This is a genomic window from Wolbachia endosymbiont (group A) of Lypha dubia, from assembly GCF_964028575.1.
Taxonomy (GTDB): Bacteria; Pseudomonadota; Alphaproteobacteria; order Rickettsiales; family Anaplasmataceae; genus Wolbachia; species Wolbachia pipientis.
The window spans coordinates 1,211,104-1,268,774 of the sequence record NZ_OZ034796.1; the positions used below are offsets into that span (position 1 = coordinate 1,211,104).

The 57,671-nt window shown below is 35.2% G+C and carries 57 protein-coding genes, 1 tRNA gene and 2 pseudogenes (2 of these 60 only partly in view); 38 read left to right on the forward strand and 22 right to left on the reverse strand.

The genetic code is table 11. The annotated features are described in order from the left end of the window. A protein-coding gene (locus ABWU72_RS06090) for a hypothetical protein (RefSeq protein ID WP_353283975.1) crosses the window boundary here: on the forward strand, nt 1-1,316 show its 3' end. Its footprint begins 1,363 nt before the window's first position; the window shows 1,316 of its 2,679 coding nt (coding positions 1,364-2,679); the start codon falls outside the window, past its left edge; it ends in the stop codon at nt 1,314-1,316. Here the strand turns inward: ABWU72_RS06090 and ABWU72_RS06095 are convergent. From ABWU72_RS06095 to ABWU72_RS06105, 3 genes are all read right to left on the reverse strand, one after another. Further along, the gene (locus ABWU72_RS06095; RefSeq protein ID WP_010082554.1) at nt 1,308-1,904 is read right to left on the reverse strand and encodes a Maf family nucleotide pyrophosphatase; all 597 of its coding nucleotides are present in this window, start codon (nt 1,902-1,904) and stop codon (nt 1,308-1,310) included. The two genes, ABWU72_RS06090 and ABWU72_RS06095, sit on opposite strands and share 9 nt — an antisense overlap. Next, nucleotides 1,882-2,145 (reverse strand): translation initiation factor IF-1, encoded by a 264-nt coding sequence (gene infA / locus ABWU72_RS06100; protein WP_007550159.1) that lies wholly within the window; start codon nt 2,143-2,145, stop codon nt 1,882-1,884. The genes ABWU72_RS06095 and infA overlap by 23 nt, the downstream gene beginning before the upstream one ends. Before the next feature lie 112 nt (nt 2,146-2,257). After that, the gene (locus tag ABWU72_RS06105; protein ID WP_353283976.1) at nt 2,258-2,701 is read right to left on the reverse strand and encodes a hypothetical protein; all 444 of its coding nucleotides are present in this window, start codon (nt 2,699-2,701) and stop codon (nt 2,258-2,260) included. Between the two features lie 301 nt (nt 2,702-3,002). On the opposite strand from ABWU72_RS06105, the gene ABWU72_RS06110 reads away from it, so the two are divergent. Then, entirely contained in the window at nt 3,003-4,016 is a 1,014-nt protein-coding gene (locus ABWU72_RS06110; protein ID WP_353283879.1) for an IS110 family transposase, read from the forward strand. 45 nt (nt 4,017-4,061) lie between these two features. On the opposite strand, the gene ABWU72_RS06115 is transcribed toward ABWU72_RS06110, so the two are convergent. From ABWU72_RS06115 to ABWU72_RS06130, 4 genes and pseudogenes are all read right to left on the reverse strand, one after another. Next, complete coding sequence (locus tag ABWU72_RS06115; protein ID WP_264735396.1) at nt 4,062-4,991, reverse strand: patatin-like phospholipase family protein; 930 nt, start codon at nt 4,989-4,991, stop codon at nt 4,062-4,064. Nucleotides 4,992-5,290: 299 nt separating this feature from the next. Further along, nucleotides 5,291-7,282, reverse strand: a complete 1,992-nt coding sequence (locus ABWU72_RS06120; protein ID WP_353283977.1) for a hypothetical protein — start codon at nt 7,280-7,282, stop codon at nt 5,291-5,293. A gap of 251 nt (nt 7,283-7,533) precedes the next feature. Then, a pseudogene (locus ABWU72_RS06125) lies at nt 7,534-8,262 on the reverse strand (IS5 family transposase). Between the two features lie 103 nt (nt 8,263-8,365). Beyond that, nucleotides 8,366-9,643, reverse strand: coding sequence for an adenylosuccinate synthase (locus ABWU72_RS06130; protein ID WP_070357042.1), 1,278 nt, complete (start codon nt 9,641-9,643; stop codon nt 8,366-8,368). Between the two features lie 180 nt (nt 9,644-9,823). On the opposite strand from ABWU72_RS06130, the gene ABWU72_RS06135 reads away from it, so the two are divergent. Beyond that, a complete protein-coding gene (locus ABWU72_RS06135; protein ID WP_174515883.1) occupies nt 9,824-11,428 on the forward strand; it encodes a hypothetical protein in 1,605 nt (534 codons plus the stop codon). A 51-nt stretch (nt 11,429-11,479) separates the two neighbouring features. On the opposite strand, the gene ABWU72_RS06140 is transcribed toward ABWU72_RS06135, so the two are convergent. Together ABWU72_RS06140 and ccmC are read right to left on the reverse strand one after the other, a co-directional pair. After that, complete coding sequence (locus ABWU72_RS06140) at nt 11,480-11,896, reverse strand: GNAT family N-acetyltransferase (protein ID WP_083250453.1); 417 nt, start codon at nt 11,894-11,896, stop codon at nt 11,480-11,482. An 8-nt stretch (nt 11,897-11,904) separates the two neighbouring features. After that, a complete protein-coding gene (ccmC, locus tag ABWU72_RS06145; protein WP_010962525.1) occupies nt 11,905-12,615 on the reverse strand; it encodes a heme ABC transporter permease CcmC in 711 nt (236 codons plus the stop codon). Between the two features lie 135 nt (nt 12,616-12,750). Between ccmC and ABWU72_RS06150 the strand changes: the two genes are divergently transcribed. From ABWU72_RS06150 to ABWU72_RS06180, 7 genes are all read left to right on the forward strand, one after another. Continuing rightward, nucleotides 12,751-13,581 carry a pyruvate, water dikinase regulatory protein gene (locus tag ABWU72_RS06150; protein WP_006280267.1) on the forward strand — a complete coding sequence of 277 codons (831 nt, stop codon included), beginning with the start codon at nt 12,751-12,753 and terminating at the stop codon, nt 13,579-13,581. A 49-nt stretch (nt 13,582-13,630) separates the two neighbouring features. Further along, complete coding sequence (gene ykgO / locus ABWU72_RS06155; protein ID WP_006279631.1) at nt 13,631-13,759, forward strand: type B 50S ribosomal protein L36; 129 nt, start codon at nt 13,631-13,633, stop codon at nt 13,757-13,759. A 49-nt stretch (nt 13,760-13,808) separates the two neighbouring features. Beyond that, nucleotides 13,809-14,123, forward strand: a complete 315-nt coding sequence (locus ABWU72_RS06160; RefSeq protein ID WP_010962526.1) for an FtsB family cell division protein — start codon at nt 13,809-13,811, stop codon at nt 14,121-14,123. Between the two features lie 79 nt (nt 14,124-14,202). Continuing rightward, entirely contained in the window at nt 14,203-14,505 is a 303-nt protein-coding gene (locus ABWU72_RS06165; protein WP_353283978.1) for a transposase, read from the forward strand. Between the two features lie 71 nt (nt 14,506-14,576). Continuing rightward, a complete protein-coding gene (locus ABWU72_RS06170; protein ID WP_213863475.1) occupies nt 14,577-14,924 on the forward strand; it encodes an IS3 family transposase in 348 nt (115 codons plus the stop codon). 3 nt (nt 14,925-14,927) lie between these two features. Next, nucleotides 14,928-15,089, forward strand: coding sequence for a DDE-type integrase/transposase/recombinase (locus tag ABWU72_RS06175; RefSeq protein WP_010082071.1), 162 nt, complete (start codon nt 14,928-14,930; stop codon nt 15,087-15,089). Further along, entirely contained in the window at nt 15,082-15,246 is a 165-nt protein-coding gene (locus ABWU72_RS06180; RefSeq protein ID WP_010082072.1) for an IS3 family transposase, read from the forward strand. Before ABWU72_RS06175 ends, ABWU72_RS06180 begins: the two co-directional genes overlap by 8 nt. 100 nt (nt 15,247-15,346) lie before the next feature. Here the strand turns inward: ABWU72_RS06180 and ABWU72_RS06185 are convergent, their stop codons facing one another. From ABWU72_RS06185 to ABWU72_RS08215, 4 genes and pseudogenes are all read right to left on the reverse strand, one after another. Beyond that, nucleotides 15,347-16,429: an efflux RND transporter periplasmic adaptor subunit gene (locus ABWU72_RS06185; protein ID WP_353283979.1), complete on the reverse strand. Its 1,083-nt coding sequence runs from the start codon at nt 16,427-16,429 to the stop codon at nt 15,347-15,349. Between the two features lie 201 nt (nt 16,430-16,630). Further along, complete coding sequence (locus tag ABWU72_RS06190) at nt 16,631-17,713, reverse strand: Fic family protein (protein ID WP_353283980.1); 1,083 nt, start codon at nt 17,711-17,713, stop codon at nt 16,631-16,633. A 237-nt stretch (nt 17,714-17,950) separates the two neighbouring features. Further along, entirely contained in the window at nt 17,951-19,690 is a 1,740-nt protein-coding gene (gene dnaG, locus ABWU72_RS06195) for a DNA primase (protein ID WP_213863576.1), read from the reverse strand. 617 nt (nt 19,691-20,307) lie between these two features. Continuing rightward, a pseudogene (locus ABWU72_RS08215) lies at nt 20,308-20,394 on the reverse strand (WPE palindromic element domain-containing protein); the annotation flags it as partial. A gap of 195 nt (nt 20,395-20,589) precedes the next feature. On the opposite strand from ABWU72_RS08215, the gene ubiG reads away from it, so the two are divergent. After that, entirely contained in the window at nt 20,590-21,765 is a 1,176-nt protein-coding gene (ubiG, locus tag ABWU72_RS06205; protein ID WP_015589098.1) for a bifunctional 2-polyprenyl-6-hydroxyphenol methylase/3-demethylubiquinol 3-O-methyltransferase UbiG, read from the forward strand. A gap of 11 nt (nt 21,766-21,776) precedes the next feature. Here the strand turns inward: ubiG and ABWU72_RS06210 are convergent, their stop codons facing one another. Further along, nucleotides 21,777-22,217, reverse strand: a complete 441-nt coding sequence (locus ABWU72_RS06210) for a TrbC/VirB2 family protein (protein ID WP_155968346.1) — start codon at nt 22,215-22,217, stop codon at nt 21,777-21,779. A 139-nt stretch (nt 22,218-22,356) separates the two neighbouring features. Here ABWU72_RS06210 and metG point away from each other — a divergent pair, with 139 nt between their 5' ends. Next, nucleotides 22,357-23,994 carry a methionine--tRNA ligase gene (gene metG, locus ABWU72_RS06215; protein WP_155968348.1) on the forward strand — a complete coding sequence of 546 codons (1,638 nt, stop codon included), beginning with the start codon at nt 22,357-22,359 and terminating at the stop codon, nt 23,992-23,994. A 73-nt stretch (nt 23,995-24,067) separates the two neighbouring features. On the opposite strand, the gene ABWU72_RS06220 is transcribed toward metG, so the two are convergent. Next, nucleotides 24,068-25,369, reverse strand: coding sequence for a hypothetical protein (locus ABWU72_RS06220; protein ID WP_231115862.1), 1,302 nt, complete (start codon nt 25,367-25,369; stop codon nt 24,068-24,070). An 85-nt stretch (nt 25,370-25,454) separates the two neighbouring features. Then, nucleotides 25,455-26,906, reverse strand: a complete 1,452-nt coding sequence (locus tag ABWU72_RS06225; RefSeq protein WP_015589094.1) for a replicative DNA helicase — start codon at nt 26,904-26,906, stop codon at nt 25,455-25,457. 114 nt (nt 26,907-27,020) lie between these two features. On the opposite strand from ABWU72_RS06225, the gene ABWU72_RS06230 reads away from it, so the two are divergent. From ABWU72_RS06230 to ABWU72_RS06250, 5 genes are all read left to right on the forward strand, one after another. Further along, nucleotides 27,021-27,103, forward strand: a tRNA-Leu gene (locus ABWU72_RS06230). 24 nt (nt 27,104-27,127) lie between these two features. After that, nucleotides 27,128-27,724 carry an RDD family protein gene (locus ABWU72_RS06235; RefSeq protein ID WP_155968350.1) on the forward strand — a complete coding sequence of 199 codons (597 nt, stop codon included), beginning with the start codon at nt 27,128-27,130 and terminating at the stop codon, nt 27,722-27,724. Nucleotides 27,725-27,902: 178 nt separating this feature from the next. Further along, nucleotides 27,903-28,097, forward strand: coding sequence for a hypothetical protein (locus ABWU72_RS06240; protein WP_155968352.1), 195 nt, complete (start codon nt 27,903-27,905; stop codon nt 28,095-28,097). After that, complete coding sequence (radC, locus tag ABWU72_RS06245; protein ID WP_353284064.1) at nt 28,072-28,746, forward strand: RadC family protein; 675 nt, start codon at nt 28,072-28,074, stop codon at nt 28,744-28,746. The genes ABWU72_RS06240 and radC overlap by 26 nt, the downstream gene beginning before the upstream one ends. Nucleotides 28,747-29,015: 269 nt before the next feature. After that, entirely contained in the window at nt 29,016-29,306 is a 291-nt protein-coding gene (locus tag ABWU72_RS06250; protein WP_007549156.1) for a GIY-YIG nuclease family protein, read from the forward strand. A gap of 242 nt (nt 29,307-29,548) precedes the next feature. Here ABWU72_RS06250 and ABWU72_RS06255 read toward each other — a convergent pair whose 3' ends face one another. Further along, a complete protein-coding gene (locus tag ABWU72_RS06255; protein WP_353283981.1) occupies nt 29,549-32,899 on the reverse strand; it encodes a UvrD-helicase domain-containing protein in 3,351 nt (1,116 codons plus the stop codon). Nucleotides 32,900-32,980: 81 nt separating this feature from the next. Between ABWU72_RS06255 and ABWU72_RS06260 the strand changes: the two genes are divergently transcribed. The 15 genes from ABWU72_RS06260 to ABWU72_RS06330 all read left to right on the forward strand — a co-directional run bounded on the left by ABWU72_RS06260 (nt 32,981) and on the right by ABWU72_RS06330 (nt 41,525). Next, entirely contained in the window at nt 32,981-33,847 is an 867-nt protein-coding gene (locus ABWU72_RS06260) for a 4-(cytidine 5'-diphospho)-2-C-methyl-D-erythritol kinase (RefSeq protein ID WP_006280386.1), read from the forward strand. A gap of 3 nt (nt 33,848-33,850) precedes the next feature. Then, nucleotides 33,851-34,207: an Mth938-like domain-containing protein gene (locus tag ABWU72_RS06265; RefSeq protein WP_155968358.1), complete on the forward strand. Its 357-nt coding sequence runs from the start codon at nt 33,851-33,853 to the stop codon at nt 34,205-34,207. 1 nt (nt 34,208) lies between these two features. Beyond that, nucleotides 34,209-35,018: a metal ABC transporter permease gene (locus tag ABWU72_RS06270; RefSeq protein WP_049973644.1), complete on the forward strand. Its 810-nt coding sequence runs from the start codon at nt 34,209-34,211 to the stop codon at nt 35,016-35,018. A gap of 131 nt (nt 35,019-35,149) precedes the next feature. Further along, nucleotides 35,150-35,329, forward strand: coding sequence for a hypothetical protein (locus ABWU72_RS06275; protein WP_007548716.1), 180 nt, complete (start codon nt 35,150-35,152; stop codon nt 35,327-35,329). Nucleotides 35,330-35,334: 5 nt separating this feature from the next. Next, a complete protein-coding gene (gene holA / locus ABWU72_RS06280; RefSeq protein ID WP_155968360.1) occupies nt 35,335-36,327 on the forward strand; it encodes a DNA polymerase III subunit delta in 993 nt (330 codons plus the stop codon). A 169-nt stretch (nt 36,328-36,496) separates the two neighbouring features. Then, a complete protein-coding gene (locus tag ABWU72_RS06285) occupies nt 36,497-37,543 on the forward strand; it encodes a Fic family protein (RefSeq protein WP_010082541.1) in 1,047 nt (348 codons plus the stop codon). 83 nt (nt 37,544-37,626) lie between these two features. After that, nucleotides 37,627-37,761, forward strand: coding sequence for a hypothetical protein (locus tag ABWU72_RS06290; RefSeq protein ID WP_265031904.1), 135 nt, complete (start codon nt 37,627-37,629; stop codon nt 37,759-37,761). Nucleotides 37,762-37,941: 180 nt separating this feature from the next. Continuing rightward, complete coding sequence (dapB, locus tag ABWU72_RS06295) at nt 37,942-38,727, forward strand: 4-hydroxy-tetrahydrodipicolinate reductase (RefSeq protein ID WP_010962542.1); 786 nt, start codon at nt 37,942-37,944, stop codon at nt 38,725-38,727. Next, nucleotides 38,724-39,482 carry a phosphate ABC transporter ATP-binding protein PstB gene (pstB, locus tag ABWU72_RS06300; protein WP_006280935.1) on the forward strand — a complete coding sequence of 253 codons (759 nt, stop codon included), beginning with the start codon at nt 38,724-38,726 and terminating at the stop codon, nt 39,480-39,482. Before dapB ends, pstB begins: the two co-directional genes overlap by 4 nt. Nucleotides 39,483-39,560: 78 nt before the next feature. Then, complete coding sequence (locus ABWU72_RS06305) at nt 39,561-39,863, forward strand: transposase (protein ID WP_213863658.1); 303 nt, start codon at nt 39,561-39,563, stop codon at nt 39,861-39,863. Nucleotides 39,864-40,058: 195 nt separating this feature from the next. Further along, entirely contained in the window at nt 40,059-40,406 is a 348-nt protein-coding gene (locus ABWU72_RS06310; RefSeq protein ID WP_155968342.1) for an IS630 transposase-related protein, read from the forward strand. 28 nt (nt 40,407-40,434) lie between these two features. Continuing rightward, nucleotides 40,435-40,917, forward strand: coding sequence for an IS630 family transposase (locus tag ABWU72_RS06315; RefSeq protein WP_231115908.1), 483 nt, complete (start codon nt 40,435-40,437; stop codon nt 40,915-40,917). Between the two features lie 49 nt (nt 40,918-40,966). After that, complete coding sequence (locus ABWU72_RS06320; protein WP_353284065.1) at nt 40,967-41,203, forward strand: transposase; 237 nt, start codon at nt 40,967-40,969, stop codon at nt 41,201-41,203. A gap of 3 nt (nt 41,204-41,206) precedes the next feature. Further along, nucleotides 41,207-41,368: a DDE-type integrase/transposase/recombinase gene (locus tag ABWU72_RS06325; RefSeq protein ID WP_153296788.1), complete on the forward strand. Its 162-nt coding sequence runs from the start codon at nt 41,207-41,209 to the stop codon at nt 41,366-41,368. Continuing rightward, nucleotides 41,361-41,525: an IS3 family transposase gene (locus ABWU72_RS06330; protein WP_010082072.1), complete on the forward strand. Its 165-nt coding sequence runs from the start codon at nt 41,361-41,363 to the stop codon at nt 41,523-41,525. Before ABWU72_RS06325 ends, ABWU72_RS06330 begins: the two co-directional genes overlap by 8 nt. Before the next feature lie 179 nt (nt 41,526-41,704). Here ABWU72_RS06330 and prfB read toward each other — a convergent pair. Next, a protein-coding gene (gene prfB, locus ABWU72_RS06335) for a peptide chain release factor 2 (RefSeq protein ID WP_141456981.1) occupies nt 41,705-42,809 on the reverse strand; the annotation gives its coding sequence in 2 pieces (ribosomal slippage) (nt 41,705-42,733 and nt 42,735-42,809; 1,104 coding nt in all). A gap of 153 nt (nt 42,810-42,962) precedes the next feature. Here prfB and mgtE point away from each other — a divergent pair. After that, on the forward strand, nt 42,963-44,333 hold the full coding sequence (gene mgtE, locus ABWU72_RS06340) for a magnesium transporter (protein WP_155968906.1): 1,371 nt from the start codon (nt 42,963-42,965) through the stop codon (nt 44,331-44,333). Between the two features lie 255 nt (nt 44,334-44,588). On the opposite strand, the gene ABWU72_RS06345 is transcribed toward mgtE, so the two are convergent. Beyond that, the gene (locus ABWU72_RS06345) at nt 44,589-46,049 is read right to left on the reverse strand and encodes a TrkH family potassium uptake protein (RefSeq protein ID WP_353283982.1); all 1,461 of its coding nucleotides are present in this window, start codon (nt 46,047-46,049) and stop codon (nt 44,589-44,591) included. Between the two features lie 141 nt (nt 46,050-46,190). On the opposite strand from ABWU72_RS06345, the gene ABWU72_RS06350 reads away from it, so the two are divergent. Then, nucleotides 46,191-47,408, forward strand: coding sequence for a hypothetical protein (locus ABWU72_RS06350; RefSeq protein ID WP_155968902.1), 1,218 nt, complete (start codon nt 46,191-46,193; stop codon nt 47,406-47,408). A 76-nt stretch (nt 47,409-47,484) separates the two neighbouring features. Here ABWU72_RS06350 and ABWU72_RS06355 read toward each other — a convergent pair whose 3' ends face one another. Further along, on the reverse strand, nt 47,485-48,501 hold the full coding sequence (locus ABWU72_RS06355; RefSeq protein WP_155968901.1) for a substrate-binding domain-containing protein: 1,017 nt from the start codon (nt 48,499-48,501) through the stop codon (nt 47,485-47,487). Between the two features lie 141 nt (nt 48,502-48,642). On the opposite strand from ABWU72_RS06355, the gene dcd reads away from it, so the two are divergent. From dcd to ABWU72_RS06375, 4 genes are all read left to right on the forward strand, one after another. Beyond that, on the forward strand, nt 48,643-49,200 hold the full coding sequence (gene dcd / locus ABWU72_RS06360) for a dCTP deaminase (RefSeq protein ID WP_006280485.1): 558 nt from the start codon (nt 48,643-48,645) through the stop codon (nt 49,198-49,200). A gap of 353 nt (nt 49,201-49,553) precedes the next feature. Next, nucleotides 49,554-52,751 (forward strand): glycoside hydrolase TIM-barrel-like domain-containing protein, encoded by a 3,198-nt coding sequence (locus tag ABWU72_RS06365; protein WP_353283983.1) that lies wholly within the window; start codon nt 49,554-49,556, stop codon nt 52,749-52,751. A 225-nt stretch (nt 52,752-52,976) separates the two neighbouring features. Further along, on the forward strand, nt 52,977-54,140 hold the full coding sequence (locus tag ABWU72_RS06370; protein ID WP_155969578.1) for a multidrug effflux MFS transporter: 1,164 nt from the start codon (nt 52,977-52,979) through the stop codon (nt 54,138-54,140). A gap of 132 nt (nt 54,141-54,272) precedes the next feature. Beyond that, nucleotides 54,273-56,567 (forward strand): ankyrin repeat domain-containing protein, encoded by a 2,295-nt coding sequence (locus tag ABWU72_RS06375; RefSeq protein WP_353283984.1) that lies wholly within the window; start codon nt 54,273-54,275, stop codon nt 56,565-56,567. A gap of 64 nt (nt 56,568-56,631) precedes the next feature. Here the strand turns inward: ABWU72_RS06375 and ABWU72_RS06380 are convergent, their stop codons facing one another. Beyond that, nucleotides 56,632-56,760 (reverse strand): hypothetical protein, encoded by a 129-nt coding sequence (locus ABWU72_RS06380; RefSeq protein ID WP_269203986.1) that lies wholly within the window; start codon nt 56,758-56,760, stop codon nt 56,632-56,634. Nucleotides 56,761-56,777: 17 nt separating this feature from the next. Further along, nucleotides 56,778-57,671: the end of a transketolase gene (gene tkt, locus ABWU72_RS06385; RefSeq protein ID WP_155968553.1), read on the reverse strand. The gene runs 1,149 nt beyond the window's last position; the window shows 894 of its 2,043 coding nt (coding positions 1,150-2,043); its start codon lies off the right edge, out of view; its stop codon occupies nt 56,778-56,780.

A 57,671-nucleotide genomic window follows, 5' to 3' on the forward strand; every position in this document is an offset into this window, starting at 1 on the left:
TGTTACAAGACATCAGAAATTTCAAGAAAAACAACTTACGGCACATTGATGTTGATGATAGAAAAGCATCAATTGCAGGAAGTAGAAAAAATAACCCATCACCGTTAGAGACATTAAAGGACATAATTCCTTATTCATCTTCTCCAGATAACAGTGATAACCAAGATGCTAGTGATGCTAAGTGGAAAGAAAGTGAACAGCCGCTCTCTGCTACAGCACTCAATAATAAAAGTGACTCGGGCTATTCATCTCCAACTCATGACAATAATGAACAATCTCAAGTAAATCCTGAACAGTTAAAGAAGAGCTTAGAGAACATTGAACAAAGTGATCAAACTCCACCTGAAAATCTTCTTAAAGAAATCAGAGATAGATCACAGCAGGATAATAGAGGATTAAGGCAAGTTGATCCTACTGATAAACTGTCACAAGATAAAGAAGATGGATTGCAAAAAGACGATTTAGCAGATGTAAAAATAGTGGAAGGTCCAACTATTAGTGTCTCTGCTTCAACACCAAATAGTATAAGTGATTCAGGCTATATATCTCCAACTAATAGTGATAGTAAATCTCAAACAGATTTAAAACAGGTAGGAAGGAAATTAGAAGAACATATTAGACAAAGTAATCTAACTCTATTTGAAGAACTTAAAAATACATTAGGTCAAGAAAATCTCGGGTTAAAACCAGCTGATCAGAGTCAGATTAGCGAAGAAACTAAAAAACGCTTGAGAGAAGTTGGGTTGCTAAAAGACAGCTCAACAGACATAAAAGCAAACGATTCGGGCTATTCATCTCCAACTCATGACAATAATGAACAATCTCAAGTAAATCCTGAACAGTTAAAGAAGAGCTTAGAAAACATTGAACCAAAAGAAATCGGAGATACGAGTGAGTTAAAAGGAGCATTGGGAAACCCGGATAAAGGGTTAAGAGAACCGGCACAACAGGCTACTAAAGAAAATATTCCTAAAGATTCATTCTCAGAAAACATTTTAGAAAAGATAGGAGAAGGTAAACAATATGACCCTATACGTAAGTGGTTAGAAAAAACAGTGGCAGAACGAGAAAATAATGACACTAATCCAACTGTAGATAAAAATAGCGAACTATATAAATTACTAGAGAAAGATGAAGCACAACTGAAAGCTGGAGTAATAGAAGAAGAAAGAGGAGATACTTTAACAGAACACACTGATGGTTATGATCGCAATAGAATTGCATTAGCTAACAGAAATAAAAGACCACTAGATTGGGCTAAACAGGTTGCTGAGTCACAACAAAAAAAAGATACTAATAAAGGTATTTCAATATAAATTGAAGTTAAAATAATTGCTTAGCAAACAATAGGTTTCATGTAATGGTAACCCTATAACGGAAGAGTAGGAGCCGCGTAAGAACAATACGAACACTCCAGCTAGGCCTTGTATATTGCATCCCCCCGCCCTATTTTTCCACTCTTCTGATGCTAAATAATACTTAATTTCTTGTTCACTGAGACGTTTAAATTTCACTATTGTAACCACAGTCCTGATATGTTGTTTAGATTGATCGGGAGTTAATAGACATACACTGGTGTATACTCTATGCCTTCTTCCTGATAACAAGCGGATACATTTTTCTGCTTGCTCAACGTTTTCAGCTTTGAGCAATATCCTTCTACCACAAGCAACAACTGTATCAACACCAAGCACAAAATAATTTGGATTTAAACTTTGTATTTTCTCCGCTTTACTTTTTGCCATACGGATTGAGTAATCCTTCGGAAGTTCCTTTTTTAAAGGGGCTTCATCTATATCTGCTGGCAAAATTAAACCTGGCTCAATGTTTATTTGTTTTAGTAAAGCTATACGCCTTTTCGATGATGAAGCAAGAATAAGATTATTTAGAGATCGTTCTGTCACTTGTACCTTTAAGCCTTCTAATGATCCTACCCTTTCTCGCATTCCTATCGTAAATGCTCATCTCAACTAACACCCTATCCCCTATAATGATGCGTATTTTACTTCTTCTCACTTTCCCTGATACATGACAGATAATCTCATGTTCATTGTCCAGTTTCACTCTAAATTCTGCTGCAGGTAGTAAAGCAGTTACTGCCCCTTCCACTTCAAAAATTGTTTTCGATTTCTCGTCTTTTATCATATGTTATATTATAATTTAATAATCTTTTTTAGTCTACTATAGATTTTAAATTATTATCAACACAAAAGACCTTTTGCGCCCCACTTAAGTTGCAACTTAACCCCAACCATCTTCACAATGATACCCTACCTACGTTTCTACTCTCTGCCACCTTCTCAATAGAACTTATAGGACTTATGTTGAAAGATAAATCATTATCACAATTTTCTTCATCGCTATCAAGTCCACTATCAACGCTTAAAGATCTGAGTAATGTTGTCTTCTCTCTCAGTGGAACATAAGACTCATTATCAACGCTTGAAGATTTGGATAACCTTTTCTTCTGTCGTGGAGCATTACCAGACTCATTAGAAATTTCTCCCGTTAATTGATTGTTGGAGCTCCTTTGTTCATCAGCACGAATTTTTTCTTCCAGTCCATCAAGCATTCCTACCAATTCATCACCCCATTCATTTTCTTCTTCTAATAATTGTTTACACTTTTCTTTCTCACGCTCTAGCTCGTTTCTTAACTCTTCGACTTTATCTTCATCTTTAGTGAGTTCAAGTGTAAGCACCTTATCTCCTGGAAATTCCTCGTACTCGTTTTCTAGTTCTTCAATGTTGAGTTTTAGTCTCTCTTCTCCAAGTGTATCTTATATCTTGTAAAAAGCATCTAGTGTTTTAAGCTTAAGCATTAGGTGGAGAAGGGAAGAACTCTGAATCGTAACTTAGATATAAAATCTGTTTACAAGATAAGAGCCCCCTTCTCAAAAGTTTAGGCTGGACGGTATCATAGAAAGACCTCAATGGTTCTAATTCTGTATTCATAAGGTAAGCCTTACTTTTCATTTTAAATAGTAACGTATGGAGTTATATATGATCAACAACTTTCTTGGTATAGATGTTTCAAAAGAACGCTTTGATGTTTTTCTTTCGTTTATAAGTAAAAAAGGAAAACGTGAAGCTAGGAAAAGGAAATTTAAAAATGATGATACTGGATTTCAAGGTCTGCTGGACTTTCTACAAAAACATAACGTAGAAAAAGTAAAAGCTTGCATGGAATCCACCGGTTGTTATAGTGAAGCTTTAGCTGAATTCCTTTACAAGGCTGGATATTTTGTTAGTGTTGTAAACCCAGCTCGCATAAATTTTTATGCAAAAAGTAAGCTCGCACGGCAAAAGAATGACCAGTCTGATGCAGAGATTATTGCTGATTATTGTCAAAGACAAGAACCTACTCGTTGGACACCACCTTCTCCTGAAATGAAAAAATTAAAACATCTTTATCGTTGCTCGGTTGCGTTAAAAGACGAGTTAACATTAGTAAATAACCACTTAGAAAAAAAAGAGAGACTGCCTGAAGAAGTTGCAAATGCTTGGGAAGACCTTGCAATGAATATAACTCAAAAAATAGAAACAATAAAAAACTCCGTACGTGAACTATTAAATCAACACAAAGAATTGTTGGAAAATTTTCAACTTCTATTGACTATTCCAGGCATAGGAGAAGAATCAGCAATAGCTATTTTAGCTGAAGTTTCTGACATAGAGGCTTTTAGAGATGCCAGGCAATTGGCGGCGTATGCAGGTGTTATACCACGAAATATGACGTCAGGTTCCTCTGTATATGCCAAGCCTAAGCTAAGTAAGTCAGGTTCACGGACATTGCGTAAGGCTCTTTATTTTCCTGCTATAGTAGCTAAAAATCACAACTCTATTATTAAGACTTACTGCGAAAGATTAAAGGAAAAAGGCAAGCATAATATGGCCGTTGTGGGAGCTGCAATGCGTAAATTACTCCATATAGTTTTTGGTGTTTTAAGTTCAAGGAAGGCTTTTAATCCAGATCATATCAAGAACTATAGAGTTAGGAGGTTTACTGAAGCTTAAAAGGAAACGTTCAAAAATGCGAGTTCTAGATTAAAAGGTTAAAGTTTATGATACTACTGTACAGAATTTATCTATTGCTTTTTGATTACATTCAATCATCGTTTGTGCTTCTTTTTTTAAACACTTGATATTTTCGTATGTTGTATTGTCCATCTCCGTTGATGCTACTTTTAGCTGCGATTGAATTCTGATATAGCTATTGTTAATAATCTGGTCTAACTGATAATTTACACAATCTAGTCCAGAGGCAAACATTACGTTTATCAATGGCTTAATCCAGGATATTTTGCCAAATCTTTTCGATCTGAGGTATTTAATGGAATGAGACGATCTGCCAGTACCGATGGAAAGAAGTACTACATCATCGTTAGGAAATAGCTTTCTGCTGCTTGCATAGCTACATGCTGCTGGATTATTGGCAAAAACTCCTCCATCTATTAATACCATTTCCTTTTGGTTGACTTTTAAATATTTAGGTGCAAAGTAAGTAGGTGCTGCAGTTGCTGCTCTCAATACATCCCTTAATTTAATAAAATTTCTATCCTCTTTCCAGCTTTTGAAGAAAAATGGGCAGTTATTGTGAATATCGTAACTCGTAATCAACACATTACTTAAAGTGTTTTTAAGGATATCATCGCCAAAATATTTATGAAGTACATACTCAATATTTTTACTGGGGTATTGTGCACCGTTAATCCAAGAAAATATTGATCTTCTTAGAAATGAAGACTTAAAAATATAAGGTCCGTACTCCTGATAAAGATTAACCAAGTCATCAGCTGAATATTGTAGCTTTCCTTTGCTATCTTTTTTACATAGTCCTGCTACAATAGTAGCACCAGTTGAAGTACCCACCAATAAATCAAAAATTTGAGAAATAGGTTTACCCGTTTTTTGCTCTATTCTGGATAATATCATTGCTGGAATAATTCCTCTTATTCCACCACCATCAATTGAGAGAATATATTTTGTCATTTGTACTAAACTTTAGATGTTTTTGAGTATCTTTATTACCTGGTTACTCAAAATTGCTGCTTGTTTTATAAGAGATAGATTCGCTGAACGTATAACTGATGCACTGCCTCTCACATTGACTTTAACAGAGTTGCTTAGTAACTTTGTAAAACAATTCTCATAAAATAAGAAGGCACAGTAAAAAATTGGTGTAACTGTGTATAAGTACGCCACACAAACTGAAAGTACTTATACACAGTTACACTAATTTATAGAAGGTATCAGCCTAAATTAAAACTTTTTGTTATTTTTTATTCTTTTTAGCTAAATAATTTGTTGACAATAAAAACGGTATCTTGTAAATCGCTATCCTGCCTATCTGATTCTTTAATCTTTTGCTCAATTTCTACTTGTACCTTATATTCCTGATCTAATTCTCTTAGCTGATCTTTCAAGCGCTCTTTCTGCTGGCGTCGTTCAACCATTATCTGTTCCGCATCTTCTCGTGCTTGATTTAGCTCTTTTTCCAAATTCTTCTTTCCTGCATTAACAATTTTCAGCTCTTCCTTTAGCTTTCTTTTTTCTTCATATACACCTTTAAGTTCTTGTGCTTTCCCTTGTAGCTCTTTTAACACACCTGCTAATTCTTCATTTTTTTGTGCCAGTTCAGTTTGCAATTCCGTGTTTTTTTGCTCCTCTTTTTCAAACCTGTCTTGTAAATTGCTATTCTGCTTCTCTAACTTTACAATTGTTTGATTAGCTTCTGCTTGGGTTGTTTCTAGTTTCTCCTGTAGTCGCTGATTTTCTTGTATTAATTCATGGTGCTTTTTATTTATCACTTGCAACCCTGCTTCTATTTCTTGCTTCAATTCAACAGCTTCTTTTTTCAAATTTGACATTTCTTGCTTCAATTCAACGTTTTTTTCGGACAGCATCTGATTATTTAAAATCAATTCATCCATTTGTTGTGAAGCAAATTCTGTCTGAGTTCCAGTGTGCTGTAAATTGACTTCCGTTTTAGTTTCGATTTGTTGTGAAGCAACTTCTGTTTGAGTTTCAGTGTGTTGTAAATTGACTTCCGTTTGAGTTGATGCATTGCTATTAATAGAAGGAGGAAGGCTATTGTCAGCATCAACTTTAGGGTCTAATTCCCCCTCTGGTTCCTCGCGATAGGCCGCTATAGACTCATTTTGAAAATTATTATTAGCAGTAGGTACAACATCAGCAGCCTTACCTTTTTCTAGTACAGCATCATATAAGGAGAGACCTTGAATATATAATTCATCGTTTTGCTTTATTAATTCTAAGATCTCATCCGATAGCACAAAATCTTCATCATTAAATTTTAGTACTTCAGTTATGCCATCGCTACTCACATTCATAATCATGGTACACATTTCGGATCCATCCTTTACAGGCCAAGTGCTTTTCATTTCATAATATGCGCCCTCTTTAAATTCATAATATCTTTCCTTACCTTTCCGATGAGCGTGTATTTCATGTTTTTTATTGCAATAGATATTCAGCTCTTTAATATCTTTCTCTTGCTGTAAAATGTCACTAATCCTGGTTTGCTCACTTCTATTGTAATTAATAAGATTGATATTCAAAACTCTATGAGTGTTATCAGTTTCTGTGTAATAAGCTCGAAACTCTACGCCTTTCTCTCCAAGATATTTACTTGCAGCTTCTTTTCCCTGCTCTGCCCACTTTATGCATTTATCTATATCTTCCTTAAAGCTCTTATTAGCAGACTCTGTTACTGCTTTATCTATGTACGTTTTTTTAAAATCTCCATCATTTATTAGGTCATAAAAACTCCACTTATCCCCAAAAGCCCTCTGCACGTAAGTGAAATTCTTTTTTTCCTTTAGTTTTCCTAAGAACCACACCTTTTCTTTCAGATTTTTCAGTTGAAAGCTTACCCTTGCCTTTACACTAGAGTTTTTGGCAGGAATACTAACTTCTTCTAATTCTTTAAGTAATTTGTTATTTTTTATAATTGAGGAGCAAAACTTTACAATAGCAGAATTTGCAAACGAAGGATCTTTTTTTATATCTTCATCAATAATTTCTTTAAAGCGTGCAAATTGAGGTAGAACATAAAAATTGATTATTTCTTTTTCTGATCTTGTTTTATTAGCATAAGAGATATCACCTAATTGTGAATATAACTCTTTTAATGTATAGTAGATAAGCGTAGAGTAATAAACCTCCCCATTCAGTGAAGTTGGTCCAATACACTTTTCAAGTTGATCACCTGTTTTTCCTGCCTCTGCTGTTTTTTCTTCTTTAGCCAAACTTCCAATCATAATACACCTCCTTAACTATATTTATATTATACCAATTAACATATATTAAAAGAAATCAAACTGTATAACCTCGCCCTACACTAACTTTTATGATTACTTAATTGTGTAAAAATAACTGCAAGTGTTAAACTTGAGCTTTTATTTTTCATTATACATTTCTTACTACATGTTTATACTGCTGTCTTGCATAATAGACTATTCGAAGTTACACAAGTATTTTTTTTATTAGATAAGAGTTAGTAAGAGCCTGTTCATAATTTTTTCAGAAGTAAGGCAGTGAAAGCCAGAACTACCATTTGTAGGCTAGTATTGAGTTTTCGCTCACAATTTTTCCACAATCTTCTACATTTTTCTAACCAAGCAAAAGATCGCTCCACAACCCATCTTTTGGGCAATACAACAAAGGAACGTAATTCATTTCTTTTGATCACTTCAACGGTTGCACCAATAATCGTTTTTATTTGAGTTACAAAATTCTCTCCAGTATAGCCTGCATCAACCAGTACATTTTTAACTCCCGAGAGGTTTTCTTTTGCATTTTCGACCATTCTCACAGCACTGCTACGGTCAGTTATCTCTGCTGTTGTTGTATAAATTGCATGCTTGCGTATCTACTGCAATACGGCCCTGAAATCTTCTTGCCTGCATCATAGCTTCAGCAGTATCTGCATTTTTTATACTCTGTGCATCAATTATGCAGAAGCTTTTCCGACCATTGTTTTGTCGCAATTATTTTTTTTTAATACCAGCTCCAGAACACTTTCTTTATTTACATCTGGTTTTTCACTCCACTTCTTAAAATAGTCGTAACAATTGCGCCATTTTGGGAACTCTTTTGATACCATTCTCCACTGGCAACCACTTTTTAACACGTATAACACTCCACAAAATATATCATGTAAATCAAGTGTTCTTGGTTTTGTCTTCTTTCTGCAAGATTCCAGATCTGCTACAATAATCTCAAACTTTTCTCGACTTATGTCACTTGGTTATAAACTTCGCATATCCTACTTTATATACTTTATCCTCTCACTTTATCTCTTTTTTGAGATTACGTACAGGCTCTAAGATACAAAGACGTTTTCAGAAATCTTTAAGCTTAATAACATCCTCTCTCTTTGGACTAGTTGAGATTAGATGAATTGGTACACCTATTAATTTTTCTAACCCTTCTATATATTTTATTAAATTGATAGGCAATGTTTCAATCGACCTTTTACCTTGAGTGTTTTCTTTCCAGCCAGGAAACTCTTCATATATTGGCTCTAATTCCCCTTGTATTGAATGCGATGCGGGTAAATAATCATACATTTTTCCGCTATACTTGTAACCAGTGCATATTTTAATTGTATCAAAAGAATTAAGCACATCTAATTTGGTTAATACAATGCTTGAAACTCCAGAGAGTTGTACGGCCTGGCGCACTAAAACTGCATCGAACCATCCGCAACGCCTTCTTCTATTGCTCACTGTTCCAAGTTCCTTACCTATAGTAAACAAGCTATCTCCTACTTCATTTTTCTGCTCAGTAGGAAATGGGCCATTGCCCACTCTTGTTGTATAAGCTTTTACCACACCAATAATGTAAGCATTGGAGGATAACCCTGAGCCTGTTATTGCTTGCGATGCTACAGTATTACTTGAAGTAACAAAAGGGTAAGTTCCGTGGTCGATATCTAAAAATGCGCCTTGGGCACCTTCAAATATTATTTTCTTACCTTCTTTCATCAAGTCATTTAATATCTTCCACACAGGTTTTTTATATGAAAGAATTTTTTCTGAAATCTCTTGAATTTCCTTTAATATTTCTTCTTTTTTAACCACCTGGTAGTTAAGGCCTTTCCTGATAGCATTGTGGTAATTCAAAAGAGTATCCACTCTTTTATTGAGCTCATCTGCGTTTTCTAAGTCACAAAGGCGTATAGCTCTCCTTCCAACTTTATCTTCATAACATGGCCCTATCCCTTTGTTTGTTGTACCAATTTTGTGATTTCCATTTAAATCTTCAAATAGCTTTTCCTTGTCCTTATGTATGCTAAGTATTAATGGACAGCTCTCGGATACCATCAAGTTGTTATAGTTTACGTCTACTCCTTTAACTTTCAATGACTCTATTTCTGAGATTAGAGCGTGTGGATCAAGAGCAACGCCATTTCCTATGATAGATATTTTGCCTGGCCTCAAAACAGCAGAGGGCAGTAAATTTAATTTATAAACCTCATCATCTACTACTATAGTGTGCCCTGCATTATTTCCTCCCTGAAATCTCACAACTACATCTGCATTCTCAGAAAGATAATCTACTATTTTACCCTTGCCTTCGTCACCCCATTGCAGACCAACAATTACAATGTTATTCATCATTATTTTCTAGATTAATACATAAATATTAATGCAGTACGCTACAAATGGAAAGAGAAATCTACGCCTTTCCTACACCCCTTAAATAAAGAAATATACTGTCGATTTTCTTAATATATTACCAAATTATTCATCATTATATGATATAACTTACAGCATATTTACAGTAAGGTGTTATTTATGAAAGAGACAAAAGGAAAAAATAATAAGAGTCCAGTAGTTAGATTAAAGGCCACAGCTAAAGAGTTCAATTTTAGTAAATTAAGAGCAGATCAAGATAATAAATTAGCGAATTCCGGTGAAACAATGTTCTTAGATTTTCAAAGGATGAATTTTATTATTAACGGAAAAGAAATAGATAAAAATCTTATTATTGCATTTAAGGAAGGAGCTAAGCACCGCAAAAGCGAACTTTTTAATAGTGATGATATATATAATGACGAAATATTTAACAAAAAAGGAACAAGAGAAATAGATACGGATCATGGCAAAGCTTTTGTTGCTTCAGTACTCGAAGATATTGAGAAAGAGCTTGTAAGTAATGCATTGGGTGAGCTATGGAAAAATCACTGTGAAAATTCCAAAACTGCCAATCATCAAAAAACCGATTCATATAAGAAAGAATTTGAAGAATTTTACAATGCTGGCCAAAGGTATATCCATCTATTACCAACAGAGAAAGATGAAAACAAGGATTACCGTTCCTTTGCAAAAGAAGTTTTCAAAAAAATGTTCAGATACGCTGGGGCAGAAGTTCCAAGTGATGCTATTTTAGAAGAGCTAGTTACCAATTGTAATCAAGCAGGGTATGAGGCTGCTCCATTTATACAAACCCAACTTGCACTTGGACAGTCGTTCATAGTAGAAAATCCTAAAAAAGTAATAAATATTGATTGTGCTAACCAAAATAATGTGAGAATTAGATCTGATATGAGGCTACCAATACTCTCTGTTAAAAATCAAGTTATGCATGGCGATAAGATATGTAATCTGTCTAGTTCATTGGAATTTACAATTGAATCTCACAATGGTGAAGACTTTGTAACATACAGAGATGGTAAATTGTCACTTACTATTCCTAAAGAGTTAAAAAATTATAAAGATAATGGCAAGAGCTTGTTTGACATTATTAAAGAATATTTTCAGAAATTCTGTGCAAAATTAGGATTTAAACCTGAGACAAAAATACAAATAGAGCATGGCTTCGGTGCTCAAAGTAACTATTTAGATGGTACAATATCAACCACAGGATCAGATGCAAATGAAGAATTTATCAATCTTTTAAGCGAAAATCTCAGAGAGAGGTTATTGGGGTCAGGAGTTGCTCTAGAAGATGAAGATGTTGATGATGTTGTTGAAGTCAGAGTATCTACCGTTATAGATCTATTGAGTGATTATGCTAAATTGGAAGATAATAAAGAACACAGAGAGTTATTAATAAGTAAAGTAGCAGATAATTTAGGACTTTCCACTCAAGATAAAACAGCACCAGAAGTATTGATGGAATTAGGCTCTTTACCTTCTTTGACAAAAGGTCAGGTTAATCATAATCAAGTGCAGTCTGTTGTAAATACTTTTATTAAGTTAATTATTGAAGGGAAAAGCGAAGTATACAAAAAAGGAGGTGCGATTAATGCAATTGATGCAATTCATAAGGAGATAGATAAGGCAATTGTTGAGCAAGAAAAAAAAGCAACCAACAAACAAGATATAGAAAATGATAAATGGACAGATAGAATCAAAAAACAGAATTATTCTGCGGAATCACATGAACATTTACCTTAAAGATATTAGTAGGCTCTTTAAATATTTTAGAGTTCATGGTTACAACGGTTGCTATTTTACAGTGCATCTCACAACACTTTCTTCAAAAATATACATGTTAACATACCCTGGACGTACAAGATCACACTTATACCCAAGCTTTTCATAAAATACTTTCGCTTTTTGAAAATTCATGGTTGCAACGGTTGCTATTTTACAGTGCATCTCACGACCATAATCATGAACTTCTTCCATTAGCTGCTTTCCCATACCTTTTCTTCTATAATCAGAGTGCACCCAAAGCAAGTCAGTGTAAATTGAACCATAGATAACAAAACCGCTACAACCTACAATAATTTGTTCAGTATCATCGCGAATAAAAAAAGCAAATGGGTTACACGTACCTTTATCAACGGTTTCTTCATTAATCTTTTTGAGTAGGAATTCAATGTCTTTGCTACTTGGTGATGTGGTGTGTTCTATTTTCATCTCTCGGCCTAATACCGCATACTGATTTCTCTCTTTATCTTATATAAATTAATTAAGTAAAGTGAATACAGTATCCACACTACTAAAAAAAATGTGGCACAAAACATAAACATTGCAACCAGTGGCAACAGCAGGGAACTTTCTATTGCTATTCCACCTTTTCTCAAAATGCTTGCTGGCTGATGGAGAGTGGACCATAAATTCACGGAAAATTTTACTATAGGAATATTTATAGCACTAAAGATGGCAAATACTGCTGCTGATTTTTCTGCCCTCGCTTCATTATCAAAAGCGCTCCACAATGAAAGGTAGCCAACATATAGGAAAAATAAAATCAGCATTGAAGTAAGCCTTGCATCCCATACCCACCAAGTGCCCCAGGTTCCTTTTCCCCAGATGCTGCCTGTGATTAAGCATATTGCCGAAAAGACTGTCCCTGCAGGAGCAGCAGCATGTGCCAAGACACTAGCAATGCTATTGTTCCATACCAATGAAATGAAACCAAGTGATGCAATTAATCCATATATTCCAAGAGCAAGCCATGCAGAAGGCACATGAATGTACATGATTCGTACAATTTCTCCTTGTTTATAATCTTCTGGAGAGAAGAATAACGCCAAAGACATTCCAATTAAAAAACATGCGAAACAAATAACCCCAAGCCAAGGTAGAGCTTTCTTAGAAAAATAAGAGAAATTTGTAGGCTTTAATAAAAACATTCGTTTTGAGAATAATTGTGTTAAGAATTTACCAATTAGTTTGAGTTTTATCAACAGGATAGTTTTTCTATATTTACGTAGGTCAACAAATTAGCATAATTTCAGTAGCAGATTGCTAGCTATTATTTTTAGTATATGACCCTTAAAAAGCTTAATCTACACTTAGTATCAGATTCAAGTGGTGAAACTGTTATATCAGTTGCAAAATCAGCTCTGAAACACTTTCGTTCTGTAGAAACGATCGAATATGTTTGGTCTTTTGTAAAAGGAGAAGAGCAGATTGACAAAATTCTGGAGGAAATTAATAGGAAAAGTGATGAGCATAATTTTGTTATATGCACTATTACTGATGATGAGCTAAGAAAATATCTAAAAGATAACTGTATAAAGTTGAAAATTCCCTATAGAGCAATATTATCACATATTATTAGAGAAATTTCGTCTTATCTTGAAATTGAAAAAGACGAAAAGCTTGACTTGCATACTGAGATAAATAACGAATATTTTCAGCGCATTGAGGCAATAAACTACACTATTAATCATGATGATGGACAAAATATTCAAGATATTGATAAAGCAGATATAATTTTGGTTGGAGTTTCACGTACATCAAAATCTCCCACCAGTACGTATTTAGCTTACCGAGGCTATAAAGTTGCAAATATTCCTTTTGTTAGTGGAGTACCCTTTTATGTTGACTTGGCAAAATTAAAAAATAAACTAACGATAGGGGTAACAATAGACGTAAGTAGGCTAATAGAAATACGCAAAAATAGACTTACTTCAATTAACAACGAAGATAATAATATATATGCTAACCCTGAGAAAGTAGAAAAGGAAATTAAAGAAGCAGAGGAGCTCTTTAAACAGAATAACTGGCCAATTATCGATGTCACGCAAAAGTCGATCGAAGAAGTATCAGCAACAATTATACAATATTTTAATAAAATGTTATCAATTGACTAACTCTTGATAAGTGATTATAATGTAAAGTAATTTAATTCTTACTATAGATATGAAAGTCAAAGGGTCGCTAAAATCTCATCGTAACAGAGATAAAAATTGTAAAGTTGTGAAAAGGGGTGGTAAGATTTACATTATAAATAAGGTAAAGCCAAGGTGTAAAGCGCGTCAAGGTTCTTAGCTTTTTGTTCACCTTTTCATGTTATATATTTTTTATATGTGAAAGTACGGTGCTTATATCTAAAAAGAAGCAAAAGTTACTGTGTTTAAGCGCAGCCTTACTCATTTCTTCCCTTACATTATATTTCAGCATTAGCACAATTACAGGTAAACGTGGCTTATTGACGTTAATCGATTTAAAAAAAGAAATCGAGTACAATAAACTTTTGCTAAAGGATGTCTCTTCTGAAAAGGAAAAGTTGGACAACAAAGTATTTGGCTTATATGAAAAAAGCTTAGATTTAGATCTGCTTGATGAGCAAGCAAAAAATGCTTTAGGTTATGTGAACCCTAATGAACTTATGGTTGTTCTTGACGTGGAATAGCAGTAGTGACCTTACCCAGAAAAAGTGGAGAGAAAGAAAAGAGTTTTTTTGGGTAAAATAAAATTTTGGAGGATTAGAAATGGTAAGAGAATATACAGCAGAATTCAAATTGGAAGCTGTTAAACTGGCAAATGAACAAAGAAAGGTAGGTCAACCAGTTGCAAAAGTAGCAAGAGATCTAGGAATAAGGGATAGTGTATTAGGAAAATGGATAAAGAAACACAACGAAAAAAAGTCAGCAGCAGATGCATTTCCAGGTAGAGGTAACATGGCTCCTTACGACAAAGAGAGGTTTGATTTACAAAGCAAGAGTAACAAGGGAAAGAGACATTTTAAAAAAAGCCCTGGCCAGTCAAAAAGAGTAAAATATTTTTTTATATAGTAACTGCTATAAAGTACAGGAATTATGTAGGATTTTCTGCTAGTGGCTACTATAAGTGGACCACAAGAAAAATAAGCAGTAGAGAATCAGCAAATAAAGAGTTATTAGCAGATATTCAAAAAATATATCAAGCTTCTAAATGTAGATATGGAGCTCCTAAAATTCATGCTGAATTGAAGGCTTTGGGTAAAAGTTGCAATTTGAAAACGGTGCAAAGTATTATGCAGAAAAATGACATCAGGGCTATACTGAAAAGAAAGTTTAAAATTAAAAAACAACAAACAGATAATAGAGCTGTAGCTCCCAATATACTAGATCAAAACTTTATTGTTGATCAACCAAATAAAGTATGGGATTACTTACATCAAAACCAAGGAGGGATGGCTATATTTGGCAGCAATAATTCTCACGTATGGTAGTTAATGAGTAGTGCAATAAATAAACAATTGGTTATGAACTCTTTATTAATGGCCATTAATAGGCGTAAACCTGTTAAAAATCTACTGCTGCACAGTGACCAAGGTTCACAATATACTGCGCAAGGGTATCAATATCTCTTAGCTGTAAAGAATATAGATGAGTAATAAAGGCTGTTGTTACGACAATTCTGTTGCAGAAAGCTTCTTTAGCTCATTGAAAAGAGAAATACTTATTGATACTTCACAACACTCTGCTCAACAAACTAGAACTGCAATATTTGAATACATAGAAATTTTTTATAACAAACAACGTCACTATTAACTATTGCATTCCAGAACAATTTGATGCATCATTCTTTTTGTAAAAAACATTCCAAACTTTCTCTCCACTTTTTCTGGGTAAGGTCAAAGGATCTTATGTCTTAAACCTTATCACCAGGCTTAACAAATAGGTGGCCCAATACTATTAACTTTATGGGTTTATCTTCGTTATTTGCTACTATCCAAACCCCATCGCTCTCATGATCAACAATTTCTATTGGTGCAAATACTACATAATTATTGTCATCAACAATCTTTATTCCAAGAGCACCCTCGTCACTTAAGCTCAGGGCTGAAGAAGGAACTTTATATGCAAATCTTTCGCCTGAAGGTAGCCTTACGTTGGCAGTTAGTCCCTGCAAGGATATCATTTTATTATTAGTTACCTTTACTTCTACCCTATAAGACCCAGTTTTAGGCTCAGCAATTTTACTAATAAAACTTACTTCACCTGCCAATTCTTTTCCGTCCAGCAAATTAATTTGAGCTGTGCTGCCTAGCTCTATTTTATTTACTTCATTTTCCGAAACGTATAACACTACAAGAATTTGATCGAAATTAACCACGTCAGCTATTTTTTGCCCAGCATTAACAAAATCCCCTTCGTTTGCATTGATTTTATCAATATAACCATCTATAGGAGATGTGACTGCAGTATTTTCTAAATCCAATTCTAGCCTTTTTAGGTCAGCTTTTGCACTTTGTAACGCAGTAAAAGCTGCTTCTACTTGTATTTGTGCCCCATAGCCTTTTTTATTCAGTTTGTGAGAGGAATCATACTCAATTTCACGCTGCTTTAATAAAGCTTTGGCTTTCTGAGCTTGCTCAATCCTGTCATAATCTTCTATCTTTAACACTACATCATCTCTTTTTACCTTTTCACCATCAGGTAAATAAATAGCAATAATCTTACCACTTATTTTTGAGACAAGGCTAGCTCTATGTAAGGGATTTACTGTACCAGAAAAATTTAAATATATAGTGCGGTTTTGCGGCGCACATTCTTGAGTTTTTACTGAAAAGCTACTAGTTGCATTATCACTATGAACCGCCTGATCTTTTTTTAAAAATGCACTGCTGATAAAAAACAGTAGAATAAAAGCAATACTGGAAATGATGATTACTTTATTTCTCATCTTTAAACAATAGAATTTGTTAACTAATTTTGTTAGAAACAACTGCATAAATTTTCGAATCAGAAATGTAAGTATAATACATGCACCATTGTCACTCCATAAATAATTTTATATGAGAACAAACACAAGATTTTCCTACAATAAGTAAGTTTTTTATTGCTAAAATGCAATTTTTAATCGAATAAAATTGCAAACAAAGTTGTGCATAAGACTGGATTTAAAAAAATCTTGAAAAACATACTAAAACTTTTAAATAATAACTTTATATCTAGTGGCTTTGCCTTCTCCAAGACGCTGTAAGTATTTCATCCCTAGCAGTTTCTTTGTAATTGCCTCTACTGTTCTTGGAGGAAATCCTAGAGCTTCTATAGCATCTTTTCTACTAAATTCTTTATCTGCAAGGCTAAGTGCCCATTCCCAGAAGAACAATTGTTTTCTTGATAATAAATATTCAGTATTCTCCCTCTCAAGAATATAATGCGCCTCATTTGCTTGCGTTTTGAGTACATTAAGAAAAAATATTAACCACGGGGAAATATCTTCTTTGCCACTTTTCCAGCTACTTTGTGTTTTATTAAGCGCTAAATAGTAATCAAGTTTGTTAGTTTCAATTATCTTTTCATGTGATACAATAGATACAAAATCATAACCCTGCTGCAACAGCATTAAATTAGTCATCAATCTACTAGTTCTGCCATTCCCATCTTGAAAAGGGTGTATTGCCAGATACTCAAAAACAAAGTTAGCAACAATAATAAGAGGATGCTTAAATTTATTATTTAAGGACCAGTGATACCAATCAATAAGCTCTTGTACTTCCTTTCTAACAAGGTAAGGTGGTGTGGGATCAAAAATTATACCAACAACTTTTCCATTCTGATCTTTTGCCTCAACTCTATTAGAACTTGCTTTGTATTTTCCTCTATGATACAAATCTTTTTCACTATAAAGTAGCATCTGGTTGTTAATGTGCAATATTGATGACTCACTAATTGGAATATCCGTATAATCATGAAATATTAGTTTAAGCATTTCTAAGTAGCCAGCAATTTCTTGCTCATCTCTATTTTTAAATTTTTTGACACGTAGGTTTTTATATAGATCCTCAACTTCTTTATCGGTTAGACGATTTCCTTCAATACGGTTAGAAGCGCCAGAAGATGTAACAATAACTGAATGAGTTAATCTTTCAATTGTTTGTGGTAGTAGTTTTTTCGTTATCTGCCAGCTATTTTTAACACTATCAACTGCAGTAATTAACTCGTACACTTGCTCAATTACAGGCCTTTCTAGGTTGAGACGTGTACTAAGACGAAAATTCTTCCAGTTCATATTCTTCTCACATGCATATTATGTGAGATAATGTGAGATAATGTGATAAAAGTCAATAGTAAGCTTTATATGCATAGCAGAGCTAACTACAAAAATTATACATTTTCAAGTGATCCTAACCATATCAAAAACTACAGGGCAAAGCTGTTAGAGGAAGGCTTAATTAGTTAAAAATTTCAATCTTATGTAAAATATTGTCTTATTTTGTAATTTTCTTGTTGACTAACGAGACGATATCTACTTTTCAATAAACTCCATTTGCATTTCTTGTATACTACTTTCTATTTGCTCTATTTGTTCTATTAACCTTTCTTCTAAGTCAAGATTACCGCTCAGCCTCGCTTCGGTTCTTTCTTTTCGTAATGCATTTAACTCTTTTAGTAACACTATATTATTCCACACAATTTCTGCAGATTTTCTCTCGTTCAGTTGGCTATTTAGTACACTAGTTTTTTCAAATACATACTTTATAACGTTACACTGTTTTAATTCTTGCTCTTTATCGAGTTTGCTTTTGTTACTTATTACATCAATTATACGCTGTTGTAATCTTTTCATCTCATTAGTAAATTCAAAATGAGAAAATTGCTCAAAAAATATAGGACGGTTCAAGATTTCAGGAAATTCTACGGCTATACGCAAAATTACGGCCTGATTTTGCTCTGCTTCAATTAGCTCTGGAGATTTGTTATGAAGATACTCACCTTTTGTTGCTCCAGTTTTACTATTAAAAATCTGTTTTTTGAAGCTACTTCTTAGTTCACTAGCCTTATTGTAAAAATAATCTCTGTAATACCTTCTAATACTGCTGTTGCTAATAGTATTTACATATTCCATGAACTTGTGCTCAAGAATTGAATATTTTTCCGGAGCAAGTTTTTCATAATTTTGCAAATTGCTATCGATTATGTGATGCCATAAATATTCAGAATGCAGTTTTGTTGAATGGTCAAGAGCAGTCAATACGTCTTCTTTCTTGTATTCCAGTTCGTTACATATATCGTATGGATCTTTATTACTCGGCAAAGTCACAAATTTTAACGTGTATCCAGGCTCTAATATTGGCAGAGCAAGTTCTGCAACTCGAGTAGCAGCATGACGTCCAGCACTATCGCCATCCATACAGATGGAGATTTCTTTAGCAAATCTCCATAGATTTTTTATCTGCTCTGCAGAAATTGCGGTACCAAGCGGAGCAACTGCATTACTAATTCCTGCTTGATGTAGCGCTATAGCGTCCATATATCCTTCAACAACGAGTATGTGCTGTTTTTTACGTATTTCGCTTAAAGCAAAGTTTAATCCGTATAAATTCTCCCTCTTCTTGAAGAGCTGACTCTCTGGACTGTTTAAATATTTCGGCTGTTGCTCAGAACTTAGCGCACGTCCGCCAAAACCAATAACTCTCCCTGCAATGCTCTGTATAGGAAATATCAGCCGGTCATAAAAATAATCATGAAAATTTTTGTTTACTAATCCAATATCAATTAAAATTTTGTCTTCAATACCTGAAGAGTTTAAATACTCTTTCAAACCAGAGCTTGGTGCATAACCTATCTTAAATTTATCTATGATTTTAGGTGAAATCTTACGCTGCTTTAAATAATCTACAACACTTTGATTTTTTTGTGCAAACCAATTTGCAGCTAAATCAAGCGCTAAAAATAGTTTATTGTTCTCTTTTGTAATACTAAGACTTTTGGGCAGTTCAACACCTGTAACCGATGCTAATCTTTCCAATGCTTCTTTAAAGCTTAATCCTTCAGTTTGTGAAATAAATTCAAATGCATCACCACTAGCTAAGCAACCAAAACAGTAATATAACCCCTTAGTATTGCTCACCGAAAAAGATGGGGTTTTTTCGTTATGAAATGGACAGAGCCCAACAAAACTATCTCCTCTTTTTATTAATCTGACTTTTTTACCTACTAGGTCGGATAATAATAATTTTGATTTTATAATATCTATATGATCCATCTTGTTAAATTAGTAGTAGGATAAAAATTATATAGAATTTATACACATCTGACTCGAAATTTATTTCTATAACTAAAGCAATTTAGATTTACCGACAATGTAGCTATACAAATTCAAGAGCAATCCTGTCATCCAGGTAGCCCACAGAAACAAAAAACTTCCTTGACAAACCTCGCCAGCGCCCTTATCATGAAACTGAAGCTATTTATTTATCTTCTCTGTACAGATTAAATGACAAAAAAACTCACGTATCTGGCGTCTCATGTTTAATTTTTTGCACTATGTGCACTCTATGTCTTTATCAAATTTCTGGGTTTTTACCTACACAAGCTGAAATACGCTTATAAAGCATTTAAAACATTAAAAAACGCCAACTTAAAAAATGGATAGTGAATAACTAGCTACCCTAGGGTTTCTTTTGCCTTTTTTTCTGTTTAGTAAATTTCTTAACGTTTATAATTTAGATTAGTTGCGGCTTAAAAGCAGCTAAATCGCGGTTATTAAGTGTTTAGAATAAAAAAACGCCATACTTGAAAGTATAATGTAAGTAATTAGCCAACCACGGGGCTTCTTTTGCCTTTTTTTTCGTTTGGTAAATTTCTTAATATTTATACAGAAGGTGTCATTCCAGTGCTTGACACTGGAATCCAGTTCTTATTATACAGCTATCTGGTGTACTTATTTAAAATTAAGTTTTCTGGATCTCAGTGCCAAAGCACTGGGATGACACCCTTCCTGGCGGAGATTATTCTCAAATCACAATGTTCGTACAGTTGTGGAATGAATTGCGGTATGACGTAGGAAAACCTTAGCTATAGCTTTAGAACTCCCAAAAGGTCAGAAGCATTGAATGACTTGACAGAAAGTTCAAACCCATATAAAATGTCCTTATTTCTTATATGTTAGGTATAGTATCAATTGCCTCAGATCATGCTGGTTATGAATTAAAATCAGAAATAAAACCTTACCTGGAAGCCCTAGGTTACAGAGTAGTAGATCAAGGCTGCACTGCTAAGCAAAAGTGTGTAGATTACCCAAACTATGCTGTTAAAGTTGTAGAAGATATAACAAGCAAAAAAGCAAATTATGGGATATTAATTTGTGGTACAGGTTTGGGCATGAGTACTGTGGCAAATCGTTTTGAAGGAATCTACGCTGCTTTGTGTAATAGTGTTGAAATCGCAAAATTAGCTCGCGAGCATGGCAACGCAAATGTACTGTGTCTTGGTGCAGGATTTACTGCGAGTGGATTAGCAAAAGACATAGTCAAACAATTCCTCGAAACAGAATTTTCAAAAGAAAGCAGACATAAAAAACGCCTTGATAAACTCAGCAATATAACCTCTAAGAAAAAAAAAACAAAAACTTATAACGAAGATGAAATATCAAAATTCGCTAAAATGGCAGGCCAGTGGTGGGATGAGAACGGCAAATTCAAACCATTGCACATGATGAATCCTGTTAGAGTATCTTACATTATTGAGAAAATAAAAGAGTTAAAAAAATGCAATTTGAAAGAATTATCATTGCTTGATGTTGGATGCGGTGGTGGCATTTTGTCAGAGTCAATGGCACGCGTTGGCATTAACGTTGTGGGAATAGATGTATGTGAAGAAAACATAAAAGTAGCGCATTCACATGCAAAAAAAGTAGGGTTAAATATAGAATATATACACACCAGCATTGAAGAGCTAAGCAATGACAAGAAGTACGACGTGGTTCTGTTGATGGAAGTAGTTGAACATGTGGATAATTTAGAGCTTTTCATGAAAAAAGCGATAGAACTGCTAAAACCGGAGGGGTTAATCTTTATATCCACAATAAATAGAACTATTAAATCCTTTTGTCTTGCAATAATTGGTGCAGAGTACATATTAAATTGGCTGCCAAAAGGTACACATAACTGGAATAAATTTCTCAAGCCGTCAGAAATTGCAAATCACTTAAGAGAAAATAATGTAACGCTGCAAAACATGGCTGGCATGGAGTACAACGTAATAAAGCGTGAGTGGAATCTAACTAAAGGCGTGGATGTTAATTATATACTCTGCGGTTTGTTAGATTTAACTCTATAAAAGCACCATTTTCACTTCCAATACTTTGAAGGATCTTGGCCAGCTTTTATACAGTAGCCTTTATTAGTTAGCGCCCAACCGGAACGACAAGCATAACCTGTACCTACACGTTCATATCCAGGAGCAGCAACACACTTTCCATTCTCCAAGGTTTGACCTTTAAAAAGACAACAAACTTCTTTTTCTGTTACCTTTGTTACAATTTGAGGAGCACCAAAAAACACAGCAACAAACATACCCAGTGCGAAAAGTGCAGGCCAAGGCATTCTGCCAAATATTGCAAGTAAGCTTGAACCAATTATTACCACTGTAATCATTGGTCCACCTATTCCATGAACGTAACCTATTACATTACACATTACATCTGTTGCTCCATCAGCGTGTGCATCAAATGCATAGAAAACTATAAATAGAATTACAAGAAAATTTCCCATTGTTCTTTCAATAATCATGCCTGATTGTTTCTTATTTTAATAAAATTTCAGTAAATAGCTTTTTTCAAAAATTATGCTTAACCCAATCAATATTTATTTATTACTGCCTTTTTAATACTATAATTAACTCAGTTGATTTTTATCAAAATGCTAAACCATGGAACAATTCGAGAACTTTTACATCACCACGCCAGTATATTACGTAAACGATAAGCCGCATATTGGTCATGCATACACTTCTCTCTTGTGTGACGTGGTGGCAAGGTTCATGAAACTAGCTGGGAAAAATGTCAAATTTACCACCGGTACAGATGAACATGGACAAAAAATAGAAAAAGCAGCTAAAGCAAAGGAAATGCAGCCAAAAGAATTTACAGATGAAGTGAGCGTTTCATTTAAAGAATTGGCTAAGTTCATGAATTTTGAGTATGACGATTTTATTCGCACTACGGAGGAACGTCACAAAAAAGCAGTTATAGCTTTATGGAATAGACTTGAAGAGAGAGGGCAAATATATTTGGATTCCTATTCGGGTTGGTATTCAGTTCGTGATGAAGCATTTTATCAGGAATCAGAGCTGATAGATGGCAAAGCACCAACAGGCGCAGAAGTTCAGTGGATAAAAGAAGAGAGCTACTTTTTTCGCTTGTCAAACTGGCAAGACAAATTACTGGAACTCTATAAAAATCAGCCAAGTTTTATCTTTCCTGAGAGCAGAAGAAATGAAGTGATATCGTTTGTAAGATCAGGGCTCATTGACCTCTCAATCTCTCGTACTAGTTTTAACTGGGGAATAAAAGTACCAGGTAATGACAAACACGTAATCTATGTCTGGATAGATGCATTAACCAATTATCTTACATCAATAGGTTTCCCTAGTACTGAAGGTGAGGAATATAAGAGGTTTTGGGCAGAACCAGAAACACAGATTCCAGTGTCAAGCACTGGAATGACACCAAACCAAGGGAAAACGCAGATTCCAGTGTCAAGCGCTGCAAACCTAGCTGACAACTCTTTCAACGTTCATGTAATCGGTAAAGACATATTGCGCTTTCATGCTGTATATTGGCCAGCGATTCTCCTTGCAGCAGACCTGCCACTGCCAAAACAAATTGCAGTTCATGGTTGGTGGTTGAACGAGGGAGAGAAAATATCCAAGTCCCTTGGTAATGTCATAGATCCAATTGGCCTCGCTCAAGAGTTTGGTGTTGATCAGCTACGCTATTTTCTCCTCAGGGAAGCAAGCTTCGGCCAAGATGGCAACTTTAGTAAGAAAAATATGATCAGCCGGATAAATTCAGAACTGGCAAACAACATAGGCAATTTAGTGCAAAGAACAATTTCATTTTTACACAAGCAATGTTCTGGAATTGTACCAACAATCGATCAAAGCCTACTTAAAGGTGAAGAAAGTCTTCCAGGTTGCAAAGCTATACTCGATCAAGTGATGAATCACCTATCAAAGTATGAATTTAACCATATCATACTTCTAATCATCAACATCTCTTCTGAAGCAAATGCCTACATAGACAAAAGTGCACCCTGGACACTAAGCAAAACTGACAGAGAGCGCATGAATTTAGTAATTTACAAGTTACTGGAATATATCAGGATAATAGGCATTTTATTGCAGCCAATTGTCCCGAGGTCAGCGGAAATGATACTTGATCAACTGCAAATTCCGAAAGAACAACGAGATTTAAAATCTCTGTGCAACGCATGCGTAAGCTTAGGCATTACGCTGCCTAAACCTACGCCGGTTTTTTTGAGGGTTGATGCTAAAGAGGAGAAATAGTGTAAAAACTATTTCTCCTGGATGGGATTATCTTTAGTTAACAACGGTGCACACCGCTGTCTACATATTCAAGTTAGGTGGCAAGTGCCTTAGTTACTTTAGCACAATATGGTTTAGTAACATCAGCACCTATCACTACTACTTCAGTAATTGCCGACTTAACCTTTCCTAGGCTCCATGCAAACCAGCCTTGACCATTTTCTTCTTTAGTTGGCTGACTTTCTGGGCTAGAAATCTCAGTACCTTTTTCATCACCAGATTCTGCATCATAAAATACATCCTGATCCTCAGAAAGACTCATTAAATACCTTTTAGCAGCATCAACATTTAAATGATCAGGTTGCTTAGGAACGTTATCAATATTCATCTGATTTTCCTGGCTAGGAGTCTCAGTTTTTAAATTTTCTTGTGTAGCCACATTCTTTTTTTCATCAGTTTGCTCTCTTAAAAATTGCCTTACCATCTTCTGTTTTTCTCTAAACAAAAAATCAAATAATATTGGAGAAAGCTCTAGCTTTGCCCCCTCTGGAATAACAATACCATTACCTTGAGATTCACTTGAAAGTTGACTAGCACCACTTGCTTGATCTGCCTTATTACCAAACATCAAGTTTTTAGCACTATCCCAGTATGATGAAAATTTTTCTGAAACCCATGAAAATCCTATTCTAGTTGATGGCATAGCATTATAAACACCTTTTAAGCTATTTCCAACAGCATTAGAAGCATTACTAAGCTTTTCTTTCACTGACTTAGTTGATGGTATATGATTGTAAATATATTTGCTAGAATACAAAACACCATTAACTGTTTCTTTTACAAGCCGATACGATGCGTTCCCAGCAGTGTTCAAACCATGTACAGCATTATCAACAACCGCTACTTTTAATGCGTCTTCTTCTATCTTTTTATCTTTTTCTGTGATAAGTTTTTTTTGCTCAACAATAGTTTTGCCTTTACCTTTTATCTCTTCCACTTGCTTAGCGAGTTGATCATCTTTCTTAGAAATTGTTTGCTTTTGAGCTTTTACTTCATTTTTTAACTCAGAAATTTCCTGCTTTTGAGTTTGTACTTGATTTTTTAACTCAGAAATTTCCTGCTCTTGAGCTTTCATTTCATTTTTTAACTCAGAAATAGTTTTGTTCTTACTAACTGCTGCATACGAAAGTGCAATAGCTACAGCAGAAAATACAGCACCACCAATAATAAATGGAAGGCCAACACTTAATGCTGCAACTGGAGCTAAGAAACCAATATAAGGAGCTGCAGCAAACACTCCAGATGCTAATAAAGTGAAAGTAGCCAGAGTTCCAGCTATATAATAGGGTACATTGTTTTTATTCATCATCTCACGTATTATAAAATATAATACCATTATAAAAGGATTTTTAAGAAGTTGTCAAGCTATCTTTACATAAAAAAAATTTGATAAACTTGGGAACAAGAAGATTGCTGCCAAGCTATGAACTATGCCTTTCCGTGTAATCTTTAAATGCACCTCTGTTAGAGTCAAAATATAGCTTCACACTGCCAATTGGTCCATTTCTCTGCTTTGCAATAATGAGCTCTGCAATGTTTCTAATTTTTTCCATTTTCTCTTGCCATTCCCGATGTTTATTGTTTCCTTCATTTGGCTGTTTTCTTAGTTCATAATACTCTTCTCTATAGAGAAACATTACTATATCTGCGTCTTGCTCTATGCTCCCTGAATCACGTAAATCAGAAAGTTGTGGTTTTTTATCATCCCTCTGCTCAACAGAACGAGAGAGCTGAGATAGTGCAACAATGGGAATATTTAGCTCCTTTGCAATTGCTTTCAAACCCTGCGTCACTTCCGAGATTTCTTGCACTCTATTTTCATTACTCCTTTTTGTTGTTCCTCTGATTAGCTGCAAATAATCAATGAATACCACTTCTACATTATATAATTGATACAGCAAGCGTATTCTGGTGCGAAGGGCACTAATTGATAGCGCAGGGGTGTCATCTATGATGAAAGGCAGTTCAGATAATTCTGTACTAGTATTGATAAATTCATGCAATTCAAAATCACTAATTCTCCCGGTTAATGCCTTATAATAACTAATTCCTGAATCTATAGTGATCAGCCTTGCAGTTAATTGCTCTGCTGACATTTCAAGCGAGAAAAACGCTACATAGTGTTGCTTATCTGCTCTTTTTTGCAACATCTTACAAGCATTAAGTGCGATGTTTAGCGCCAATGCTGTTTTACCCATAGAAGGCCTTGCAGCTAAAATTAATAAATCAGATTTTTGTAGACCACCAAGAAGCTGATTTAGATCTTGAAGTCCGGTTGTAACGCCTAGCGCTTCTGGATTATTTTTCAGTGTGCTGATCTTCTCAACTACATCTTTAATTGAACTTGCAAGTTTTATATATGTTTTCTCACCTTGTTTTTTTACTGCCAAATTGAACAATTTTGTCATTGCTTGTTCAATTTGCGCCTGTGCAGGATTTTCAATATCGTAGTTGTAGCTATCACCAACTATTTCTTGCCCGAGCTTGATTAAACATCTCCTTAAGTAAGTATCACGGATTATTCTAGTCAAACTATAAATATCAAGTGCAATACTTGCCTTCGCTGCAAGCTTTGCTAAGTACTCTACCCCACCACATTCGGTAAACGCTTGGTCGTTCTCAAAAAACATTTTGAGGCTCAGTTCATTGGCAACTATACCGTGTTTCCTGGTTTTAGATATTTGCGTAAAAATACTTTGATGCAGTGGATCATAGAAATTTTCTGCTGTAATTGTGTCTTCAACTGCATCACAGATTCTATTATCACGAATCATTGCACCAATAAGCATCTGTTCAGCTTCTAGATTATGCGGTAATTTACATATTTCCTTGTCTACACTTCTTGAACTGAGGAGATTGGCTAATTCATTCATTTTAAGTTTTGAGAGTAACTGTTGATTATTGTAGAATATTTAGTCCTCATTTGAAAGATGTAAAGGCAAAAAAATTTGACTAATTCCGTGTTGCCTATAGCATTAAAACTTAATGCCCCTGTGGTGGAATGGTAGACACGGCAGACTCAAAATCTGTTGCTTGCAAAAGCATGCTGGTTCAAGTCCGGCCAGGGGCACGTTAAATATTGGAAAGTATATATATGTTACATAAATTTTTTAATCGTTTATTTTCTATTTTTTCTTCTATAAATGTTATTCAAAAGGTAAAGAAAGATGAAAATGGGATATGTTATGTAACGGGCCTCAGGCGCTATATATCAGTATTGCTTGATTTGATTATTATCGTTTTGTTCTTGCAGTTTTGCAGCCAAGCCTTAAATCAGCTCTTTATGAACTCAGAGGATAGCAAAATATTAAGTCAAATTGCTGCAAAATACCAAATGCAAGTGCCACTGTCTATAGAAGAAAAGACAACGCAGAGTAGACTTGGTAAACTATGGATCCTAAATCAAATAGTCCAATTTATTATGCTCTTTTGCTATGTTACATATATGTGGGTAAAGTTTGCTACTACACCTGGAAAACTATTATTTGGGCTTAGAGTTGTGGATGCACAAACTTTCGAAAAGATGACCCTAAAACAAGCAACAAAGAGATTTTTTTCCTTTATATTGTCAATTGCACCATTGTTCTTGGGCTTTTTATGGTCAAATTTCAACAAACGCTGTCAAACTTGGCACGATAAGATCGCAGGCACAGTGGTTGTCACGAGTAAAAGCCTTAGAAGGCAGAGCTAAAAACTACTTGACACCCTTCGCCAGCCCCTTTATCATGATACTGAAGGTATTCATTTATCTTCAATCTGTGCAGATTAAACGACAACAGTATTACGTATTGGCGTCTTATTTTTAATTTTTTGCACTATGTGCATGCACTGGGATGACACCTCTGGGCACTGCCGTCGTAAAGGAACCAGTGTCAGCTACTCGTATGACAAAGGAGGACAGTGTCTCAGCTACTTTCATGACACCATTTGCTGTCTTTAAAAATGAATGTTCTTACAATTGTGCGTCATGCGCTTTATTAAATATTTTACTTAAAAATCTAATTTCTTATTATACAAGAGATAAGCAATTCATTGATGATGAAAAATTACAAAAAGGGGCATAGAAAGCGCCTAAGAGAGAAAATTATTTTAGATAATGGACAATCATTACTTGATTATGAAGTTTTAGAGCACATTTTATATTCAGCATATAGTAGAATTGATGTAAAACCGGTGGCAAAGAGTTTGATAGAAAGTTTTGGCAGCTTAAATAAAGTTTTTAATGCTGACCTGGAAGCGCTGCAAAACGTTGATGATGTCAGCAATGCAGCGATATCTGCCATCTTTTGTGTAAAACAAGCCTTTGTTCGTTCTGCAAGAGAAGAAATAAAAAACCTGCCTGTAATCGATAACTGGGAAAAATTGCTTGATTATTTAAGAATAAGTATAGGAAGCCTCAATAAGGAAAATTTTCGTGTCATCTATATGAATAAAAAGTATCGTCTAATAGCGGAAGACCTGCAAAATATTGGTACAGTAGATCAAACTCCTCTTTATGTCAGAGAGATCATCAAGCGCGCACTTTTGATTGGTTCAACATCCATTGTAATATCTCACAATCATCCAAGCGGAGATACACAACCTTCAAATAGCGATATATCTCTCACTAGACAACTAGCAGAAGCTTGCCAAAGTATAGGAATAGAATTAATAGACCACAGTATTATTACATTCAGTAGCTATTTTAGTTTCAAGGAAAATAGGTTGTTGTGAAAGCCTTTATAGCTACAGTAACTTAGATTTACCGACAATCGTCATTCCGCTACGTGTTAGCGGCTAAGAGATACCGTGAATGAATCGCGGTATGACGTAGATTGCTGTCATCCCGCTGCTTGTTAGCGGCTGAGATACCGCCGCGGTATAGTAACTCGTCATCCCGCTACGTGTTAGCGGCGCGGTGGTATGACGGTAAGATTTATTGTGGCATGATGGTGTAGTATAATGTTGATAAACCTCAGTTACTTTAGCTATAAACGATTAAGATGAAGTTATCATATATCTATATACTTACAAATAAAGCTAATAGCACATTATATATTGGTGTAACTGCAAATTTGATCAAGAGGATTTGGGAACACAAAAACAAAATTGTTTCAGGTTTTACATCAAGATATAATGTAAATAAACTTGTATATTTTGAAGAGTTTGAAGATATAAGTTTAGCTATTGCAAGAGAAAGGCGCCTGAAAGAATGGCCAAGGCAGTGGAAAATTAATTTGATCAATCAAAAGAATCCTAGCTGGGTTGACTTATATTACTTAGCTTTAAGATAGCTATGCTGAGATCCCGCTAACACGTAGCGGGATGACGAGAAAGGAGTGGCGGTATGACGGTTCGCGGCGGCATGACGATAAGCTCGTCCAAAAGAATCCTAGCTGGGTTGACTTATATTACTTAGCTTTAAGATAGCTATGCTGAGATCCCGCTAACACGTAGCGGGATGACGAGAAAGGAGTGGCGGTATGACGGTTCGCGGTGGTATGACGTAGTAGCTATTTCTTGCAATCAAGTTTCGTTAAAAGTCAGATTGAATGGTTAAATCTTCCACCCAAATAACCACGCACTCTACTTGCTTGTTTGGATATATTTCTTGTACTAAGGTTTTATAGATTAACATCTGTTTTTTTATTTCATTTAATAAGGAAACAGAAACGTTACGGTGTGATTTGTAGTCAATTATGATTGCTTTATCTTGCGTTATGCATAGCCTATCTAGTCGTACTAATACTGACTTGCCATCAATTGTTCCACTCAGTGTAATCTCTGATTTGCCTTCCAAGTCAAACAAATAGCCATATTTTTCATTAAAGGCTAATATTTTACTGTAAATTTCATCCTTATCTTCGCTGATGTTATCAAGGTATTTTCTGACCCAATTTTTTCTCCTTTCTTTTTCTATCTTGGGCATATACTGCAATATGCTGTGAATTATTAGGCCTCTTGTATAACCATCTGTCATCCAAGTAGCTGACACTGGGATCCATTCTGCTCCTTCTTTTTCACTGGATTCCAGCGTCACGCGCTGGGATGACACCGAAGAGTGGGCTAAAGCTGGTGGAAGGGAAATGACCGGAACGTCAAAGTAATCACGTTTTTTATAAATGTAAGGGTAGTTTGCATTCACGCATAATACTTCAACTTTTTCTTTAAATATTGGCCGTAAACCCCTTTGTTTCTTTTCATATGGTTCTCCATACTTAGTGATTAGATCATACCAAGAGCCCTTTTGCACTGGCTCTTTACTTAAGATGTATAACTCATCTTCAGCACGCGTGAGTGCTACGTATAATAAACGCAAATATTCATTATAATCCTCTAGTTTTTTCTCTCTTTTTACTTGATCGCAATAAGCGTTGTTGTTTTTTCCACACCAAAATGGTGCTTCCGTTCCATCAAAGATAATGCTTTCACTGTTTCTTGGCACTGTGTTTGTATCAACCAAAAATACTATGGGAGCTTGCAGACCTTTTGATTTGTGAATTGTCATTATTCGCACAGCATTGCGTTCTGATTGCATATCATTCTTAATCTCCGGATTATTCTCCTTGATCCATTGAACAAACGCTTGAAGAGATGGGTTTTCAAATTGCAACACGAGGTTCATAAATTCGTCTAGGACCTCAAAGCACTCAAGACCTAGCCTTGCAGCAAATTTCTTCTTACCTGTGCGCAATATATGTGTAAATAGTGCAAGAGGAGACTCTATGCGAGATAAGTTAATGAGATAGTTTAATTCACTATAGATAACCACAGAATAATCGTGAATTCTTTCCCATAGTGAATGCTCTTTACGGTCGTATGCAATGTTAAATAAATCATCCTCGGTAAAATTGAATAACGGTGATTTTAAAGCATTTGCAAGAGCTAAATCATTTGCTGGAAGGAGCAAAAACTCAGCCAAAGCTATTAAGTCCTGCACGGCTATATAGTCCATAATTCTAAAATAATCTCGGCCTACAACTGGCACGTTTGCTTTTTTAAGTTCGCTTATTATGTAATCAACTAACACGTTTCGTTGTCGTACCAGAACCATAATGTCTCTTGGCTCTATATGGCGATCTTTAGCGACTAAAATCCGCCCTTCGTTTAACCAATTGTGAATTCTGTTGGCTATTGTTTGAGCAAGTAATCGATCTGCTATTGTATAACCTTCCTTGCATGTTAGAGGAATTTGTAAAGCTTGCTGTTCTTCCTCTTTACACTTTGGTAACGCTGGCCAAATTTCAATATATCCTTGATCATTTTCTCTATGTGGAACATGTTTTATTTCATTATCAACAAAAGATATTTCTGCGCGGAAGTTGTTAAATATTCTATCTACAAGCATCAAAACTTCTGGAGTTGAACGAAATGACTTTTCAAGTTGGCATGATACCCAATCTCTGCCACCAGTTTTCGTATGAAAGTATTGTTGCATATAGTTGAATAGATGGGGATTTGCTCCTTGAAATCTGTATATGGATTGTTTTACGTCACCAACTACAAATAAGGTTCGCTTTTCATCATTACCGGCAAAAAATTCATCGCAGAGATTTGTTATAATTTTCCACTGGCTGATGCTATTGTCTTGTGCCTCATCAACAAGGATGTGATCTATTTTTTGATCCAAGTTAAACAATATCCAATCTTTATAGTTTGGATTGCTGAGAAGATTTGTTGCTAAGCCAATTATATCATTGTAGTCAAGCAGTGCATTTTTTGATTTTTCGCTACTGTATAGATCAACATATACTTTAAATATACCAAGTAAGCTACTGGTTCTCTTGAATATTTGATAAGAGTTCATGTCTCTTATATGGGTAAATACTACATTCTGAACGCTCTCTATTATTTGCTCTGCATCTTTGAATTTCTCCAAAATACTTTTTGTTGCAATGGATGATATGCTCTTTTTTTCGTGCGATTCTGATTTTAGAAATACCTTGGCTAGGTTTTCTATTTTGGTGTCATTCCACTTTATTCCGGTGTCATCCGAGTAGCTGACACTGGTTCTTTTTTTCTGGATTCCAGTGTCAAGCACTGGAATGACAGTAGAATAAAGTATTGCACTATAACTCTGATCTCTTTTACTGCCTTCACTTAATATCTCGGCTAGTCTTTCCACGTGCTCAATTGTTTCACTCTGTAAGTCATGAATTTCATCTGGGGCGCTCAATTTATCTTTGATATATTTCGAATCATTTGCTGACGCTGATCTTTTTACACATAAAGTATAAAGCAAATCGCGTAATTTATTTTCATCAATTTCAGTTGCAATAAGATTGATATCATCCTGCACAGTTTCGTTATGAAGCACTTTATTGAATATGATGGAATGTAATTCTTTACATTCACTCAGTGTACAATTTGGAGCAATGCCAGCTTCTATAGGAAAGCTGGAGATTAATTTGTAACAGAAAGCGTGTATGGTTTGTATAGTTAGACCAAGATTTTCCAGTTCAGAGAAAAGCCTTCTTGCTTTTGTTAAGTGACGATCAAGTGCTTCATTTTTTCTGGATCCCTCCGTTATCCCAGCACTCTCCTTTGTCATCCCAGTGCTTGACACTGGGATCCATTCTTCCTTTTTTCTGGATTCCAGCGTCACGCGCTGGAATGACACCGATTCCTCACTTAAATGCAAGAGGTCTAGTTGTTCCAGATCCATTATTAATTCACTCTCTGAGCATATTGCCCACTTACTGAGTATGCTGTGAATGCGATTCTCCATTTCGTTTGCTGCAGCATTGGTGAATGTTAAGCAAAGAATATTTCTTTTGTTTTCTAATAAAAGTCTCAATACTCTGTCTATTAAGATTTTTGTTTTGCCTGTACCAGCGGACGCATTTACCCACACAGAGAAATTAGGATTTATGGCATTTGATCTCATCAGAAGTGCGAGAACCTTATAAAAGTTGACTAGAATAGCATTATACATATAATGTAAAAATAGTGTTAGTGAAGATATATAATGAAAAGTTTTTGTGTAAAGGCGCCTGCAAAAATCAATCTTTTTTTGCATGTTGTAGACAAAAAAGAAACAGGGTATCACTTGATTGAAGGTTTATTTGTCTTTGCTAATCTCTCTAATTTTTTGGAAATAAAAGTAGGTGAGAAGGATTCTAGATACGATAACTCTACAGTTGAATTTATAAACTCCGAGTCTAAAATAAATAACCAATATAACACTGTAATGAAAGCGGTTAATCTGCTGCTTAGGCATGCTCCTGTACGCACTAAAGTCACTGTAAAGGTTGTAAAAAACATACCAATTGCTGCAGGACTTGGTAGCGGATCCTCAGATGCTGGAGCTGTGGTACGTACGCTAGGGAAGCTGTGGGAGATTGATAGGACGATTTTAAATGAAATAGCCTTAAACGTTGGTGCTGATGTTCCCGCAAGCGTAGATAGCAAGCCAGTTTTTGTTAGAGGTATTGGCGAAGAATTATGCCACATTAAAAAATTCTCTTTACCTACAAATGTGGTGCTTGTGAAACCGAAAAAAAGGTTTTTGAGTACACCAGAGGTATTTTCCAAACATGAAGGAAAATTTTCTGAGCCAATTAAATGGAGCGATGACGCTGAAAAGGATTTGTTGAAGCTTCTTAAAGAGACGAGAAACGATCTTCAAGAAATAGCAATAAGCTTTGTACCTGAAATTAAGGATGTGATATCAACACTTGAGTCACAAGAAGGCTCTATACTTTCTCGCATGTCAGGCAGTGGTGTATCATGTTTTGGAATATTCGATAGTGAGGAAAATGCAAAAGCTGCTGCAGTTAATATCGGAAAAAAGCAACCAGAATGGTGGGTATGTGACACTCAATTAATAGTTTGACTTATGCCCTTAATTTCCGAGAATAAAAATCTTATAAATGGTTACAGGGAAGGAAAATTTTTGGTGAATAATAGAGAATATTGCGGCTCAATTATAATTTTTCCTGAAAAGGTGATTAAATTGAAAGAAAGTGATATAAATAGCAAGGAACATTTTAAATCTTTTTTAACAGAGGAAATAGAAATTTTGATAATAGGTACTGGTAAAACACGCAATATACCAAGTTCTTCAGTGAAGTCCTATCTTATGGAACAAAAAGGTTTAAATTTTGAATTTATGACAACCGGTGCAGCATGCAGAACCCATAACGTTTTAATATCCGAAGATAGATTTGTTGTCAGTTATCTAATAGCCATATAGCATGTTTGAAATGTTTACCCAGGACTTTTTCATCAATAGTCTAGTTGCAGTAGTTGTAATTAGCCTAGTAACAGGCGCTTTAGGATCGTTTATGATATGGCAAAGGTTATCTTATCTTGGTGATAGTTTGTCCCATTCTTCGTTGCTTGGTGTTGCACTTGCTTTAATCTTTAAGATTAGCCCATCGCTTAGCATAATGCTCATTGCAATTACATTTGCTATACTACTTTCTCTTAATTTTAACAGATTATATTCTGCTGATACGATATTGAACATTGTTACCAATGTAGTTTTATCATCGAGTTTAATACTTATGTCTTTTCTTCCATCTGGCAATAATAGTATTATTAGCTCACTGTTTGGTGATATATTAACGCTCGATCAAAGTGATATAGTATTGATTTTTTTAACCTCTGCAGTAGTTACTTTGATATTAATATTTAGATGGCGTTATTGGTTAATGATTTCAATTAATCAAGATTTAGCAGTAGTTGAAAAAATTAATGTTACCTTTGTTAGACTAGAATTTTTAATCACTCTTGCTATATTTATAGCAATTGCTGCCCAACTAATAGGAATATTACTCATTGCTGCATTTTTGCTAATACCAGCAGCATCTGCAAGGCTCATTTCGAAAACTCCAATGCAGATGATTATTGTTGCAACAGTTTTTTCTGTGATCTCTGGGATATCAGGTCTCATGTTATCTGCAAGTTTTGATTTGTTAACTGGACCTGCAATTATACTTGTTGCAGCGGTATATTTAATTATCGCTTATTTTATAAGGCTAGTATTAAGCAGGTTGGCTTAATTTTGATCTCGAATGTTAATAATTTTGTAATATACTCATTATAAAACATCACTATTTTAGCACAAAATAGTTTTTGCTATACTATTATTTATATGCTAATGATAAGTTGTTAATTTTATGGAGTAAGCAATATGAGCGAAGAAGGATTTTTTTCCAAATATATATCTCAACCTGTGAAAAAATTTTATAATTATATTACAGGAAAAACAGAAGAGTCGGATAATGTGCAGAGTACGGCAGATGATATTGTACAAGAAAGCTCAGAGTCTTTGGACACTCATGTACAATCAAATGAGAATGATATCATATAGGTGGCATGAGGGTTACACCATCCAAAGTTAAAAGATTCCTAGAGAAACCTGATGCTTTACGTGGTGTGTTAATTCATGGAAGTGATAACAGTAGGGTTGATTTTTATGTACAAGAAATAATTGCTAATTTGGGTGAGTATTCAGTTCAGGTGATGGATTTTGCAATAGTGAATAAGTCACCCAGTTTACTGTTTTCTGAATTGGCAAACGTTTCGATGTTTACCAGCAAAAAATTAATTAAGCTGATAAATGTGAGTGGAGGTATATCCAAGGAGTTAAAAAATGTATTGGATTATAACGCAAGTGGTCATTATGTAATGATGGTAGCAAATGATCTTCCATATAATTCTGCGACTAAAAGTTATATGGAGAGTTCAAAAATTTTTGGTGTGATTGCTTGCTATAAAGACAGCAACAGCAATCTTTATGATATTATATCAAGTTACTTAAAACAAAATGATATAAAATGCACAAATGAGATAATCTACCATTTGCAATCTTACTTTAATCATAGCAAGCTGCCTATATGTTCAGAACTTGAGAAGTTAGTTTTATACTTAGGGGAGAGAAAAGACCTAAAACTTACTGATATAGAATTATGCTTTTCAACTTCCGGCAACGACTATGCTACACTTGATGATCTATGCTCTGCCATAGCAAGTAAAGATATGTCGCGTTTCATTAGAATTTCTGATGCATTGATATCGCAAGAAAATTTTTCACCGATAGCACTAATTCGCATTATATCAAATTATTTCCTACGCCTTGAAAACGTTTTGCTGTCAGTGCAAGGTGGAATGAGTGAGCAGGCTGCGATTGATCAGCTAAGCCCTCCATTGTTTTTTAAACAATTGCAGAGTTTTAAATCTCATTTGAAAAGTTTGCAACTTTCAGAACTTAAGAAGATCTTGGAAAAATTGATAAGCTTAGAAGTTACCTGTAAAAAAACTGATTTAGATCATAAAATGATTTTTCAACATGCACTGACGGGTAGCTGACTACTCGGATCCAGCCTTTCTTATAATTTCATCAAAATGTTGTATTTTAACATAAAATAGCTGCTTTTATGCCTACCAAAATTCATTCTTTAGTGTGTGTCTCACAAGTATTCTTTGCTAATAGGATATTTTCGAATATAATTGAATATAACTAGATAAAAATACAGATATGTTTGACATTTCAAAAATTGTAATAACACCTGAAATGTTAAAATTAGTTGCTGAAATTGATGAATTTAAAGGAGCATGGCAATTGTTTGGTAATTTAGCTCCAGAACGTTTACAAATGCTCAAGAAAATTGCAACAATTGAAAGTATTGGTTCTTCTACTCGTATTGAAGGGGCAAGATTATCAGACCGTGAAGTTGAGCAATTACTATCCAAACTTGATACACGCTCATTTCGTTCTCTAGATGAACGAGAAATAGCCGGATATGCGTATGTGTGTGAAGAAGTATTTCAAAACTTTAACAAGATGCCATTTACAGAAAACACTATAAAACAGTTTCACATCTGGCTTTTACAATTTTCATATAAAGATCAAAGGCACATGGGAGAATATAAAAAATTCCCCAATCATGTTGAAGCGTTTGATGAATCTGGAAAAAGCTTGGGCATAGTTTTTGAAACAGCCTCTCCATTTGAGACAGCAACACAAATGCAAGAACTTATTTATTGGACTAGCCAGCAATTAGAGGTGAAATCGTTACACCCTCTATTAATTATTGGCATTTTTATAGTTACTTTTTTAGCTATTCATCCCTTCCAGGATGGAAATGGCAGATTATCACGCATTCTCACAACTTTCTTGTTACTAAAGTTAGGGTATATCTATGTACCTTACAGTTCCCTTGAAAGTATAATTGAAAGTAATAAGGAGAGTTACTACTTAGCTTTGCGTCGTACTCAACAATCCTTGAAGACGAGCAGCTATGATTTTAATCCATGGCTTATATTCTTTTTAAGGTCACTACAAAAGCAAAAATTTCATCTTGAACAAAAGGTGTCACATGAAAAAGTGTTAAATCTCTATTTACCACCACTTTCTGCTAAAGTATTAGCACTACTCAGCAAACATGGACGTCTTACAATTAAGGATTTGGAAAATATTACTAAAGCAAACTGCAATACCTTAAAGAAGCACGTATCTAATCTCGTAAAGAGTAATCACATCACTCAGCATGGAAAAGGCAAAGCAACCTGGTATGTAATATAGAGCTCAATAGGATATGTATTCATTTTGAATTGTTAAATTATTCAGCTATAGAATATAGATCACAGCTGTACAAACATTGTAGTTTGAGCCCACTAGATCCCAGTGCCCTATTCTTGTCATCCCAGTGCCTTCTCCTGTCATCCCAGTGCCCAGACACTGGGATCCAGAAAAGTTTGCTTGTAAGCAAGCAAATTAGCATAGAAAAACGTTTTCGATGAGATTGCAGAAAGGCTAGATTCCAGACTGGAATGACATCGTTCACTATGTACCATATTGCAATAGTTGTGGTCAAGGCACTGGGATCTGAAATTGCAGTGTTCGTACAGCTATAGAATATAGATCAGAAGTGACAGAGCTTAAAAAAAGGCCTAACATTCTTAATAAACGTAAAAAGCTTTATGAAAATCAGAGTTGGAGTAATAGGCTGCTTAGGCAGAATGGGCAAAAAAATACTCAATGAATTAATTACAAATACCAAAGTGGAAATAGCAGGTGCTGTTGCCCGTTCAGGCAGTAAGTACATAGATTCAGATATTGGACCAATTATAGCCAATCTAGGAATTAAAGTTACAAGTTCTATTAGTGGCATATTTGAGTCATCTGACGTTGTAATAGATTTTACAACTAAAGAATGTATGTTAGACTGCCTTAAAGCAGCTGTAAAATTTAAAACACCGCTGGTTAGTGGCACAACTGGAATAGAAGGTGTCGATTTGAAAGAATATGCTGCTGAAGTTCCAATATTATGGTCAGCAAATATGAGTGTTGGGGTTAATGTGTTGCTGAAATTGGTAAAAAAAGCTGCTGAGCTTTTAGGTAATGAATATGACGTTGAGATTTGGGAAATGCATCATAACTTAAAAAAGGATTCACCATCTGGAACAGCTATAGAACTTGGCAAAACAATTGCTAACGCTTCAAAAGTGGATTTTCAGTCCAATCAATATTTACATAGTGGTTCAAACATAAGGAAAAAGGGGGGAATAGGTTTTGCAGTATCTCGTGGAGGTGGAGTAATAGGAGATCACAGCGTGATGTTTGTTAATTCTGATGAACGGATAGAACTAAACCACAAAGCAATTGATCGCACAACATTTGCTAGAGGAGCTGTTCAAGCAGCAGTATGGCTATACGAAAATAAAAGAGAAATTCCGGGGCTCTATTCAATGCAGGATGTGATATGAGCAATACACGTGCCTCTGTTAAAGATTTAAATCTCTGGTACGGCTCTAAGCAAGTTTTATTCGATATAAATTTGAATATTTATAAAAGAAAAGTTACTACTTTTATCGGACCATCCGGGTGCGGTAAATCAACATTTTTGCGTTGTTTTAATCGTATGAATGACTATGTACCAGGTTGCAAAACTGTTGGTGAATTAGATATCGATGGGCTGGGTGATATATATTCACGCGATATGGATGTTGTACTACTTAGAGCAAAAGTTGGTATGGTATTTCAAAAGCCAAATCCTTTTCCAAAATCAATATATGATAATGTTGCTTGTGGGCCAAAATTGCATGGTATGGCGAAGGATAAGCAAAAATTGAATGAGATGGTGGAAAATAGTTTAACCAAGGTTGGTTTATGGGAAGAATTGAAGGACAGATTGCAAGATAGCGCACTCAATTTATCCGGTGGCCAACAACAGAGGCTATGCATCGCTCGCGCAATTGCAGTGAAGCCAACTATTTTATTAATGGATGAACCGTGCTCTGCTCTTGATCCAATGGCAACCAATGCAATCGAAAATCTTATACAAGAGCTGAAATTAAGATTTACTATAATTATGGTGACTCATTCAATGAAGCAAGCTAAGAAGTTATCTGATAGTGTAATTTTCTTTCATAATGGCAGAATTGTTGAGTCTGGAAGCACTCAAGAAATATTCGAAAATGCTCAATCTCCCTTAACAAAGGAGTATATCCTGGATCATTAAATTTCTGACCTTACCCAGAAAAAGTGGAGAGAAAGAAAAGAGTTTTTTTGGGTAAAATAAAATTTTGGAGGATTAGAAATGGTAAGAGAATATACAGCAGAATTCAAATTGGAAGCTGTTAAACTGGCAAATGAACAAAGAAAGGTAGGTCAACCAGTTGCAAAAGTAGCAAGAGATCTAGGAATAAGGGATAGTGTATTAGGAAAATGGATAAAGAAACACAACGAAAAAAAGTCGGCAGCAGATGCATTTCCAGGTAGAGGTAACATGGCTCCTTATGACAAAGAGAGGTTTGATTTACAAAGCAAGAGTAACAAGGGAAAGAGACATTTAAAAAAAAGCCCTGGCCAGTCAAAAAGAGTAAAATATTTTTTTATATAGTAACTGCTATAAAGTACAGGAATTATGTAGGATTTTCTGCTAGTGGCTACTATAAGTGGACCACAAGAAAAATAAGCAGTAGAGAATCAGCAAATAAAGAGCTACTCGAAGCTATTCAAAAAATATATCAAGTTTCTAAATGTATAGTACTTCCCAAAGTAAATGATAAAGGTATAATAAGCTATTTGAGTTATAATGGCGTATAGTGTGGATTTAAGGGAAAGGGCAGTATCGATGATAGAAAAAGGGAAGTCAAAGGTTGAGGTGGCAGAGCTTTTGGAGATAGGAATAGCAACTCTGTACCGCTGGTTAAGAAAGAAAGCCGCTGGTGAAAGCCTAAGGCCATCGAAAAACGGCAGCTTTATTCGAAAAATAGACCCAAAAATACTCGAAGAATATGTTAAAAAGAATCCAGATCATACGCTGGCAGAGATGAAACAAAATCTTGGATTTGGAATAAATTCAATTTGGTATAGGCTGAAACAGCTAAGAATTACTTTAAAAAAAAGTTACACTATATCAAGAGCGCAATCAAGAAGATAGGCAGCGATTTACCGATAAAATCTCAAAAATAGACCATTCCAGCATCTTATATATAGATGAAGCAGGAGTTGATAATAGGTTATACCGAGAGTATGGACGTGCTCCAATAGGAAAGAAAATTTATGCAGATATTCCAGGAAGAAAACGAGAGAGAATCAGTATAATAGGCGGGTGGATTGGAAAGAGATTTATTGCACCAATGACTTTCAAAGGTGGGTGTGACAAAGAGGTATTCAATACATGGTTAGAGAAGATGTTATTACCTAAATTGCCACATGGTACTACAATAGTTATGGACAATGCCACATTCCATAAAACTCCCAAAACAAAGGAGTTAATAGATAATGCTAGATGCCGTTTGCTCTATCTACCAACATATTCACCAGATTTGAACCCTATAGAGCATTGTTGGAATACCATCAAAAGCCGCCTCAGACCTTTAATGCATAAATATACAGACTTACAACTTTTGGTTGGTAATACCATAATGGAAATTTATCATTCATTTTAGAAAATACTATAGATATGGAACTCCTAAAATTCATGCTGAATTGAAGGCTTTGGGTAAAAGTTGCAATTTGAAAACGGTGCAAAGTATTATGCAGAAAAATGACATCAGGGCTATACTGAAAAGAAAGTTTAAAATTAAAAAACAACAAACAGATAATAGAGCTGTAGCTCCCAATATACTAGATCAAAACTTTATTGTTGATCAACCAAATAAAGTATGGGATTACTTACATCAAAACCAAGGAGGGATGGCTATATTTGGCAGCAATAATTCTCACGTATGGTAGTTAATGAGCAGTTCAATAAATAAACAATTGGTTATGGACTCTTTATTAATGGCCATTAATAGGCGTAAACCTGTTAAAAATCTACTGCTGCACAGTGACCAAGGTTCACAATATACTGCGCAAGGGTATCAATATCTCTTAGCTGTAAAGAATATAGATGAGTAATAAAGGCTGTTGTTACGACAATTCTGTTGCAGAAAGCTTCTTTAGCTCATTGAAAAGAGAAATACTTATTGATACTTCACAACACTCTGCTCAACAAACTAGAACTGCAATATTTGAATACATAGAAATTTTTTATAACAAACAACGTCACTATTAACTATTGCATTCCAGAACAATTTGATGCATCATTCTTTTTGTAAAAAACATCCCAAACTTTCTCTCCACTTTTTCTGGGTAAGGTCACTTTTCCACTGATCATATTTAATCGCCATAACTTTATTCCTACTTTAACAATATTTTAATTATCATATATTATGGCAAGAAAGTCAACCCTACCTAATTTTGCTTAGTAAGCACACTAACTATGAAACAATCTATATTACCATCAAAAACAGAATTTATATTGCCCACTTCATGTCCGGTTCTTAAATCCTTCACCATTTGATATGGATGCATAACGTACGATCTGATCTGATTGCCCCAGCCTATATCGCATTTTTTACCATATTCTTCAGCCATTTTCTGTTCTTTTTTTTCCAGTTCAATTTGGTATAAACGTCCTTTAAGTAATTTCAATGCCTCATCTTTATTTCTGTGTTGAGAACGACCATTTTGGCATTGAACTACAACACCAGTTGGAATATGCGTAATGCGTACTGCACTTTCAGTTTTGTTCACATGCTGACCGCCTGCTCCGGAAGCACGGTAGGTGTCGATCTTTAGATCCTTTTCATCCACAGCAATATCAATTGAATCTTCTATCACTGGAGTTACTCCTACACTTGCAAAACTGGTATGACGTTTACCATTTGCATCAAATGGCGATATTCTAACCAGCCTGTGAATTCCACTTTCACTTTTTGCCCACCCATAAGCTTTTTCTCCAACGATTTTTATCATTGCAGACTTTATACCAACTGACTCTCCTTCTAATTTTTCTACAACTTCAACTTTAAAGTTGTGATAAATTTCTGCCCACCTTATATACATGCGCATCAGCATTTCAGCCCAATCATTGCTCTCGGTTCCGCCAGCTCCTGAGTGGATTTCTAAAAAGCAGTTATTATTATCTGCTTCACCAGTAAATAAGGACTCTGTTTCTTTATACTTGATTAATTTCTCTAGCTTAGCTAATTCATTTTCAACTTCAGAGAAAAATTCTTCATCATTTTCATCAATAGCAGACTTCATTAAGCTGATGGCATCGTTGTAATCGCTTTCCAGCTTTAAAAACGACTCTACGTCATTCTTAATTTTAGAACGTTCTTTTAAAACTTCTTGTGCTTTTTGGTTATCTTGCCATAGGTCATCATTCGACGCTTGGGAGTCAAGCTCTTCAAGACGCAACTTTAATTTTTCTATGTCAAAGACACCTCCTGATAAGAGAAATACTTTTATTTAAGCTTTGAAAGTGTTCAAGAATTTCTGGATAAGTTTTCATTATACTTTAGATTTTAATATATTTACTATCAATAACAATAACAGTAAACAAAATAGAAATTTAACCATATGATAGTTAATTTAAATAATTTCATTATACTTTAATGTTTAAGGAAATCAAGCGCGTATATTTATTAAAAAACAAGGTAAAGTAATGAATATTGAAATAAGTTCCCATTATGGTTTAGACAAAAAGGCTATTGATGACTTAATAGAGTCACTTGATAACGAGGAGCTAGAGAATGTTCGTAATATTGTAAAAACGATAGACAGTGTTCAGTTAGCTTATTTTTTATCTACTTCGATCAGTGATCACAGGGAGAAATTAGTTAATATCCTCGATCAACATTTGTTAAGTGATGCCCTAGTGCATGTAGTGCCAGATTTACAAATAGAGATCATAGAAACATTGGGAATAGAAAATACAGCAAAGTTACTAATGCTCCTTGATGTAGAAGATATAGTAACCATAGTGAAAGATTTAGATAGAAAGTCTGTAGAAAATATACTTTACTATTTGCCCAGCAAAACTCAGAAATCGGTAGAGGAGTTGCTATCATATCCAGAAGAAAGTGCAGGAAGGTTAATACATAAAGATATGGTTATAGCTCCATATTATTGGACAATAAATCAACTGACAGAATTTGTGTGCAACTATAAAAAAATACCAGAAAAATTTCACCAGATATTCATTATTAACTCAAAATTAGAGCCTATAGGCAGTGTTAATTTAAATAAGGTAATATCTCACTCAGGAGACACAATAATAAAAGAGATAATGGATCATGACATAAAAATCATTAAAACTGGAATAGACCAAGAGGAAGTAGCAAGAATATTTAAAGATTACTCTCTATTATCGGCTCCGGTAGTAAATAAGAATGGTAAAATTATTGGTGTGATCTTAATTGAAGATGTGATAAAAGTTGTTCAACAAGAAACAGAAGAGGATGTACTCAAAATAAGCGGTGTATCTTCTAAAGCCGATATAAATGCCCCTATACATAAAACTATAATTAAAAGGCTACCTTGGTTACTGTTTAACCTCTTAGCTGCAACAATGTGTTCCATAGTAGTTGGCTTTTTCGATGATGTAATAAAAAGTTTTATAGTGCTGCCAATAATCATGCCGATAATTGCATCAATGAGCGGAAATGCAGGATCCCAAACAGTAACGCTAACCATCCGGGCAATCGCAACAAAATATCTAACTGAGCAAAATGCAAAAAGAATACTGATGAAAGAATTTTTAATAGGTCTTATAAACGGGGTGATCTTATCTACTATTTCATTAGTAGTGTTAGCAATAAGGTTTCACAACTTCAAAGTGGAGATGATTTTTGTGGTCTCCATGATTATGATGTCAATTATTGCAACGTTCATCGGAACTTTCATTCCTATAATGCTTCACCGTTTAAAGTCTGACCCTGCAGTTTCTTCTTCAATCCTAACATCGGCAACAACTGATATTCTCTCAGCTCTTATATTTCTTGGTTTAGCTACGATCTTTTTATTAAATAGCTAATACTATCTATAGCTATACCGCCGCGAACCGTCATACCGCGATTCATTCGCGGTATCTCTTAGCATAGATCCCGCTAACAAGTAGCGGGATGACGAGAAAGGGGCTACTTGGATGACATTCTTCCTGGTGTGCCCAAATCACAATGTTCGTACATCTGTGGATTTATTCGCGGTATAGATTCCGCTAACGAGTAGCGGAATGACGGTTTTTCAAATTGTCGTAAGTCAGTTTAGCTATAATATCAAATTTTACCAACTATTTCTTTCTATTAAATAAGAATAAATTGCCTATACAAAAATAGATTGGCAATATTTCAAGTCTGCCAAGCAGCATTAAAAACGATAGAAATAATTTTACTTCATTACTGAAAGAGGAATAATTACCCGAAGGACCTATTAAATTACTAAATCCCGGGCCAGAGTTTGTAAGCGTTGCAGAGACTGAACTGATGCTAGTTATAAAGTCTGCATTGCTTAAGTAAGACATCACTATTGATGAAATGGTAAACGTTAACATGAAAATTGCAAAAAATATAAAGACAGAGTGAACTTCATCATTCTCCAGGGTTTTTCCATTGAATTTTACTCCATTGTCTGCATCAGGGTTTAATAAAAGGTAAAAGTAATTTCTTATAGACCTTAAAAGAACAATCAAGCGGAAGATTTTGACACCACCACTTGAAGAACCACTACATCCACCAACAAAGGTGAGAAAAAAAGCTAAGACTGAAATGAAACTCCAATCTATATGATTACAGATTGCATAACCAGTTGACGTAATCAAGGAAGTGATGGTAAATGTGCTGCATCTAAATGATAATGACACTCCTAAATCAACATTTTTATACAACCAAAAACAAGCAAATAAAGATGAAACAATAGCTATCTTAAAAAAGTAAGAGACCTGCTCATCATAGCAAATGTCTAACCGTCTTATGATTTTTAAATAGCTAAGAAAAGGCAGAGAACCCAAAATCATAAAAACGATCGTTATGGCTTCTAGTATGGGATTATTATAGTGCCCTATAGAATCATTATAGTTAGCAAATCCACCAGTTGATACAGCAGACATTCCGTGACATATTGCATCAAATAGTGGCATACCAGCTAGATAATAGGAAAATATACATAACAAAATTAAGCCATAATATATTGCCGTAACATGAATCACTACGCTTCGCGTATTCGGCAACTTCCTTTTGGTAGCATCTGAATACTCAGAATAAAGTAAATTATTTAGGCTGAGAACCTTAAACATAGGAAAAACTGCAATTCCTAAAGTGATTACACCAAAACCCCCCATGCCATGTAGCATTGCTCTCCATAGCAGTATTCCTGGAGATTGTTTTTCAATATCATTAAATATAGTTGCTCCTGTGGTTGTGATGCCAGATATCGTTTCAAACAATGCATCAACATAGCTCAGATTATCAAAATAGAAAGGAATAGCTGCAAACAGAGACAAGGCAATCCAGGTGCAACTAGTAATCGCAAAAATTGCTGGCATTCCATGCAATCTACTTAATTTACCGAGTAAAATAAAAATTGCGCCAGATGTGCAGGTAATTATGAATCCAGCGAGGAAATTTTTCCATTCGTAGCTGAGATACTTATTGGTAATAGCAGGAATAAGCATTGCTAAGCTAAACAGCAATAGGAATATTCCCACAATAAATGCAATTGAACGCAAATTTTGTAAACGTTGATGATTTTTCATAGAATTACTTCCTCGCTATACAAAGCCATAAAAGCTACTCTAACGTCAAGCATTTTGTTGGCTTTTATTAACAGTTATTAACAATATACTTGATTTACTTGTAAATATGTGTGATAATTAAATTTTTATTAGAGGTAAGATATGGTTGAATTAACTGATATACAAACAAACATTCAAAACTCATTAATACAAGCAATCTTGTGTGGCAATCTTCTAGAAGTCCAGAACATGTTCAAAGATAGTGAAGATAGTAATATACAAAAAATTTTGAGACTTGAGTGGATTTCTAATGAACTCAGAAATACCGTTTTAAGGGTTGCTATTGACTCTTATAACATTCAAGATCAAGAGAAAGCTATAGAGATCATTGAACTAATTTGGCAGAAAGCTGATCAAAGAACTCGTGATTTTTTGTGTAGTGCAGAATACGATTCAGCAGAAGGTGGTAGTGTTAGCACAATAAATATGCTTAGAGACCTGCAAGGGCAAGGAAGGACCAACGATTCTAATAACGGATTTGTTCTTGGAGAAGTTATTCAAGAAATGGAAGAGCACAAGAGGGTAATGGGTCTTGATTCCAACTTACAAGAAGCAATAGAAGACCTTGATGTTAATCGAGTTAAAGCAGTATTAGAGAATTGTGGTGCAGATGCAGCAAGGGTTTTAGAGCGATGTGTATATTGGGATGATGGAAGCGTAGATGCCCTTTTAGTTTATCCTCTGCTGGTTAACTATGATAGAGAATTGAACCAAGAAGATGTGGAAAAGATAAAAGAAAGCTTTAAATTAATGTTTGATGCTGCTTCTCCAGGGCTCCTTGGGTTCGAGCCCAATGAAAATAACTATGTAATGGATAAACTTACATGTGCACAAAAACGTTTTGCTAAAATACCTGGAGTAGGTGAGCAATGCTTTCAAGATTTGATTCAAGAATTTGAGGAAAAACTTAGTAAAAATGAACTAGATAATGCCAAGACTGATGATCAGATAGCATGGGATAAAGAGTATGCGACTCGATTTTCACAAGAAATCAATCAGGATCCGTCTGAGAATGATGATCTTAACTTTATAGATGACACTGATCTAGATCAAAACACCGTAAACTCTGCACCAACTGCAGACAACAAAACCCCAGAAAAAAACGATACAAACTTCTGGAGTGAACACAAAGGGAAGATCGCTCTAGGCGTTACTGGACTATGCGTAGCTGGTGCTGTTGCAGCCTATATGCTAGCGTATCCTGTAGTTGCACTGGCTTTAACAGTTTTGGCAGCAGTTATATTAATGGGTGCTGGTATTGCTAAGGTTTTAGAAGATCCAAGTGTAGAAAAAACGTTTACACAACAACAAAAAGCATAACGTTAATAATGTCATCCCAGCGCGCCGTGCTGGGTCTGACTACGCTAGAACAAAGAATATAAAAGAAGTGTTGCCGTCACGTTATATCATAAACTTTTGCTGAAGCTTTCTTTATATCTTCACTTGAAAGTGGAATTAGACCAAGCCTAGATAGGTACCCACCTTCAATACCGATTGAATCTATAATTTCTTTTACGAATTCTCTTAATCCATCAACAGTATCCAAGTGTTCCCTCTTTATGTAAAGGTATAGAGGTCTTGCTAATATATATTTTCCCGATGATATATTTTCGTAAGTTGGCTCAATTCCTGCAATTGTGCTCCCTTGTATTTTATCTTGATTCCTCATTAAAAAGCTGAAACTAAATATCCCTAAGGCGTTCTTGTTACTTTTCAATTTTTGTATTATTATATTTTCATTAATTCCAACTTCTATATACCTTCCATCATCCCTTATATTACCACATGCTTTCTTTCTTTCTTCCTGATCTTTATAATTCTCTTTAAAAATTTTCGAGTTCATACATGAATATTGATCAAGCATAATAGAATTAACCAAAGTTTCGTATGTGCCTGTATTTTGATGTGGACCATAAATTTCAATTTCTGTTTTTGGTAAGGCTTGATTTACATCAGACCAAAACTTCTTATTATTTTTTACTAATTTATCATTTTCTTGAGAATATACAGATAAAGTTTCAAATAAGTCCTTCTTTGTGAAATCAAATCTATGGCTTTGATTTGAATTTGCAATGACAATTCCATCATAGCCAATGATGATCTCTATCACTTCATTAATTTTATTTCTTTTACATAGTTCTCTTTCTACTTCCTTCATAGGGCGAGATGAAGTGGTGATGTCTGGAGTGTCTTCCCCTATTCCTGAGCAAAACATTTTGAATCCTGATCCACTTCCTATCGATTCCACAACTGGAGTCTTAAAGGAGAATACACGATTGAACTCCTCGGCTATAAATGAGATAAAAGGAAAAACAGTTGAAGACCCAACAATTCTGATGTATTTCCTGGCATCAGCATTTGACAGCGGCATGAATAATACGAATACAAAAATCAGGAGAAAGTTTCTAAGCATTATTTTTAGTTAAGAACATAAATCTAATTATTGTAACAAAAAATCAAACTGAAAAGCTTTAATTGCATGACAAAAGCTACAGTTTACATTTAAATTTTATTTTATATTATTGTAAGTATTACACAACTTTAAGGGGCAATTATGGCAGTTATGCCAGATAAATGGATAAGAGAAAAAGCTGAAAATTTTGGAATGATAGAACCTTTTGTGAACCACAAAAGCAGCAAAGGTGTTATATCTTTCGGACTATCATCTTATGGTTACGATGCAAGAGTGGATAATAAATTTAAAATTTTTACTAACGTTAATTCAGCTATCGTGGACCCTAAAAATTTTTCTGAGAATAGTTTTATAGATAAGGAAACAGATGTATGCATAATTCCACCAAATAGTTTCGTACTTGCAAGCACAGTGGAATATTTTCGTATACCAAGGAATGTACTGGTCATTTGTGTTGGTAAATCAACTTACGCAAGATGTGGAATTATAGTAAACGTTACTCCCTTAGAACCTGGATGGGAAGGTCATGTCACACTCGAATTCTCAAACACCACTCCGCTTCCTGCGAAAATTTACGCTAATGAAGGCGCATGCCAATTCGTATTTTTAAGCGGCGAAAGTGAATGCGAGAAATCATATGATGATATGAAAGGAAAATATATGAATCAGCATGGTATCACTTTGCCGCTGGTGAAGTGATTGCCATGAGAGTGGTAATTTTTCACTTCCGTACTTTTTCATTGTTGCTTACAATAATTATAGCTACATCATGTGCTTTTCTTAATTAAAAACTTCAATTATTTATTGTAAATTATTGAATTTGCTACTATTTAGTAGCAAATTGTCATCCAAGTGGCTGTAAAATGACAAATTCGTCATTCCGCTACTAGTTAGCGGAATCTATGCTAAGAGATACCGCGAATGAATCGCGGTATGACGGTTCGCGGCGGCATAACGATAAGCTCGTCATCCCGCTGCTTGTTAGCGGGATCTATCCGCTGCGGCATGACGTAGAGCCTACATTAGCTATAGAAACAAAAAGGAGGATCATTATGTCTACAATAATTTTATCATCAATTTTTGGTCAAGCAGGCAGCATTTTTGGGCCAATTGGCCGGATTATCGGTTCAGAGCTCGGTGCTCTTCTTGGTGCGCAGCTTGATGGTGCGATGTTTAGCCTTGATGCTGAGCAAAAAGTAACGCATGGTGCGAGACTAAAAAATCTGCAAGTTCAAACCTCAACCTACGGCAGAACGATTCCAATTATCTATGGCACTGCTCGTGTTGCAGGGAACATTATTTGGTCACAGCCAATAAAAGAAGAGGCGATAACCACCAAAAGCAAAATTGGAAGAGGTATGAACGTTACATATAATTACTACGCAACGCTTGCAATTGCGATCTGCAAGGGGAAAGTAGAAAAATTAAACAGAATCTGGGCAGATACAACATCACTTAGCTTTGATGAAATAGATTATACTTTTTACAGCGGCAGAGAAGACCAAAATCCTGATCCATTTATGTCATCAATTGAAGGAGAGGGGAATGTGCCGGCTTATAGGGGAATATCTTACATAGTTATCAAGAATTTTCCTTTAGCAGACTATAACAATCGCGTCCCGATATTTACATTTGAAGTGCGAACTGCATTAAAACCCAGTGGATTTTCAATAGCAGAAAATATTCGGAATATCAATATAATACCAGGCTCAGGAGAGTTTGTATATGATACAAAAATACAGAAGAAAATCGCGCAAGAGAAAATAAGCAGCAACCAATATATCCCATATGGGCTGGCACAAAGGGTAAATCATAACAACCACACTAAAAAGAGCGATGCAGTGCTTTCTTTGGATCAATTAAAGGGAGATTTACCAAATGTTGAGTGGGTATCGGTAGTAGTCAATTGGTTTGTGAATGATCTGAACATTAAAGATTGTAAAATATATCCTGCAGTTGAATTTCAAGATGATTCCGCAATATTACCTGATGATTGGCAAGTAGGGGGTGTAACCAGAGATAATGCTCAGCTAATTTCAAAAGATGCGAGTGGAAACCCAAGGTATGGTGGCACAGTTAGTGATGCAGCGCTAATAAGATATATAGAAGAGCTACACAGCAGAGGCTACAAGGTGATGCTCTATCCAATGCCCTTGCTTGACACAAAGAACAAAGAGTGGCGAGGAAAATTGAGCGGGACTCCTGGGGATATAAGTGATTTTTTTGAGAATCAATATAACAAATTTATAGAGCATTATGCAAGCATTGCCAAACAAACTAAAGTGGAAGGGTTTATCATCGGTTCTGAACTTGTGCGGCTTACCAAAATTAGAGATGAACAAGGTAATTACCCTGCCGTTATAGAGCTAGTTAAGCTTGCAAAGCGAATAAAACTTCAGCTTGGAAAAGAAGTAACGGTAACTTACGCTGCTGATTGGAGTGAATACCATTCATATGATGGTTGGTATAATATGGATGAACTGTGGTCTTCAGAGTACATCGACGTTGTTGGCATAGATGCTTATTTTCCACTGACTGATGGTCCAGAGCCTCCTTTTGGTTATTCCGCGGAAGATGTAATGGGTGGTTGGAGCAGTGGAGTGGGGTATGATTATTTCTATGATTACTCAAAGGGTGAGCCTGAAAGAGTAAAGTATAACGACAGCAGGTATGCGTGGAAAAACATAGCAAAATGGTGGAGTGAAACTCACATAAATCCAGGTGGTAGTAAAACGAAATGGCAACCAAAAATGAAAAAAATATGGTTTACTGAGTATGGATTTCCCAGTATGAACGGCTGCACTAATGAGCCAAATGTGTTTGTTGACAAAGGCAGCATAGAGAGCAAATATCCACGATATTCAAACGGAGAGGTGAGCTTTCTTTCGCAAAAAATTGCAATTGAAGGAACGCTAAAGAAGTGGCAAAGCTCGGAAATGGTAGAAAAAATGTTTCTCTGGGCGTGGGATGCAAGGCCATTTCCTTATTTCCCCAATTTGTGTAATATGTGGACTGACTGCCATAATTGGCAGACAGGCCATTGGATTCAGGGAAAGCTTTCACAGCTTAATATTTCCGATGTTTTATCGGATCTATTACAAAAAGCAGGTTTAAAAAGCGATCAGTTTGATACAGGTGGCGTCAAAGGGTTATTGTCTGGATATGTGATAAACGACCAGCAACCCGTACGTTCAATTATTAAAATGCTGCAAAGTTGCTATTTTTTTGATGTGGTTGAACAGGACTCTAAACTGAAATTTGTCCAAAAGGGCAGGGGAGTTACAACTGTAATGCCAATTGGTGAAACGGTTTTCAGTAACAATTCAAAACTTGCTAATATCAGTCAACTGGATTTAAACAATAAAGTTAACATCGTTTACTTTAACCGCAATTTTGGCTATCCAATTGATGTTAAATATGCTGAGTTGCCAAAGCAAGGCACTGCTATAACAGTTGAAATACCGCTCATTATGGAGGAGGGAGAGGCGCAAAATATAGCTGAGGTTTTACTTTATTCTTCGTGGCAAGAGAGAAATATATACAATTTCAAGCTGCCGATAAAATATGCGTGGCTTGTGCCAAGTGATGTAATAACGATTTTAGACGGTGAGAAAAAGCATACGGTGAGAATTATAAAAACAAAATTTGAAAGCATGTCCATTCAAGCAATTGGCGTTGGTTATGATCACTCTATATATAAGCTTTCTTTTCCTTCAACAAGGTCACTTATGCTGAAGGAATACCCTCCTTCTCATATCAGCAAAACCATCGTAGAAATGATAGATTTACCGCATGTTAAAGATAATATTGCAAGCTTTACTTTAATTGGTGAGGAAAGGAATTGGAAGGGAGCAACACTCTTTGTTTCGTACAACGATAAGGATTATAAGCCTATCGCAAGCACAAATAAGCAGTCTACTTACGGATATGTAATGGAATTAACAAATGAGGGAATTACAGTAGTGTTGCGTTTTGGTAAGCTGCGAGGAATTATCGATTCAAATTCAGCATTAATCGGAAAAGAGATAGTGAAATTCCAGAGTGCTGAACTTATAGATAAAAATAAATATAAGCTTAGCAACCTAATTAGAGGGCAAGAGGGCACTAAAGATGCCACAGGTGAAAAATTTGTTCTACTTGATGATTCAATAATATCTTTCGAAGTGCAAAGGGGAAAAAAGTTTTACCTAAAAGCAGTGACTTACGGTGATTCATTGGACAATACGGAGGCGAAGGTCCTAAACAATTGATGCTCAATATTTAAAGCTTAAAGTGAATAATTGAAGATAAGGTATTGAAATTCGTGCTTTTCATGATTTTAGCTTAAGATTTCAGTGTCCGCTACTCGAATGACATCGTTTACTATGTAACATTGTACTTATACTAATGAAAAAAATACATTATAATTAAGTATATTTAATCCAGTAAATCATTAAGTGAAAACAGCTCTTTCGCAAAATATCATTTCTCTTATTATGATATTGTCTGTAGCAATTGTCGATATGGCAACTGACCTATACTCAGTTGCACTACCAAGCATTGCCAATTATTTTAAAGTAGAAGGCAGTGTAGTGCAGCTTACAATTAGCTTGAATCTAGTTGGATTTGCGGTATCTGGATTAATTTATGGTCCATTATCGGACCATTATGGTAGGCGTCCAATGATGCTGATTGGTATGACAATTTTTACTTTGGCAAGTGTCATGTGTTATATAGCCGACAGCATTGCGCTCTTGATACTAATTCGCTTCATACAAGGAACAGGGGCTGGTGTTGCAGGTGTTGTTGGGTATGCAGCAATAAGGGATATGTACTCGGGTAGTGAATACTCGAGAGTAATTTCAAAATTAAATATGGTTGTGGCACTCTCACCTGGGATAGCTCCAGTGGTGGGCAGTTATATAATTTCACATGGTTATCATTGGAAATTTTTGTTTTTTATTATGTCACTCGCGGCAATTGCTATGCTTATTTTTATTTACTTTAAGTTACAAGAAACACTCACTATAAATAAAAATGAAACCAGTATAACTAACATAACTACTAATATCTTCAAGCAATATATATCAATATTTAGAAATTATCGTTTCCTTGGGTTTTCAGCCATTCATGGATTAACTTTCATGTGGCTTTGGGCATACGTTGCTAACTATCCTTTCATATTTGAATCAATGGGCATTGAAGTACAGTATTTTGGCTACCTCATATCGATCATAGTCATATTTTACATAATTGGAACTTTAATTAATAGAAGGTATGTACCAAAAGTAGGGGTTAGCAAAATGCTAATAATAGGTTTGGTGTTACCGATAATATCCGATAGTTTATTGGTATATTTTTATTTCGCGGACAAGTTGAATATATTCATTCTTCAAACTGCTTGGATTCCAGCCAATATCGGACTTGCATTAATAATAAGCAATAACGTAACTTCTGCTTTAGAAACGATCAAAGGTATAGGGCTTGGTAGTGCAGTCCTCTCATTCTGCAATATGATGTTTGGGGCTATTGGAATATATATAGTAGGAAAATTTTTTCGCTATGGTATTTTACCAAATTTACTATTAACAATAGCATGCTCTACAATTGCAATTCTTATGTACAGCCAGCTCAAATGTACTGAAAAACACAGGGAATAACCATTATTTGCGTGATCCAGAGCTCATGGGTTATTAATGACTTTATCATGATAATATAATTTTACAGGGGGTGAGAGCTCATAGATTATTAACGACTTTATCATAACAATATAGTTTTACAGGAGGTATGGGATGAGTAATTTACAAAGTATAAATAATGATTGGTTTTCTGCTGTTATAAAAGGTAATACTAATAAAGTAAAGCGTCTAATAAGTGAAGGAGCTAAGGTTAATGCAGTAGATGAATATAACAACACTCCTTTACATTATGCTGCTACGAATGGCGATGCAGAGATAGTAAAAGATCTATTGGATAATGGGGCAGATGTTAATGCAGTAGGTCAAGATAAAAAGACTCCTTTACATTGGGCTGCTGCACATGGCCGTAAAGATGCAGTAGATGCCCTACTGAAAGTAAAAGGGATCGATGTTAATGCACAAGATAAAGATGGAAAGACTCCTTTACACTTTGCTGCTGAAAGTGGTTATCAGCAGGTGGTGCAAGCTCTATTGGATAAAGGGGCAGATGTTAATATAAAAGATAAAAATGAAAAAACTCCCTTAAATTTAGCTAAGGCAGAAGAAATAAAAACTCTATTGCAAAACGCAGAAAAAACTGATGATGTTAATCCAGTATTGCAAGATGATGAAGAAGAAAGCCAAGTTCCACAAAATGCTGCTTTATTTGAGGCTGTTAAAAAAGGTGAAATTGATAAGGTAAAAAGTCTAATAAGTGAAGGAGCAGATGTTAATGCATTAGATGGAAACAGATTTACTCCTTTACGGCATGCTATTGTCAAAGGAGACAAAGATATGGTCTCGCTTTTCATTGATAACAAAGCAGATGTTAATGCACAGTCTGAAAATGGACGCGCTCTTTTACATGTTGCTGTTGACAAAGCCAACAAAACGCAACCACTCGATACAAGTATAATAGAAGCTCTATTAGAAGCAAAAGGGATCAATGTTAATATAGCAGATAAAAATGGAAGGACTGCTTTACATGAAGCCGCTAAAACTGACGATCAGCAAATAGTAACAGTTCTATTAGAAGCAAAAGGAATTTATGTTATTCCACTAGATAATACTAGCAGCACTCCTTTAAATCTTGCCTCTCAACAAGGCGGGAAACATATAGTAAAAATTCTAGAAGAAACGCAAAAGGATATCGAAGCTTTGTATTCAGCCGTTAAAAGTGATAATTATAAGGAGGTTCAAAGTCTATTAAGTAAAAAAGTAAACGTTAATTCAATAGACAGCAATGGAAAAACTCCTTTACATGAAGCTACTGCAAGTGGCCATAAAGAAATAGTAGACGCCCTAATAAAAGCAGGAGCAGATGTTAATATAGCAGATAAAGATGGAATGGTTCCTTTATTTGAAGCTGCTGCAAGTGGCCATAAAGAAATAGTAGACGCCCTAATAAAAGCAGGAGCAGATGTTAATATAGCAGATAAAAATGGAATGGTTCCTTTGTTTAAAGCTGCTTTCTATGGTCATAAAGATGCAACTGAAGTTTTATTAAATAGTGGAGCAAAGGTTGATACAGTAATGGAATCACTTCTTCAGAGTATGATGGAATATAATTACAATAGTAGCCATAAAGATATAGTTAAAGCTTTATTAAACAAGGGAGCAAATGCTGATGCAGTAGATTCATATGGACATACTCTTTTGCATTGGGCTGCTAGAGAAGGTTATACGGATATAGCAGAACTTTTATTCAAAAAAGGAGCGAATGTTAATATACAAGATAACGATCTATGGACTCCTTTACATTTTGCTACAAAAAATAAAGTGTTTATGGGTTATGCAGATCGTCCAGCAAACGCCTCTGCGGAAACAGTAAAATTCTTAATAAAAAAAGGAGCAGATGTTAATATAGAAAATGAAGATGGAAATACTCCTTTCAAATTAGCCACTGATGAAGGAATAAAAACTCTATTGCAACCAGCAGAAAAATCTGATGATGGTTCAGCGGGTGGATCATCGACAGATAGTGAAGGGGGTCAAGAGGAAGAAAAACGAGTAGGTGATGATACTGAACTACAATCAGATAATAGCAAAGAAGGGGAAAAAACCAGCACCACCAGTGCAGAACAAGGAACTGGTGTAAGCAACGGTAGTCAACCTACTGGATCTACACAAAATAAGGGAGGACAAACCAGCACCACCAGTGCAGAACAAGGAACTGATGTACAAGACAACGATGTAGGTCCTGTTGCTTCCACAGAACCTGCACAAACAGAAGAACAGCCGAGCTCTTTTTTTGGTAGTTTGTTTAGTATACTTATGAAGCCTTTTTCATTAATTGCATCATTTTTTGGTGGTTTTTTTTCATGGTTGTTTGGGTCTGACGAAGAAAAGTCTGACACACAACCTTATGATGATTCTTCTTCACCTGGGGTCGATCAATCAGTTGAATAAAATAATGGTGATCATAATGACCAGAGCAATGTGATTTGATAGTGATCTTCTACCGGAAAAGGTGTCATCCCAGTGTCAAGCACTGGGATGACACCGTCTTGGATGGAAAACTGGATTCCAGTGTCAAGTGCTGGAATGACATCATCTTGGATAACGTCACGCGCTGGAATGACAAAGAAGAGTGGGCTTTCATATGGTTATGCAAGAAGTCTACTGAATGTAAACCAGTTTCTCACACACACATTTTACCACATGATCGGCACTGATATTGAAATGCTCATAAAGTGTTTTATAAGGTGCTGATTCTCCAAAGCTTTTCATGCCAATAAATATACCGTTTGAACCTATGTATTTATGCCAACCCATTTCACTTCCGGCTTCAATTGCAACTTTAATGCTGTCATTATTTAATATTGCCGCTTTATATTCATCGCTTTGCTCGTCAAAAAGCCTCCAGCATGGCATAGAAACAATCCTTGTACCTATACCCTTTTCCTGCAATTTCTCCCTTGCTTCAACTGCAATTTCAACCTCGGACCCCGTAGCAAATATCGTCACTTTTAATTCTTTTGAACATTCACACAAAATATATGCACCAAACTTCGATAAATTAGCAGATTGATCGATATCAGAGTAGAACTTGCGCATGTAACTTACGTTTTGCCTTGAGAGCGCAAACAGTGCTGGAGATTCTTTCTTTTCGAGTGCAATGCTAACACACTCCAGAGTTTCAACTGCATCGGCTGGCCTAAAAACATATAGATTTGGTATAGCACGCAAAGAGGCTAAATGCTCTATTGGCTGATGAGTTGGGCCATCTTCTCCCACTCCAATTGAGTCGTGAGTCATGACATACATAACCTGCTGCTTCATCAGAGCTGAAAGACGTATAGCAGGACGACAATAGTCGGAAAATACCAAAAAAGTGCCGCCATAAGGAAGAATCGCGCCGTGAAGTGCCATACCATTCATACAAGCTGCCATAGCGTGTTCTCTCACTCCATAGTGGACATAAGAGCCACTATAATTATTGCTATTTATTACCTGCATGTGCTTATATTTAGTGCAATTTGACCCGGTAAGATCAGCAGAACCGCCGATTAA

What these genes read in the sequence shown, in the direction of transcription:
- infA (WP_007550159.1), bottom strand. Translation starts at nt 2,145, where the DNA reads ATGATAAAAGACGAGAAATCGAAAACAATTTTTGAAGTGGAAGGGGCA.
- ABWU72_RS06110 (WP_353283879.1), top strand. Translation starts at nt 3,003, where the DNA reads ATGATCAACAACTTTCTTGGTATAGATGTTTCAAAAGAACGCTTTGAT.
- ABWU72_RS06115 (WP_264735396.1), bottom strand. Translation starts at nt 4,991, where the DNA reads ATGACAAAATATATTCTCTCAATTGATGGTGGTGGAATAAGAGGAATT.
- ABWU72_RS06120 (WP_353283977.1), bottom strand. Translation starts at nt 7,282, where the DNA reads ATGATTGGAAGTTTGGCTAAAGAAGAAAAAACAGCAGAGGCAGGAAAA.
- ABWU72_RS06130 (WP_070357042.1), bottom strand. Translation starts at nt 9,643, where the DNA reads ATGAATAACATTGTAATTGTTGGTCTGCAATGGGGTGACGAAGGCAAG.
- ABWU72_RS06135 (WP_174515883.1), top strand. Translation starts at nt 9,824, where the DNA reads ATGAAAGAGACAAAAGGAAAAAATAATAAGAGTCCAGTAGTTAGATTA.
- ABWU72_RS06140 (WP_083250453.1), bottom strand. Translation starts at nt 11,896, where the DNA reads ATGAAAATAGAACACACCACATCACCAAGTAGCAAAGACATTGAATTC.
- ccmC (WP_010962525.1), bottom strand. Translation starts at nt 12,615, where the DNA reads ATGTTTTTATTAAAGCCTACAAATTTCTCTTATTTTTCTAAGAAAGCT.
- ABWU72_RS06150 (WP_006280267.1), top strand. Translation starts at nt 12,751, where the DNA reads ATGACCCTTAAAAAGCTTAATCTACACTTAGTATCAGATTCAAGTGGT.
- ykgO (WP_006279631.1), top strand. Translation starts at nt 13,631, where the DNA reads ATGAAAGTCAAAGGGTCGCTAAAATCTCATCGTAACAGAGATAAAAAT.
- ABWU72_RS06165 (WP_353283978.1), top strand. Translation starts at nt 14,203, where the DNA reads ATGGTAAGAGAATATACAGCAGAATTCAAATTGGAAGCTGTTAAACTG.
- ABWU72_RS06175 (WP_010082071.1), top strand. Translation starts at nt 14,928, where the DNA reads ATGAGTAGTGCAATAAATAAACAATTGGTTATGAACTCTTTATTAATG.
- ABWU72_RS06180 (WP_010082072.1), top strand. Translation starts at nt 15,082, where the DNA reads ATGAGTAATAAAGGCTGTTGTTACGACAATTCTGTTGCAGAAAGCTTC.
- ABWU72_RS06185 (WP_353283979.1), bottom strand. Translation starts at nt 16,429, where the DNA reads ATGCAGTTGTTTCTAACAAAATTAGTTAACAAATTCTATTGTTTAAAG.
- ABWU72_RS06190 (WP_353283980.1), bottom strand. Translation starts at nt 17,713, where the DNA reads ATGAACTGGAAGAATTTTCGTCTTAGTACACGTCTCAACCTAGAAAGG.
- dnaG (WP_213863576.1), bottom strand. Translation starts at nt 19,690, where the DNA reads ATGGATCATATAGATATTATAAAATCAAAATTATTATTATCCGACCTA.
- ubiG (WP_015589098.1), top strand. Translation starts at nt 20,590, where the DNA reads ATGTTAGGTATAGTATCAATTGCCTCAGATCATGCTGGTTATGAATTA.
- ABWU72_RS06210 (WP_155968346.1), bottom strand. Translation starts at nt 22,217, where the DNA reads ATGATTATTGAAAGAACAATGGGAAATTTTCTTGTAATTCTATTTATA.
- metG (WP_155968348.1), top strand. Translation starts at nt 22,357, where the DNA reads ATGGAACAATTCGAGAACTTTTACATCACCACGCCAGTATATTACGTA.
- ABWU72_RS06220 (WP_231115862.1), bottom strand. Translation starts at nt 25,369, where the DNA reads ATGGTATTATATTTTATAATACGTGAGATGATGAATAAAAACAATGTA.
- ABWU72_RS06225 (WP_015589094.1), bottom strand. Translation starts at nt 26,906, where the DNA reads ATGAATGAATTAGCCAATCTCCTCAGTTCAAGAAGTGTAGACAAGGAA.
- ABWU72_RS06235 (WP_155968350.1), top strand. Translation starts at nt 27,128, where the DNA reads ATGTTACATAAATTTTTTAATCGTTTATTTTCTATTTTTTCTTCTATA.
- radC (WP_353284064.1), top strand. Translation starts at nt 28,072, where the DNA reads ATGAAAAATTACAAAAAGGGGCATAGAAAGCGCCTAAGAGAGAAAATT.
- ABWU72_RS06250 (WP_007549156.1), top strand. Translation starts at nt 29,016, where the DNA reads ATGAAGTTATCATATATCTATATACTTACAAATAAAGCTAATAGCACA.
- ABWU72_RS06255 (WP_353283981.1), bottom strand. Translation starts at nt 32,899, where the DNA reads ATGAGATCAAATGCCATAAATCCTAATTTCTCTGTGTGGGTAAATGCG.
- ABWU72_RS06260 (WP_006280386.1), top strand. Translation starts at nt 32,981, where the DNA reads ATGAAAAGTTTTTGTGTAAAGGCGCCTGCAAAAATCAATCTTTTTTTG.
- ABWU72_RS06265 (WP_155968358.1), top strand. Translation starts at nt 33,851, where the DNA reads ATGCCCTTAATTTCCGAGAATAAAAATCTTATAAATGGTTACAGGGAA.
- ABWU72_RS06270 (WP_049973644.1), top strand. Translation starts at nt 34,209, where the DNA reads ATGTTTGAAATGTTTACCCAGGACTTTTTCATCAATAGTCTAGTTGCA.
- ABWU72_RS06275 (WP_007548716.1), top strand. Translation starts at nt 35,150, where the DNA reads ATGAGCGAAGAAGGATTTTTTTCCAAATATATATCTCAACCTGTGAAA.
- holA (WP_155968360.1), top strand. Translation starts at nt 35,335, where the DNA reads ATGAGGGTTACACCATCCAAAGTTAAAAGATTCCTAGAGAAACCTGAT.
- ABWU72_RS06285 (WP_010082541.1), top strand. Translation starts at nt 36,497, where the DNA reads ATGTTTGACATTTCAAAAATTGTAATAACACCTGAAATGTTAAAATTA.
- dapB (WP_010962542.1), top strand. Translation starts at nt 37,942, where the DNA reads ATGAAAATCAGAGTTGGAGTAATAGGCTGCTTAGGCAGAATGGGCAAA.
- pstB (WP_006280935.1), top strand. Translation starts at nt 38,724, where the DNA reads ATGAGCAATACACGTGCCTCTGTTAAAGATTTAAATCTCTGGTACGGC.
- ABWU72_RS06305 (WP_213863658.1), top strand. Translation starts at nt 39,561, where the DNA reads ATGGTAAGAGAATATACAGCAGAATTCAAATTGGAAGCTGTTAAACTG.
- ABWU72_RS06310 (WP_155968342.1), top strand. Translation starts at nt 40,059, where the DNA reads ATGGCGTATAGTGTGGATTTAAGGGAAAGGGCAGTATCGATGATAGAA.
- ABWU72_RS06325 (WP_153296788.1), top strand. Translation starts at nt 41,207, where the DNA reads ATGAGCAGTTCAATAAATAAACAATTGGTTATGGACTCTTTATTAATG.
- ABWU72_RS06330 (WP_010082072.1), top strand. Translation starts at nt 41,361, where the DNA reads ATGAGTAATAAAGGCTGTTGTTACGACAATTCTGTTGCAGAAAGCTTC.
- mgtE (WP_155968906.1), top strand. Translation starts at nt 42,963, where the DNA reads ATGAATATTGAAATAAGTTCCCATTATGGTTTAGACAAAAAGGCTATT.
- ABWU72_RS06345 (WP_353283982.1), bottom strand. Translation starts at nt 46,049, where the DNA reads ATGAAAAATCATCAACGTTTACAAAATTTGCGTTCAATTGCATTTATT.
- ABWU72_RS06350 (WP_155968902.1), top strand. Translation starts at nt 46,191, where the DNA reads ATGGTTGAATTAACTGATATACAAACAAACATTCAAAACTCATTAATA.
- ABWU72_RS06355 (WP_155968901.1), bottom strand. Translation starts at nt 48,501, where the DNA reads ATGCTTAGAAACTTTCTCCTGATTTTTGTATTCGTATTATTCATGCCG.
- dcd (WP_006280485.1), top strand. Translation starts at nt 48,643, where the DNA reads ATGGCAGTTATGCCAGATAAATGGATAAGAGAAAAAGCTGAAAATTTT.
- ABWU72_RS06365 (WP_353283983.1), top strand. Translation starts at nt 49,554, where the DNA reads ATGTCTACAATAATTTTATCATCAATTTTTGGTCAAGCAGGCAGCATT.
- ABWU72_RS06370 (WP_155969578.1), top strand. Translation starts at nt 52,977, where the DNA reads ATGATATTGTCTGTAGCAATTGTCGATATGGCAACTGACCTATACTCA.
- ABWU72_RS06375 (WP_353283984.1), top strand. Translation starts at nt 54,273, where the DNA reads ATGAGTAATTTACAAAGTATAAATAATGATTGGTTTTCTGCTGTTATA.
- ABWU72_RS06380 (WP_269203986.1), bottom strand. Translation starts at nt 56,760, where the DNA reads ATGAAAGCCCACTCTTCTTTGTCATTCCAGCGCGTGACGTTATCCAAG.